Source organism: Caballeronia sp. AZ10_KS36, assembly GCF_023631105.1.
Taxonomy (GTDB): domain Bacteria; phylum Pseudomonadota; class Gammaproteobacteria; order Burkholderiales; family Burkholderiaceae; genus Caballeronia.
In genome coordinates this window covers 509,389-565,938 of record NZ_JALQDQ010000018.1, presented here as the reverse complement: position 1 = coordinate 565,938, position 56,550 = coordinate 509,389, and the positions used below count along the sequence as shown (strand labels likewise).

The 56,550-nt window shown below is 65.0% G+C and carries 53 protein-coding genes, 1 tRNA gene and 1 riboswitch (2 of these 55 cut by a window edge); of the genes, 31 read left to right on the top strand and 23 right to left on the bottom strand.

Annotated elements, in window-relative coordinates:
- From NCR35_RS12820 to rsmA, 4 genes are all read left to right on the top strand, one after another.
- Positions 1–559: the 3' portion of an LPS-assembly protein LptD gene (locus NCR35_RS12820; RefSeq protein WP_250534632.1), read on the top strand. Its footprint begins 1,832 nt before the window's first position; the window shows 559 of its 2,391 coding nt (coding positions 1,833–2,391); the start codon falls outside the window, past its left edge; it ends in the stop codon at positions 557–559.
- Positions 560–639: 80 nt separating this feature from the next.
- A complete protein-coding gene (locus tag NCR35_RS12815) occupies positions 640–1,995 on the top strand; it encodes a peptidylprolyl isomerase (RefSeq protein WP_250534631.1) in 1,356 nt (451 codons plus the stop codon).
- Positions 1,996–2,000: 5 nt separating this feature from the next.
- A complete protein-coding gene (pdxA, locus tag NCR35_RS12810; RefSeq protein ID WP_250534630.1) occupies positions 2,001–2,990 on the top strand; it encodes a 4-hydroxythreonine-4-phosphate dehydrogenase PdxA in 990 nt (329 codons plus the stop codon).
- A 19-nt stretch (positions 2,991–3,009) separates the two neighbouring features.
- The gene (gene rsmA / locus NCR35_RS12805) at positions 3,010–3,819 is read left to right on the top strand and encodes a 16S rRNA (adenine(1518)-N(6)/adenine(1519)-N(6))-dimethyltransferase RsmA (RefSeq protein WP_250534629.1); all 810 of its coding nucleotides are present in this window, start codon (positions 3,010–3,012) and stop codon (positions 3,817–3,819) included.
- Between the two features lie 12 nt (positions 3,820–3,831).
- Here the strand turns inward: rsmA and NCR35_RS12800 are convergent, their stop codons facing one another.
- Positions 3,832–4,053 (bottom strand): hypothetical protein, encoded by a 222-nt coding sequence (locus NCR35_RS12800; protein ID WP_250534628.1) that lies wholly within the window; start codon positions 4,051–4,053, stop codon positions 3,832–3,834.
- Positions 4,054–4,233: 180 nt separating this feature from the next.
- Here NCR35_RS12800 and NCR35_RS12795 point away from each other — a divergent pair, with 180 nt between their 5' ends.
- Together NCR35_RS12795 and NCR35_RS12790 are read left to right on the top strand one after the other, a co-directional pair.
- Positions 4,234–5,499: a metallophosphoesterase family protein gene (locus tag NCR35_RS12795; protein ID WP_250534627.1), complete on the top strand. Its 1,266-nt coding sequence runs from the start codon at positions 4,234–4,236 to the stop codon at positions 5,497–5,499.
- 4 nt (positions 5,500–5,503) lie between these two features.
- A complete protein-coding gene (locus tag NCR35_RS12790) occupies positions 5,504–8,968 on the top strand; it encodes an ATP-binding protein (RefSeq protein WP_250534626.1) in 3,465 nt (1,154 codons plus the stop codon).
- Positions 8,969–8,982: 14 nt separating this feature from the next.
- Here the strand turns inward: NCR35_RS12790 and NCR35_RS12785 are convergent, their stop codons facing one another.
- The 3 genes from NCR35_RS12785 to NCR35_RS12775 all read right to left on the bottom strand — a co-directional run bounded on the left by NCR35_RS12785 (position 8,983) and on the right by NCR35_RS12775 (position 13,694).
- Complete coding sequence (locus NCR35_RS12785) at positions 8,983–9,804, bottom strand: SIR2 family NAD-dependent protein deacylase (RefSeq protein WP_250534625.1); 822 nt, start codon at positions 9,802–9,804, stop codon at positions 8,983–8,985.
- On the bottom strand, positions 9,801–10,901 hold the full coding sequence (locus tag NCR35_RS12780) for a helix-turn-helix transcriptional regulator (protein ID WP_250534624.1): 1,101 nt from the start codon (positions 10,899–10,901) through the stop codon (positions 9,801–9,803). Before NCR35_RS12780 ends, NCR35_RS12785 begins: the two co-directional genes overlap by 4 nt.
- A gap of 84 nt (positions 10,902–10,985) precedes the next feature.
- Positions 10,986–13,694: a winged helix-turn-helix domain-containing protein gene (locus NCR35_RS12775; protein WP_250534623.1), complete on the bottom strand. Its 2,709-nt coding sequence runs from the start codon at positions 13,692–13,694 to the stop codon at positions 10,986–10,988.
- A gap of 184 nt (positions 13,695–13,878) precedes the next feature.
- On the opposite strand from NCR35_RS12775, the gene NCR35_RS12770 reads away from it, so the two are divergent.
- The 9 genes from NCR35_RS12770 (at position 13,879) to NCR35_RS12730 (ending at position 23,308) form a co-directional block, all read left to right on the top strand.
- The gene (locus tag NCR35_RS12770) at positions 13,879–14,649 is read left to right on the top strand and encodes an enoyl-CoA hydratase/isomerase family protein (protein ID WP_250534622.1); all 771 of its coding nucleotides are present in this window, start codon (positions 13,879–13,881) and stop codon (positions 14,647–14,649) included.
- 27 nt (positions 14,650–14,676) lie between these two features.
- Positions 14,677–15,918, top strand: coding sequence for a thiolase family protein (locus NCR35_RS12765; RefSeq protein ID WP_250534621.1), 1,242 nt, complete (start codon positions 14,677–14,679; stop codon positions 15,916–15,918).
- A gap of 35 nt (positions 15,919–15,953) precedes the next feature.
- Positions 15,954–17,096: an acyl-CoA dehydrogenase family protein gene (locus NCR35_RS12760; protein WP_250534620.1), complete on the top strand. Its 1,143-nt coding sequence runs from the start codon at positions 15,954–15,956 to the stop codon at positions 17,094–17,096.
- 63 nt (positions 17,097–17,159) lie between these two features.
- The gene (locus NCR35_RS12755) at positions 17,160–18,233 is read left to right on the top strand and encodes an MBL fold metallo-hydrolase (protein WP_250534619.1); all 1,074 of its coding nucleotides are present in this window, start codon (positions 17,160–17,162) and stop codon (positions 18,231–18,233) included.
- Between the two features lie 125 nt (positions 18,234–18,358).
- Positions 18,359–19,540 carry a lipid-transfer protein gene (locus tag NCR35_RS12750; protein ID WP_250534618.1) on the top strand — a complete coding sequence of 394 codons (1,182 nt, stop codon included), beginning with the start codon at positions 18,359–18,361 and terminating at the stop codon, positions 19,538–19,540.
- A 13-nt stretch (positions 19,541–19,553) separates the two neighbouring features.
- A complete protein-coding gene (locus NCR35_RS12745; protein ID WP_250534617.1) occupies positions 19,554–20,753 on the top strand; it encodes an acyl-CoA dehydrogenase family protein in 1,200 nt (399 codons plus the stop codon).
- A 13-nt stretch (positions 20,754–20,766) separates the two neighbouring features.
- Positions 20,767–21,921, top strand: coding sequence for an acyl-CoA dehydrogenase family protein (locus tag NCR35_RS12740; RefSeq protein WP_250534616.1), 1,155 nt, complete (start codon positions 20,767–20,769; stop codon positions 21,919–21,921).
- Positions 21,918–22,373, top strand: a complete 456-nt coding sequence (locus tag NCR35_RS12735) for a MaoC family dehydratase (RefSeq protein ID WP_250534615.1) — start codon at positions 21,918–21,920, stop codon at positions 22,371–22,373. The genes NCR35_RS12740 and NCR35_RS12735 overlap by 4 nt, the downstream gene beginning before the upstream one ends.
- A 35-nt stretch (positions 22,374–22,408) precedes the next feature.
- Positions 22,409–23,308: an SDR family NAD(P)-dependent oxidoreductase gene (locus NCR35_RS12730; protein WP_250534614.1), complete on the top strand. Its 900-nt coding sequence runs from the start codon at positions 22,409–22,411 to the stop codon at positions 23,306–23,308.
- Positions 23,309–23,360: 52 nt separating this feature from the next.
- On the opposite strand, the gene NCR35_RS12725 is transcribed toward NCR35_RS12730, so the two are convergent.
- Both NCR35_RS12725 and NCR35_RS12720 read right to left on the bottom strand, forming a co-directional pair.
- Positions 23,361–24,506 carry an acyl-CoA dehydrogenase family protein gene (locus NCR35_RS12725; protein ID WP_250534613.1) on the bottom strand — a complete coding sequence of 382 codons (1,146 nt, stop codon included), beginning with the start codon at positions 24,504–24,506 and terminating at the stop codon, positions 23,361–23,363.
- Positions 24,503–25,645, bottom strand: coding sequence for a CaiB/BaiF CoA transferase family protein (locus NCR35_RS12720; protein WP_250534612.1), 1,143 nt, complete (start codon positions 25,643–25,645; stop codon positions 24,503–24,505). The genes NCR35_RS12725 and NCR35_RS12720 overlap by 4 nt, the downstream gene beginning before the upstream one ends.
- A gap of 644 nt (positions 25,646–26,289) precedes the next feature.
- Between NCR35_RS12720 and NCR35_RS12715 the strand changes: the two genes are divergently transcribed.
- The 8 genes from NCR35_RS12715 to NCR35_RS12680 all read left to right on the top strand — a co-directional run bounded on the left by NCR35_RS12715 (position 26,290) and on the right by NCR35_RS12680 (position 35,924).
- Complete coding sequence (locus tag NCR35_RS12715) at positions 26,290–27,375, top strand: porin (protein WP_250534611.1); 1,086 nt, start codon at positions 26,290–26,292, stop codon at positions 27,373–27,375.
- A gap of 28 nt (positions 27,376–27,403) precedes the next feature.
- Positions 27,404–28,150 carry an SDR family NAD(P)-dependent oxidoreductase gene (locus NCR35_RS12710; protein WP_250534610.1) on the top strand — a complete coding sequence of 249 codons (747 nt, stop codon included), beginning with the start codon at positions 27,404–27,406 and terminating at the stop codon, positions 28,148–28,150.
- 38 nt (positions 28,151–28,188) lie between these two features.
- Positions 28,189–28,938: an electron transfer flavoprotein subunit beta/FixA family protein gene (locus NCR35_RS12705; protein ID WP_250534609.1), complete on the top strand. Its 750-nt coding sequence runs from the start codon at positions 28,189–28,191 to the stop codon at positions 28,936–28,938.
- A gap of 1 nt (position 28,939) precedes the next feature.
- Positions 28,940–29,884 carry an electron transfer flavoprotein subunit alpha/FixB family protein gene (locus tag NCR35_RS12700; protein WP_250534608.1) on the top strand — a complete coding sequence of 315 codons (945 nt, stop codon included), beginning with the start codon at positions 28,940–28,942 and terminating at the stop codon, positions 29,882–29,884.
- Positions 29,885–29,985: 101 nt separating this feature from the next.
- The gene (locus NCR35_RS12695; RefSeq protein WP_250534607.1) at positions 29,986–32,067 is read left to right on the top strand and encodes a 3-hydroxyacyl-CoA dehydrogenase NAD-binding domain-containing protein; all 2,082 of its coding nucleotides are present in this window, start codon (positions 29,986–29,988) and stop codon (positions 32,065–32,067) included.
- A 10-nt stretch (positions 32,068–32,077) separates the two neighbouring features.
- Entirely contained in the window at positions 32,078–33,256 is a 1,179-nt protein-coding gene (locus NCR35_RS12690; RefSeq protein WP_250534606.1) for an acetyl-CoA C-acyltransferase, read from the top strand.
- A gap of 14 nt (positions 33,257–33,270) precedes the next feature.
- A complete protein-coding gene (locus NCR35_RS12685) occupies positions 33,271–35,133 on the top strand; it encodes an acyl-CoA dehydrogenase (RefSeq protein WP_250534605.1) in 1,863 nt (620 codons plus the stop codon).
- A gap of 8 nt (positions 35,134–35,141) precedes the next feature.
- On the top strand, positions 35,142–35,924 hold the full coding sequence (locus NCR35_RS12680) for an SDR family oxidoreductase (RefSeq protein WP_250534604.1): 783 nt from the start codon (positions 35,142–35,144) through the stop codon (positions 35,922–35,924).
- A 110-nt stretch (positions 35,925–36,034) separates the two neighbouring features.
- On the opposite strand, the gene NCR35_RS12675 is transcribed toward NCR35_RS12680, so the two are convergent.
- From NCR35_RS12675 to NCR35_RS12665, 3 genes are all read right to left on the bottom strand, one after another.
- Positions 36,035–36,400 (bottom strand): response regulator, encoded by a 366-nt coding sequence (locus NCR35_RS12675; protein WP_250534603.1) that lies wholly within the window; start codon positions 36,398–36,400, stop codon positions 36,035–36,037.
- An 80-nt stretch (positions 36,401–36,480) separates the two neighbouring features.
- Complete coding sequence (locus tag NCR35_RS12670; protein ID WP_250534602.1) at positions 36,481–37,119, bottom strand: response regulator transcription factor; 639 nt, start codon at positions 37,117–37,119, stop codon at positions 36,481–36,483.
- Between the two features lie 135 nt (positions 37,120–37,254).
- Entirely contained in the window at positions 37,255–38,019 is a 765-nt protein-coding gene (locus tag NCR35_RS12665; protein WP_250534601.1) for a bestrophin-like domain, read from the bottom strand.
- A 411-nt stretch (positions 38,020–38,430) separates the two neighbouring features.
- Between NCR35_RS12665 and NCR35_RS12660 the strand changes: the two genes are divergently transcribed.
- The gene (locus tag NCR35_RS12660; RefSeq protein ID WP_250534600.1) at positions 38,431–40,392 is read left to right on the top strand and encodes an alkyl/aryl-sulfatase; all 1,962 of its coding nucleotides are present in this window, start codon (positions 38,431–38,433) and stop codon (positions 40,390–40,392) included.
- A 57-nt stretch (positions 40,393–40,449) separates the two neighbouring features.
- On the opposite strand, the gene NCR35_RS12655 is transcribed toward NCR35_RS12660, so the two are convergent.
- The 10 genes from NCR35_RS12655 to NCR35_RS12610 form a co-directional block, all read right to left on the bottom strand.
- Positions 40,450–42,282: a sensor histidine kinase gene (locus NCR35_RS12655; protein WP_250534599.1), complete on the bottom strand. Its 1,833-nt coding sequence runs from the start codon at positions 42,280–42,282 to the stop codon at positions 40,450–40,452.
- A 531-nt stretch (positions 42,283–42,813) separates the two neighbouring features.
- Positions 42,814–42,889: transfer RNA gene (locus NCR35_RS12650), tRNA-Lys, on the bottom strand.
- A gap of 144 nt (positions 42,890–43,033) precedes the next feature.
- On the bottom strand, positions 43,034–43,783 hold the full coding sequence (ybgF, locus tag NCR35_RS12645) for a tol-pal system protein YbgF (RefSeq protein WP_250534598.1): 750 nt from the start codon (positions 43,781–43,783) through the stop codon (positions 43,034–43,036).
- Positions 43,784–43,819: 36 nt separating this feature from the next.
- Complete coding sequence (gene pal / locus NCR35_RS12640; protein WP_244847193.1) at positions 43,820–44,326, bottom strand: peptidoglycan-associated lipoprotein Pal; 507 nt, start codon at positions 44,324–44,326, stop codon at positions 43,820–43,822.
- A gap of 54 nt (positions 44,327–44,380) precedes the next feature.
- Positions 44,381–45,673: a Tol-Pal system beta propeller repeat protein TolB gene (gene tolB, locus NCR35_RS12635; RefSeq protein ID WP_250534597.1), complete on the bottom strand. Its 1,293-nt coding sequence runs from the start codon at positions 45,671–45,673 to the stop codon at positions 44,381–44,383.
- 107 nt (positions 45,674–45,780) lie between these two features.
- A complete protein-coding gene (tolA, locus tag NCR35_RS12630) occupies positions 45,781–46,875 on the bottom strand; it encodes a cell envelope integrity protein TolA (RefSeq protein ID WP_250534596.1) in 1,095 nt (364 codons plus the stop codon).
- On the bottom strand, positions 46,872–47,315 hold the full coding sequence (tolR, locus tag NCR35_RS12625) for a protein TolR (protein WP_175944941.1): 444 nt from the start codon (positions 47,313–47,315) through the stop codon (positions 46,872–46,874). Before tolR ends, tolA begins: the two co-directional genes overlap by 4 nt.
- Before the next feature lie 12 nt (positions 47,316–47,327).
- Entirely contained in the window at positions 47,328–48,005 is a 678-nt protein-coding gene (gene tolQ / locus NCR35_RS12620) for a protein TolQ (protein ID WP_175944939.1), read from the bottom strand.
- A 123-nt stretch (positions 48,006–48,128) separates the two neighbouring features.
- Positions 48,129–48,599, bottom strand: coding sequence for a tol-pal system-associated acyl-CoA thioesterase (ybgC, locus tag NCR35_RS12615; RefSeq protein ID WP_250534595.1), 471 nt, complete (start codon positions 48,597–48,599; stop codon positions 48,129–48,131).
- Positions 48,600–48,725: 126 nt separating this feature from the next.
- Positions 48,726–49,472, bottom strand: a complete 747-nt coding sequence (locus tag NCR35_RS12610; RefSeq protein ID WP_250534594.1) for an SDR family NAD(P)-dependent oxidoreductase — start codon at positions 49,470–49,472, stop codon at positions 48,726–48,728.
- 221 nt (positions 49,473–49,693) lie between these two features.
- Positions 49,694–49,792: riboswitch (ZMP/ZTP riboswitch) on the top strand.
- 148 nt (positions 49,793–49,940) lie between these two features.
- On the opposite strand from NCR35_RS12610, the gene glyA reads away from it, so the two are divergent.
- The 7 genes from glyA (at position 49,941) to NCR35_RS12575 (ending at position 54,535) form a co-directional block, all read left to right on the top strand.
- Positions 49,941–51,188, top strand: coding sequence for a serine hydroxymethyltransferase (gene glyA / locus NCR35_RS12605; RefSeq protein ID WP_175944933.1), 1,248 nt, complete (start codon positions 49,941–49,943; stop codon positions 51,186–51,188).
- Between the two features lie 30 nt (positions 51,189–51,218).
- On the top strand, positions 51,219–51,701 hold the full coding sequence (gene nrdR / locus NCR35_RS12600; protein ID WP_175944931.1) for a transcriptional regulator NrdR: 483 nt from the start codon (positions 51,219–51,221) through the stop codon (positions 51,699–51,701).
- 152 nt (positions 51,702–51,853) lie between these two features.
- Positions 51,854–52,411, top strand: coding sequence for a GspH/FimT family pseudopilin (locus NCR35_RS12595; RefSeq protein WP_250534593.1), 558 nt, complete (start codon positions 51,854–51,856; stop codon positions 52,409–52,411).
- A complete protein-coding gene (locus tag NCR35_RS12590) occupies positions 52,408–52,791 on the top strand; it encodes a type IV pilus modification PilV family protein (RefSeq protein ID WP_250534592.1) in 384 nt (127 codons plus the stop codon). The genes NCR35_RS12595 and NCR35_RS12590 overlap by 4 nt, the downstream gene beginning before the upstream one ends.
- Complete coding sequence (locus NCR35_RS12585) at positions 52,788–53,567, top strand: PilW family protein (protein ID WP_250534591.1); 780 nt, start codon at positions 52,788–52,790, stop codon at positions 53,565–53,567. The genes NCR35_RS12590 and NCR35_RS12585 overlap by 4 nt, the downstream gene beginning before the upstream one ends.
- Positions 53,564–54,064 (top strand): pilus assembly PilX family protein, encoded by a 501-nt coding sequence (locus NCR35_RS12580; protein WP_250534590.1) that lies wholly within the window; start codon positions 53,564–53,566, stop codon positions 54,062–54,064. The genes NCR35_RS12585 and NCR35_RS12580 overlap by 4 nt, the downstream gene beginning before the upstream one ends.
- Before the next feature lie 12 nt (positions 54,065–54,076).
- Positions 54,077–54,535 (top strand): type IV pilin protein, encoded by a 459-nt coding sequence (locus tag NCR35_RS12575; protein ID WP_250534589.1) that lies wholly within the window; start codon positions 54,077–54,079, stop codon positions 54,533–54,535.
- A 13-nt stretch (positions 54,536–54,548) separates the two neighbouring features.
- On the opposite strand, the gene NCR35_RS12570 is transcribed toward NCR35_RS12575, so the two are convergent.
- The 4 genes from NCR35_RS12570 to NCR35_RS12555 all read right to left on the bottom strand — a co-directional run.
- Complete coding sequence (locus NCR35_RS12570) at positions 54,549–55,058, bottom strand: DUF3318 domain-containing protein (RefSeq protein WP_250534588.1); 510 nt, start codon at positions 55,056–55,058, stop codon at positions 54,549–54,551.
- 69 nt (positions 55,059–55,127) lie between these two features.
- Positions 55,128–55,508 (bottom strand): phage holin family protein, encoded by a 381-nt coding sequence (locus NCR35_RS12565; RefSeq protein WP_175944917.1) that lies wholly within the window; start codon positions 55,506–55,508, stop codon positions 55,128–55,130.
- Positions 55,509–55,724: 216 nt separating this feature from the next.
- Positions 55,725–56,027, bottom strand: a complete 303-nt coding sequence (locus tag NCR35_RS12560; RefSeq protein WP_175944915.1) for an ElaB/YgaM/YqjD family protein — start codon at positions 56,025–56,027, stop codon at positions 55,725–55,727.
- A 290-nt stretch (positions 56,028–56,317) separates the two neighbouring features.
- On the bottom strand, positions 56,318–56,550 hold the final stretch of the coding sequence (locus NCR35_RS12555) for an acyl-CoA dehydrogenase (protein WP_250534587.1). It continues 958 nt past the right edge of the window; 233 of the gene's 1,191 nt are visible here — the last part of the coding sequence; the start codon falls outside the window, past its right edge; its stop codon occupies positions 56,318–56,320.

Here is a 56,550-nt window from a genome sequence, read left to right as displayed (position 1 = left end):
GATCAACGAGGCCAAGCACTCGGACCTGATCGCCGGCGCGGCAATCAAGCTGGGCGCTGGTTTCGCTTCGGAAACCGCGTTCCAATATAATGTCGACAATAACCAGCTCGTGCGCACGAGCGTCGGCTTCGCGTTCAGTCCGGCGGACCGCAAGGTCATCAACGTCGGCTACCGGTACACGCGCTCGAACCAGACCACGCTCGTCAACGAGCCGATCAACCAGTTGCTGGTGTCCGGCGAATGGCCGCTGACGAACCGTCTCTATGCCGTCGCGCGTGTCAATTATGATCTTGCCGGCCACCGGCTCGTCGACGGCCTCGCGGGCTTCCAGTACGATGCCGACTGCTGGGCGCTCGGCTTCGGCGCGCAGCGTTACGCCAACGGCGTGAACACGAGCGGCCAGCCTTCGTCGGGTACGCGCGTGCTTGCGCAGATCACGTTCAAGGGCTTGTCGAAGGTCGACAACGGTCTCGTCAGCGCGTTCCGAGCGAGCGTTCAGGGCTATCAGCCGCCGCCGCCGTCCGCTCCGCCGCTCGCCCGCTTCAGCGACTACGAGTGACAAGCCGTACCACAACGCCAAAGAAGCGCACAGCGCACGAATGGGTCAAGTCTGGATTTGATGGAGTATCTGTGGCAAACATGAAACTGTTTCGATCGACGGCGATTGCCGCGGGCGCGCTGACAGCGGCGCTGATGGTGAGTTCGCCGGCCGGTGCGCAGGCGTTGTCGAACCCGAATGTGCAGGTGGCGGATTCCGTCGTCGCGGTGGTGAACGACGGCGTCATCACGCAACGCGAGCTGGAAGAGCGCACGAGCCTCATCGTGCAGCGGCTCAAGCAGCAGAACGCGCCTGTGCCGCCCATCGAACAGATGCGCCGCCAGGTGCTCGATCAGATGGTGCTCGAACGCATCCAATTGCAGAAGGCGAAAGAGGACGGCATCGTGATCGACGACGCCACCGTCAACCGTACGCTGCAACGCCTCGCGCAGCAGAATCAGATGACGCTCGATGTCTACCGCTCGCGCATCGAGGCGCAAGGCGTGCCGTGGGCGACGTTCATGCGCGACGCGCGCACCGAACTCACGCTCTCGAAGCTGCGCGAGAAGGAAGTCGACAGCAAGATCACCGTGTCGGACGGCGAAGTGGCGAACTACATCGCTAGCCAGCGCGGGCCGGGCGCGCGCAACGCGAGCGACCTGCATCTGCAGCACATCATGTTCAAGCTCGCGTCGAACGCGCCGGATTCGGAGGTCGCGACCGTGCAGGCGAAGGCCGACGCCGTGCTCAAACAGGCGCAGGCCGGTGAAGACTTCGCGAAGCTCGCCAAGCAGAATTCCCAGGACACCGACGCCAGCAAGGGCGGCGACCTCGGCTTTCGCGCGCCGGGCACGCTGCCGGCGGGCATCGTCTCGGCGGTGTCGGGGCTGCGTCCGGGCCAGGTCGTGCCGACGCTCCTGCGCACCGACGGCGGCTTCGAGATCGTGAAGCTGGTGGAACGTCGCGCGAGCGAAGGCACCGCGGCCGATGCGCCGAAGCTCGTGCAAACCCATGTGCGCCACATTCTGCTGCGCGTGTCGGACGGCATGTCGGAAGCGAGCGCGCGCCAGAAGCTGCTCGATATCAAGCAGCAAGTGGCCGCCGGCGGCGACTTCGCCAACTTCGCGCGCACGTACTCGCAGGACGGCTCGGCCTCGCAAGGCGGCGACCTCGGCTGGATCAGCCCCGGCGAAACCGTGCCCGAATTCGAACGCGCCATGAACAACCTGCAGGACGGCGCGGTCAGCGACCCCGTGCGCAGCGAATACGGCTATCACCTGATTCAGGTGCTCGGCCGCCGCGATGCGGAAGGCACCGCCACGCAACAGCTCGATATCGCGCGTCAGGCGATCGGTCAGCGCAAGGCCGAGCAGGCGTACTCGGACTGGCTGCGCGAACTGCGCGACACGGCGTACGTGCAGTACAAGGGCATCGCTGCGCAAGAGGCGCAGCAGTAAGCCGCATGAGCACCGCCGCGCATCCGGACAGGCCGCTTACCGTCGCCATCACGACCGGCGAACCGGCTGGCGTCGGTCCGGAGCTGACGGCTGCGGCGCTCGCTCAGGCGCAAGAGCGTTGGCCGTCGGTGCGCTTCACCGTGCTCGGCGACCGTGCGTTGCTCGAAGCGTGTTCGGGCGCTAACTGGCCTTCGAACGGCGATCTGATCGAGATCGAACATCACGCGCTCGCGGCGCCCGCCGAAGCCGGCAAGCTGGACGCGGCAAACGGGCGTTACGTGCTCGGTCTGCTCGATGCCGCCATCGACGGCGCGGTGGCGGGCCGTTTCGATGCCATCGTCACCGCGCCGCTGCAAAAGAGCACGATCAACGATGCCGGCGTCCCCTTCACCGGCCACACCGAATATCTCGCGGAGCGCACGCACACGCCGCGCGTCGTGATGATGCTCGCGGGCAGCGGCGAGCGCCCGTTGCGCGTCGCGCTCGCGACCACGCATTTGCCGCTGAAGGACGTGTCGGCTGCGTTGAGCATCGACGGCATCGTGGAGACGTTGCGCATCATCGATCACGATCTACGCGCGCATTTCGGACTCGCCGCGCCGCGTATTCTCGTGACGGGCCTGAATCCGCACGCGGGCGAAAACGGCTATCTGGGCCGCGAGGAAATCGATGTGATCGCGCCCGCGCTCGAACGCGCTCGCGCGCTCGGCATCGACGCGCCGGGTCCGTATCCCGCCGACACGCTGTTCCAGCCGCGCTATCTGAAAGACGCCGACTGCGTGCTCGCCATGTTCCACGATCAGGGCCTGCCGGTGCTGAAATACGCGACGTTCGGCGAAGGCATCAACGTGACGCTCGGCCTGCCGATCATCCGCACCTCGGTCGATCACGGCACCGCGCTCGACCTCGCGGGCACGGGCCGCGCGGACCCCGGCAGCATGATCGCCGCCATCGACGCCGCCGTGACCATGGCGCGCCACAAACGCAGCGCCTGAGCGCATCCAACGAAAACCTATGTCCACACGACACCAGGGCCATCTGGCGCGCAAACGCTTCGGCCAGAATTTTCTCGTCGAACAGGGCGTGATCGATTCCATCGTCGACGCCATCGCGCCGCAGCGCGGCGAGCGCATGGTCGAAATCGGGCCGGGGCTCGCGGCGCTCACCGAGCCGTTGATCGAGCGCCTCGCGACGCCCGAGTCGCCGCTGCACGCGGTCGAACTGGACCGCGACCTGATCGGGCGGCTGGAGAAGCGCTTCGGCGAGCGGCTCGTCGTGCATTCGGCGGACGCGCTCGAATTCGATTTCGGCACGCTCGCGCTCGCGGGCGAGAAGCCGTCGCTGCGTATCGTCGGCAATCTGCCGTACAACATTTCGAGTCCGCTGCTGTTCCATCTGACGACGTTCGCGCCGAAGGTCATCGACCAGCACTTCATGCTTCAGGACGAAGTGGTCGAGCGCATGATCGCCGAGCCCGCGAGCAAGGAATACGGGCGTTTGTCGGTGATGCTGCAATACCGCTACGTGATGGACAAGCTGATCGACGTGCCGCCCGAATCGTTCCAGCCGCCGCCGAAGGTCAATTCCGCCATCGTGCGCATGATTCCGTTCGCGCCGCATGAACTGCCGGCGGTCAACGAAACCGTGTTGAGCGATGTCGTCAAAGCCGCGTTCGCGCAGCGTCGCAAGGTCTTGCGCAACAATCTCGCGGCGTATCGCGACAAGGTCGATTTCGATGCGCTCGGCTTCGATCTCGCGCGTCGCGCCGAAGAAGTGCCGGTGGCGGAGTTCGTCGCGCTGGCGCAGGCTCTCGAGCGCAGTTGATTCGCCGGTTCGTCATTGGCATGTCGCCTCGCATTCGTCGGAGGCGAGCAGTTTCATCAAACGGTCGAGCCGCATGCGCTGATCGCGCTGCAAGCCGTGTGTCGCGCTGACCTGCTGAACGCGCTTGCGCCAGTAAGTCTGGCCGAATAGCGAATTCGCGCCTTCAGCCGACAAGACGCGCTCCAGATGCACGATCGCGGCGTCGACGTTATGAGCGGTGTAGGGACTGGTCATCGGGTTACCTCGCTGCGTGTTGACGTTGACGAATTCTGCGTGCGTGTCGGGACATTTCGCGTCTCTTGAGCGCGGGCCGAGGCAGCGCGTCGAACGAGACGCGAAATGTCCCGAACGTCTGCAAGCATCGTCGTTCGAACACGCGAGAGGCGCGACCACTCATTCAAAGGAGACAGCGCCATGCGCTTCATTCACGCGGCCGATATTCATCTCGACAGCCCGCTGCACGGGCTCTCCGCCTACGCCGACGCGCCCGCCGACATGCTGCGCAACGCCACGCGCGAGGCCTTTTCGAAGCTCGTGTCGGTCGCCATCGACGAGCAAGTGGACTTCATGGTCATCGCAGGCGACCTGTACGACGGCACCTGGCGCGATCACAACACCGGCATCTTCTTCTGCAAGGAGATGGGCAAGCTGCGCCGCGCGGGCATTCCCGTGTATCTGCTCTACGGCAATCACGACGCCGAGAGCGAAATGACGAGCCAGCTTCAGTTGCCGGACAACGTCCACACGTTTTCGACGAAGAAGCCGCAGACATATTGCATCGACGCGCTGAAGGTCGCGCTGCACGGCCACAGCTTCAAGGACAAGGCGGTGACGACGAATCTCGTGACCGCGTATCCGCCGCCTGTCGACGGCTATTTCAATATCGGCGTGCTGCACACGGCGCTCGAAGGCGCGGCGATGCACGCGAGCTACGCGCCGTGCACGGTCGCCGAACTGCACGCGCGCGAGTATCACTACTGGGCGCTCGGCCACGTGCACGAATTCGCGATCTGGCAGGAAGCATCGACCATCGTGTTTCCGGGCAACTTGCAGGGGCGCACCATTCGCGAGACGGGCCGGCGCGGCGCGGTGCTGGTCAGCGTGTCCGAGGCGGAAGAGGTCAGCGTCGAGCGGCTTTTTATCGACGTATTGCGCTGGGAAGCCGTGAATGTCGATGCTTCCGACCTCGACACGCTCGACGAAGTCGCGCGCGCGGCCGGCCGTGCGCTGGAAGCGCTGGTGGATGCCGCCGAGCGCCCGGTGCCGCACGCGGTGCGTGTGAGCATCACCGGCGCGACGAAGGCGCACGGCGAACTATTCGCCAACGAGAAGCAGCTACGCGCCGAAGTGCTCGCGCAGATCGCGGCGATCAGCCATGACCGCTTGTGGCTCGAAAAGGTGAAAGTGGCGACGCAGCCGATCACGCGCGAACGCACCGCAGCGGATCTCGCCGATGGCGGCGACGCGCTCGCCGATCTTCACGCGCTTCTGATCGAAGCCGAAGCCGATCCCGAATTCCTCGGCATGCTGAAAGACAGGCTCATCACGCTCGCGACGCAAGCGCCGAGCGACTTGCAGAAGTCCGTGCCCGAACTCGACTACGTGCGCGAAGGCGACCTTGCCAAGCTCGTGAGCGAAGCGCGCTCCGGCCTCATCGCGCAACTGGCGGACGCGGAGTAACGGGATGCGCATCAGTCAGCTCGATCTCATCCGCTTCGGCAAATTCACGGATCACGCCGTCGAGTTTCCGCGGGCGGACCACGATTTCCATTTCGTCGTCGGCCCGAACGAGGCGGGCAAATCCACCATCAAGACGGCCATTTCCGAACTGCTTTTCGGCATGCCGCATAGCTCGTCGCTCGCGTTTTTGCATCCGCAAAGCGATCTGCGGCTGGGCGCGAAGCTGGAGAAAGACGGCGCGGCCCTCGGGTTTCATCGCACGAAGAGCCGCAAGTCGCCGCTCACGACGCCGAACGGCGAGCCGCTCGCCGCCGATGCGCTCGCGCCGTTTCTCGGCACCGCCGACAAGAGCTTCTTCGAGCAGATGTACTGCCTCGATCACACCGCGCTGATTCGCGGCGGCCAGAGCATTCTCGACGCATCGAGCGATGTCGGCCAGGTGCTGTTTCAGTCGGCGGCGGGCATCGCGAGTCTGGGCGAAGTGCGCCAGCGCCTCGCCGACGAAGCCGACAGTCTTTGGGCCAAGCGCAAGTCGGGCGAGCGCGCGTACTACGTCGCGCTGAAGCATTACGAAGAAGCCACCGCCGAACTCAAGGCGGCGAGCGTGCGGACGGCGCAGTGGCGCCGGGCGCACGGCGCGGTGGAGGAGGCGCAGGAGCGCAGCCGCGAGCAGGAAGCGCGTCGCGCGGAGCTCGAAGTCATGCGCGCGAAGCTCGAACGCATCCGCCGCGCCGCGCCGTATCTCAACGTCTGGCGCGCGAAGTCGGCCGAACTCGACGCACTCGGCGATACCGCCGATCTGCCCGCCAACGCCGAAGCGACGCTGCAAAACGCGCTCACGCGGCTGGCGTCGGCGCAGACTGCGCTCGATCTGCACGTTCGCGACGTCGATCAGTTGCAGAAGGACTTGAGCGAGATTCGCATCGATCAGGCGCTGCTCGCGGTCGAAGCGGATATTCGCGCGCTCGAAGGGACGCGGCATCAATGCGCGAATCATGCAAACGAAATCGCGCGGCTCGAACAGGAAGTCGCCCTGCGCACGCGGCAGATCGGGCAGGACTGCGTGCAACTCGGCTGGCCGCAAGATGAAGCGAGCGCGCGGCAGTCGCTGCCCGGACCGCTCGTGCTTCAGACCGTGTCGAGCCTGATGCTCGATCGCGGCGAACTGGAACTCGCGGCCAGCAACGCCGAGCGCGCGGCGCAAGAGAGCGCGGAGCACATCGCGGCGTTGCAGACGCGGCTCGCCGCGCTGTCCGATTGCGACGTCGCGCCCGGCTTGCGCATGGCGCTGCGGGCCGCACAGAAGTCTCGCGATACCGCGACGACGCAGCGCCGCCTCGACGACGCCCGCCGCGAAGCCGACCACGCCTTGCAGGCGGCGCTCGCATCGCTCGGCAAGTGGACGCTGCCGCTGCCCGAATTGCGCGCGATGACGCTGCCCGCCGCCGAGCGCATCGCTGTGCTCCGCGACGAACGGCAGGCGCTGGCCTCGCGGCTCGCGATGGCCGGCGATCGGCTGAAGGAAGCGCAAGACGCGCTGCACACGACGCAAACCGAACTGGGCGATTTCGTGCAGACACACGATGTCGTGACGGCCGCCGATGTCCGCGAGGCCCGCGACGCGCGCAACGCCGCGTGGCACGCCATTCGCGCGGGCGAGACGCCGCTCGCCGCAGCCGCGCCGCGCTTCGAAACCGCGATGCACGCCGCCGACGGGCTCGCGGATCGTCAACTCGGCTCCGTCGGGCAGGCAACGCAACTCGTCGCGCTGAAGCGGCGCGTGGCGGCGGAACAGGAAACCGTCGCGCGTCGCGAGCAGGCCGCGCGCGATGCCGCGACGGCGCTCGCTGAATTCGACGCCGCGTGGGCCGCGCTGGCCGCTCAATCGCAGATCGCGGAGATGGCGCTCGACGACGCGCCGTCCTGGCTCGCGCGCCGCGATCAGGCGCTTGCCGCATCGCAGACGCTCGACCGCTGCACCGAAGAACTCGCACGCGAATCCGCCGATGCACAAGCGCGCCGGGCCGAACTCGCGCGGCAACTCGCGCAAGCGGGCGTGGCTGCCGATGCATCCGCCGACCTCGACGCGCTATGCGACATCGCCGAGCGCCATATCAGCGCCATCGACGAAGCTGTCGTGACGCGGCGTAACAAGAGCGAACAACTGGACGCGGCCCGCGCCGAAAGCATCGCGCGTCAACGCGCCGCGAAGACCGCGCGCGAGGCGTTCGAGCAGTGGCAGCGCGACTGGTCGGCGGCGGTCGGGCGCGCGGGCCTCGCAATCGCGGCGGAGTCGCAGGCGGCGGCGGAAACGGCCATCGGCATCGTGAAGAAGATCGGCGATCAACTCGCACAAGTCGATGCCATCCGCTCGCAACAGATCGAACCGATGCGCGCGTCGCTTGCCGCGTTCCAAGCGGACGCGGCGCGGCTCGCCACGCACATCGACCGTGAGCTTGCCGCGCTCGAAGCAAGCGGCATCTCGGCGGAACTGTCGTCGCGGCTGGAGAGCGCGTGCGCGGCGCGCGGCGAAGCGGAGCGCATCCGCAAGGAATTGGCGACCGCCAACGAGCAAGCGAGCGCCGCGAAGGCTGCGCTCGACGAAGCGCGCGCGACTTTGCGCCCGCTCTACGAACTCGCGGGCGTGGATACGCCGGAGCTACTGGCCGCGCGCATCGCCGAGTCGCAACGAAAGCGCGACTTGACCGCCGCCGTGAACGAGGCGCGCGACGCGCTCATCAAAGGCGGCGACGGACTCGCGCTCGACGCGCTGATGGCGGAAGTGGACGGCGCGGACATCGCGGACGTGCAGGCGCAACTGTCGCTGACGAGCAGCGCGCTCAACGAATCGGTGAAAGTCTCGACGGCGCTGGCCGCCGAACTCGACGCCGCAGAACGCGAATTGAAGGCGATCTCAGGCGAAGCCAACGCGGCGCGCGCCGAGGCGAAGCGTCAGGAAGCGCTCGCCGCCATGGCCGACGCCGCCGAGCGCTTCATCAAGGTGGAGACGGCATCGACGCTGCTGAAGTGGGCCATCGACCGTTACCGCGAGCGCCGCCAGGGCCCGATGCTCTCGCGTGCGAGCGCCATCTTCGCGGAATTGACGCTCGGGGCGTTCTCGCGGCTCGTCGTCGATTACGACCGCCAGCCGATGGCGCTCGCCGCCGTGCGCGCGACGAACGGCGCGCATGTCGAGATCGGCGGAATGAGCGAGGGCACGCGCGATCAGCTTTTTCTCGCGCTGCGGCTCGCGGCGCTGGAGGAACACGGGGAGAAGGCATCGGCGCTGCCGTTCGTCGCGGACGATCTGTTCATCAATTTCGACGATGGCCGCGCGCGCGCCGGCCTGCGCGTGCTCGCGCAGATCGCCAGGCGCACGCAGGTGATCTTCCTGAGCCACCACGATCATCTCGTCGGCATGGTGCGCGAAGTGTTCGGGCCGCAGGTCAACGTGCGGTACATGGGCTGAAGGGCGAGGCGGGATCAGCCGTTCAGCGCGCGATCGAGCCGCAGCAGCGTGTCCTTCGCGCCGCCCGCGATACCCACGCCGACGCCCGGCGCGATGCCGTGCTCGCGCGGATTGATGCGCACGACGCGCGGGCCGTGCCGTTCGCTGAAGCGCCGCACCGTCGGCAGCGCGCGGCCCGCGCCCAGTTCCACGACGACGAGCCGTTCGACGCTTCGAAGCCAAGCCGCAAGTCGCCGTTCCTCTTGCGCCGATTGCGTGTCGATCCAGTTCCAGTCACCGAACATCAGAATGTTCGGACGCGCGAGACGGCCGCAATGCGGACAAAGCGGCAACGCGTTGAGGAGTTCGCAGCGGCTTTCGTCGACGACCGGCTCGAACGCGTCGGCGGCCCAGATGTCGTTCGTGCAGGCGTCGATGCACTGCATCGCGTGAATCGCGCCGTGGCACTGCGCGACGCGCTCGGCCGCGAAACCGGCGCGCTGGAATTGACCATCGACGTTGCTCGTGAAGACGAACGCGCCGTGACGCATGCGCGCGCCCCAGCGCCGCAGCACGTCGAAACCTTTGTGCGGCTGCGTCGCGCGATACAGCGCCAGCCGATGCCCGTAGAAGCCCCACGCAAGACGCGGGTGCCGCACGAAGCCCTCGGGATTCGCCATCTCTTCGAATGAAAAGCCGTGATGCCGCAACGCCGGATACGCGCGCCAGAAGCCTTCCGGGCCGCGAAAGTCGGGCAGGCCCGAATCGACGCCCATGCCCGCGCCTGCGGTAATCAGGAGGCCATCGGCGTCGGCGATCCACGCAGCCGCTTGCTGGATGAGCGCTTCGTCGCTCATGCCGCTTCTCCTGCGTGCGCGCGTGCCGTTGCATGCCGATAGCGGTTTGCGAGCTTCAGATAGTCCTGCGCGAACTCGTCGCGCAACGCCTGCGGCGCAAGAATCTCGACGCCCGCGCCGAGCGCCCGCAGCCACCAGCGCAGCTTGAGGCTCGGCGTGACGGTGCCGGTCACTTTCATGCGGCCGTCGGGCAGGGTGTCGATTTGCTGATCCTTCGACATCGGCGATTCGCGCAACTGATTGCCCGCGCTGCCTTCGAACGCAAGCTCCAGCTTCACGGCCGGTTCGGGCAAAAAGTCGAACGCCTGCTGCGTCTCGATGTATTTGCGCAGCCGGAAATCCGCCGGATAGCTGAACGATTCGCCCGACTCCGTGACCGACCGGATGCGGTCCAGCCGATACAGCGCACGCGCCGATTCCGGCTCGCCTTCGCCGGCCGGCGGCGCGCGGCGCGGGTCTTGCGCCACCATGTACATGACGCCCGCCGATTCGACGAGCGCGAGCGGCCAGAGGCGCTTCGTCTTCGGCGCATCGCTCTTTTCCTTGCTCTCGCTGCGGTACGCGGCGCGATACTGCACGAGCAATTCGCGCTCGAAGAACGTCGCGGTCGCTACCGTGTTGAAGATCTCCGGACGCAGCTTCGGGCGAATCAGCGTGAACGCGCCATCCACGGAATCGATCTTGTCGGCCCACGCGCGATACATGCGGCTGTCCGCTTTTTCCTGCGACAGCCGCGCTTCTGCCGCCTTGAACAGCGGATCGATGTCTTGCGTGACGGCGGCCGGCAGCTTGTTGCCGGCGAAGCGCTGAAGAATATGAAACGCGACGGCCTCCGACGCGCTCATCAACCCGACGCCTTCCTGAAGGCCGTGCAGCCACGGCTTGCGCTGCCACAGCAACTCGCGGCCGTTGATGGTGGAGATGACGCGCGACTCGGCTTCCAGCGCGCTCAGATGGCGCTGCACCTTTTTCGTATATCCGACGCGATGCCCGCGCTCTTCGAGCCGGCGGCGCACTTCGGGCGTCGAGAGCCACGAGACGGCGTCCCGTTCCGTCGGCAGCACGCGGAGAATGGCTTCGTCGAGACTGGAGGTCATGGAGCGGTTCCTTGAGGCGTTATCGCCTCATTATAGGAACGACCGGGACACAAGGTGTCTCGAACGACAAGTCGCAAGCGAAGCCTACTGAATCAGCTCCTGCTTACGCGCCCAGACCATTGCGTCGTAACGGCTCGATACGCCCAGTTTGGCGAATATATTGCGCAGGTTCCATTTCACGGTTTCGAGCGTGACGTTCAGCGTAAGCGCGATGCGCTTGTTCGACATGGCCTGCGCGACGAGCCCGAGAATTTCGACCTCGCGTTGCGTGAGCACCGCGGCCGTCTTCGACGTGTTCGCGCGCCGCAGCATCGACGCGGCGTCGTCCGCGCTGGCGCTATCGGCGAACTTCGCGACCAGCTCTTCCAGATAGCGCAGGCTCAACGCGTCGAGCCGCTTCTCGCGCAAAAGAGCGCCGAGCTGTTTGCCGACGATATGCGCTTCATCGACGAACGTCCGCACGAGGCCGAGCTCGCGTCCCGCCTGCACCGCGCGCAGCAGGCATGCGCTGGCGTCGTCGGTCCGCTTCATGTCCGCGAGCACCGCGCCCGACAACAGATCGACGAGCGCAAGCAAGCGGCTACGGTTGAAGCCGACGGCATGCGCCCGGACGAGATCGAGCGCCCGCAACGCTTCGGCCGGATCGTCGTTGCGCAACACGCGCGCGCGCGTGAGCGCCGCGTTCGCCGCGATTTCATCGGGAAGCGCAGCGTCGTCGGTATTCCGTTTGGCGCGCGCCAGTTCGCCCAGCAATGCGGAGCTCTCGCTCGCGCCCGCGCGATCGCCTTTGACGAGCAGCACCTTGACCTGTTCGGCGAGCATATAGCTGACGGCGCGCCGCTGCCCGAGGCTTTGCAGATGCGATGTCTGCTGCCGGATGAACGCGAGCGCGGCATCCGCGCCTTCCTGCAACAGATCGAGCCTCGCGCGGCACAGCGATGCCCAGATCGTGACATCCGGTCCCGACGAATGCAGCAGGCCGCGCCGGTTCGCGATCGTCTCGCGGGCGTCGTCGATGCGATCGAGCTCGTAGTGGACCTCCGCCAGCAGGCCGGCGCACACGTTCGCGCTGATCGAATGGTGGCCCGCCGCCTTCACCGATCGCGCGAGCAACGCCGAGCCGAGACGCTCGGCATCGCGCATGCGGCCTTCAGACATGAGATTCGACACCAGGGTCGCTTCGACGACGAGCGCCATGTCGTTGTTGCGATCCGCGTGCGGGACATGGTGCGTGTCGAAGAGACGCTTGGCTTCCGCATAGCGGCCCACCGACCGGTACGCGACGCCCAGTTCCGCAATCAGCATGTAGCGCAGGAACGGGTTCTCGACGGCCGCGTCGCGCACCGGTTCGAGCAGTTCGATCATGCGCGCGGCGTCGTCGTTCTGGAACGCGATGGCCGCCTCGACGAGCGGCAGACTGCGCTCGATTTCCGGCGGAACCGTGTGCGCGCCGCTGCGCAATTGCGCGAGCCACGCCTTGGCTTTCGCGGGACGCGACGTCAGCGAAACGGTCAGGCAGGCGAGAAACAACAGGCGCGGATGACGGAACAGCACTTCTTCCGGCACGCGATCCAGCAGATGCAGCGTCGGGCTCAGATAGTCGAGATTCCACGTCGCGGGCGCGGCGCGCTCGATCATGCCGGTGGCGTACTCGATGTCGTTGCCGAGACTCGCGTGGCGCATGGCCTCGGCGAGCAGGCCGTTCTCCGCGAACCAGCGCGCGCCGCGCCTGTGCAGGTCGTTCACGGCGTCGCGGCCGCGCCGCTCCAGACGCGTCGAAAGAAACTCGCCGAAGAGCCGATGCAGGCGATACCAGATCATTCTGTCGTCCGAATCGATCCGGATGGTGAGCAGGTTGTCGTCCTCCATCTTCTTCAAGAGGTCCGCCGCGTTCGCCTGACCCGTCACGCTCTGCGCGAGCGACGCGTTGAAGCGCCGGAACACGCACATGCTTTCGGCGAACGCCGTCAGTTCCGCCGGCAGATGCGCGATGATCTCTTCGCTTAGATAGGTCTGCAGATCATTGGAGCGCCACACGAGATCCTGCAGCATGCTCCGCGCTTCCGGCCGGTTGCGCAGCATCGTGACGATGAGTTGCAGGCACGACGGCCAGCCGCTCGTCAGCTCGTGAATCAGGCCGAGTTCGTCCGCATTGATCTTGCCGGGCCCAAGGTTTTCATCGAGAAAATGCCGTGTTTCCGGCAGATCGAACGGCAACTCCGCGCTGTCCACTTCGACGGTCTGGCCCATCATCCGCAAGCGGCTGAGACTCAACGGCGGCGTCACGCGCGACGAAATCACGAGGTGCAGATTGCCCGGCCCGTGGTCCAGCAGCTTCTGCACGAACTTGTGCGCGGCGGGCGCTTCGACGTGGTGATAGTCGTCGATGATCAGATACACGTCCTTCGGCAAATCGACCGCGCCTTCGACGATGGCCGCGATCGCCGCGTCCATTGCGCTCGCGCTCGTGTCGTCGGGCGGCATGCCGGTTTCGACGGAGATGCAGAGGCGCTGCATCGCCGCGAAAAGTTCGGTGCAGAAATCCGCGTAGCCGCCGTCGTCGGCAGTGAGCGAAAGCCATGCGACTTCCGCTCCGGACTTCAGGCAGTTCTGCCGCCATTGCGCGAGCAGCACGGTCTTGCCGTAGCCGGCGCTGCCGGACACGAGCGCGAGTCTCGCCTGATGCACGCGATCCAGTTGCGCAAGCAGGTTCGTGCGAGGGACATGCCGTGCGCCGATGCGCGGCGGCGAAAACTTGGTGGAAACCAGGTGTTTGGTGAAAGGCGTGGGCAAGTCGTCACCTAGTCGATGCGGTCGTGCGGCGGCCGCGAAGCCGCGCTGGGGATGCTCTCTTCGGCGGTCGCTCGACCGCCTGCGATAGCCCCCCCTGAACGAGGGGTGTCAATCGGATGACCGGAAACTAACTTACCCGAACGCGAACGTCAACGAAGGCAATTACTAATACTGTGGAGGAGAGATGAGTTTTTCACATGCGCTCGTGGGCTCCGTAGGCTGGCTGACGATGGACCGTCCGGCCGCGATGAACAGCCTGAATCGCGAGATGGTCACCGGGTTGACCGAGCAACTGAAGGCATGGCGCGATGACGAGTCCGTACGCGTCGTCGTGCTGACGGGTAACGGCCGCGCGTTCTGCGCAGGCGCCGATCTGATCGAAGCCGCCGCTCCGCCCGCAGAAGGCGTGCGCGATTTCCTCGAAATCATCGTCGAGTTCTTCGACACGCTGCGCGCGTTTCCGAAGCCGGTCATCGCCGCCGTGAACGGGCTCGCGCTGGCGGGCGGCCTCGAAATCGTGCTGGCGTGCGACATCGTGCTTGCATCGGAGACGGCCAAGCTGGGCGACGCGCATTCGAACTTCGGCGTGTTTCCGGGCGCGGGCGGCGCGGCCATTCTGCCGCGCAAGGTGCCTGTGAACGTCGCGCGTTATCTGCTCTTCACGGGCGATGCGATGAGCGCCGCCGAACTCAAGGCGCACGGACTCGTGAACGAAGTGCTCGCGCCGTCGGAACTCGCCGCGCGCGCGCAGGCGCTCGCCGACAAGCTCGCCAAGAAGAGCCCGCTCGTGCTCGCGCGCATGAAGCGCGTGGCGAACGAAGCGCCTGACAAATCCGCCGCCGACGCGCTGCGTCACGAACTGCTGGAGCTTCGCGATCATCAGCGGTCCTACGATGTGAAGGAAGGGCTGCGCGCCTTCGCCGAAAAGCGCGAGCCGGTCTTCAAGGGCTGCTGACACTCACTCGAACTTCAAGGTATCCACATGGAAAAAGTCTATATCGTCGGTGTCGGCATGACGCCGTTCGGCCGCCACCTCGACAAGTCGGTCAAGCAACTGACGGCGTGGGCCGTCGAAGATGCGCTGAAGGATTCCGGCTGCGATCGGAAGTGGGTGCAGGCGGCGTACTTCGGCAATACCACGCAGGGCCACATGCAGGGCCAGCACATGATTCGCGGCCAGGTCGCGCTGATTCCGGCGGGCTTCGGCGGCATCCCGATTCATAACGTCGAGAGCGCGTGCGCGTCGGCGAGCAGCGCGTTCCATCTCGCGGTGACGCAGCTTCGCGCCGGCATGGCGGATGTCGTGCTCGCCGTGGGTGCGGAAAAGATGTACTCGTCGGACAAGGCGCGCATGTTCTCCGTGTTCGATTCCGCGTGGGACGTCGAAACCGCCGAGGCCAACGCGGCGCAGATCGTCGATCTCGGCAAGAACATTTCGCCGCCGCCGGGCACCACGTCGGACAAGCCGTACAGCGTGTTCATGGACGTGTACGCGGGCATCGGCCGGCAACTCATGTCGCGGCTCGGCATCACGCAGCGTCAGTTCGCGGCGGTGTCGTCGAAGAATCACAATCATTCGGTGCACAACGAGCGGTCGCAGTACCGCAAGCCGATGAGCATCGACGAGATTCTCGCCGCGCCGCCGATCACCTATCCGCTGACCTTGCCGATGTGCTCGCCGATTTCCGACGGCGCGGCGGCTGCCATTCTGTGCACGGAGTCGGCGCTGGCACGCTACGGCTTCGATCGCAAGCGCGCGGTGCGCGTGCTCGCAACGGTCGTGCGCTCGGCCTCGCCACGCGCCGGCGACGATCTCGCCAATCACATCACCGTGCATGCCGCGAAGCTGGCCTATGACGAAGCGGGCATCGGACCGGAAGACATCCACGTGGCCGAACTGCACGACGCGTCGGCCATCGGTGAAATCGCGCTGTGCGAGAACCTGGGCCTGTGCCGCTCGGGCGACAGCGGCGCAATGGCCGAGCGCGGCGAGACGAGCATCGGCGGGCGGCTGCCGATCAATCCATCGGGTGGTCTGGAGTCGAAGGGGCATCCCATCGGCGCGACGGGGCTTGGGCAGATTTTCGAACTCGTCGAACAGTTGCGCGGCGAGTGCGGCCCGCGCCAAGTGGAAGGCGCGCGCTTCGCGATTCAGGGCAACGGCGGCGGCCTGTGGGGCGTCGAGGAAAGCATCGACCACATCGGCATTTTCGGCCGCGCATGAACTCGCGCATGACACCCGCTATCCAGAGATAAACGATGCCTTATCAACTGCCTACAGAAGACCAGAACCTCGCGGTCGAGAGCTTCCGCAAGTTTCTGCAAACCGAAGTCAAACCCGTCGCGCGCGAATACCGCGACCGCTTCATCCCCAAGGAGAAGATGCGCGAGCTGACGCAGCGCATCGCCGAATTCGGCCTGCCGGGCTGCACCGTGCCGGTGGAATACGGCGGCATGGGCTGGTCGATGGCCATGCAGGGCATGCTGTTCGAAGAACTCGTGGCGTGCTCGTGCGATGTCGCGCTCGCGGTGATGCTCAACATGGGCCTCGCCTCGATGCTGGTCAACGCGCGTCCCGAAGTGCGCGACCGCTACATGCCCGGCGTGTTGGCGGGCAAGATTTTCGGTTCCATCGGCATCAGCGAGCCGGATGTCGGTTCGAATGTCGCGGAAATCAAGACGCGCGCCGTGCGTGACGGCGACCACTACATCGTCAATGGCGAGAAGACGTGGATCACGAACGGCGTGTATTCCGACGTGCTCATCTGCACGGTGCGCACGGAAACGGGCCTCTCGCATATCCTTATCGACCGCGCGGAACACGGCTATGAAGCGCGCAACATCGAGAAGATCGCGTTGAGTTCGCAATCGACCGCGCAGATTTTCATCACCGATGCGCGCGTGCCGGCGACCAATCTCATCGGCGAAGAAGGCGAAGGGCTGCGCAACACGATGAAGGTGTTCGAGACCGCGCGGGCGCATGTCGGCACGCTGTCGGTCGGCATCATGCGCGCGTCGCTGGAAGAGTCCATCGCGTATGCGAAGGAGCGCAAGCAGTTCGGCAAGGTGCTCGCGTCGCATCAGTTGATCGCGGCGAAGATCGCGAACATGGCAATGCTCCTCGATGCGTCCCGCCTCATGTGCCAGCGCGTGTTCGGCCTGATCGACGCGGGGGTGCGCTGCGACATGCAGGCGTCCATGGCGAAGGCGTTCGCCACGGAGTCGGCCGTGCGCGTCTGCCGCGACGCCGTGCAGCTTCACGGCGGCAACGGCATCACGAAGGAGTTCAACGTCGAGCGTCTCCTGCGCGAAGCCATCGTCATTCCGATCCCGGACGGCACCACGGAAATTCAGCAGCTTGTCATCTCGCGCGCGCTCACGGGCGTCGCCGCGTTCACCTGACGCGCCGGCTTCATTGTGCGAAGCGAGCGGTCCGCGAGAGACCGCCGACCATCGGAGACTCGCATGAACAGCGACGAATCGACTATCCGCCTCGCGGCAAGCGGCGGGCTGCATTACCCGTTCGACGCGGTTCCCGCATCCGGCGAAGCAATCGAAGTCGCCCCCGGCGTGCTGTGGATGCGCCTGCCGTTGCCGGCGTCGCTCGATCATGTGAACGTCTGGGCGCTGGAAGACGGCGACGGCTGGGCGATTGTCGACACCGGCCTATTCATGCCGGATGCCCCGTCGCGGTGGGGCGCGCTGCTCGCCGGTCCGCTCGGCTCGCGCCGCATCACGCGCGTGTTCGCGACGCACCATCACGCCGACCACGCGGGCATGGCCGGCTGGCTCGCGCGCCGCTTCGACTGCGAGCTATGGATGACGCGGGCGGAGTACCTGACGTGCCGCGCCTTCGTGGCAGAGCAGGGCCGCGAGGCGCCGCAAGACGCGATTCGCTTCTATCGCCGCGCGGGATGGCGTCGCGATACGATCGAGCAATATCGCTCGCGCTTCGGCATCGCGGCGGGCATGGTGTTTCCGCTGCCCGACAGCTTTCGCCGGATGGAAGACCGGCAGACGCTCGATATCGGCAAGCGCCGCTGGCGTGTCACCGTCGGGCTCGGGCACTCGCCGGAGCACGCCTGCCTGTATTGCCCCGAACTGAATGTGCTGATCTCGGGCGATCACGTGTTGCCGCGCATCTCGTCGAACGTGTCGGTGCATCCGGTGGAGCCCAGCGCCAATCCGCTCGGCGAATGGCTGGCATCGCTCAGCCGGTTCGCGCGGACCGTACCGGCCAATGCCCTCGTGCTGCCGTCGCACAATGAGCCATTTCACGGGCTGCACGAGCGCATAGAACGGCTCGACGCCGCCGCGCGACGCGGGCTTGGGAAACTGCGTGACCGGCTCGCCGAACCGCGACGCGCGGTGGACGTCTTCGGCACGCTCTTCGCCGGCGCGGTGGAGGAGGCGCGCTTTAGCCGCTACACGCTCGCGACCGGCGAGGCGCTGGCGTATCTCAACTACTTGCTGGCCAACGGCGAAGCGACTTCGCAGGCGGACGACGACGGCGTACTCTGGTATCGCATGCGCGCATGACCCCGCTTTCGGCGCGGCGGCGCGCCCCCTTGAAACGAGGGGTGTAGCGCGCGCGGCCCGCTGCCTATGATGGACCGATGCCGGTTCTGTCGAACCGCGAGACGACGATAATCGAAGGAGAACATATGACGCGCAAAGTAGTGGTGGCGGGCGTCGGCATGGTGCCGTTCAAGAAGCCGGGTGCGAGCGAAACATACGATCTGATGGGCGCCGAGGCCGCGCGCGCGGCGCTCGCGGACGCCCGCGTGCCGTACGAATCCGTTCAGCAAGCCTACGCCTGCTTCGTCTATGGCGATTCCACGGCGGGCCAGCGCGCGCTCTATCACGTCGGCATGACGGGCCTGCCCATCTTCAACGTGAACAACAACTGCTCGACCGGCTCCACGGGCCTCTTTCTCGCTCGCCAGGCGATCGAAGCCGGCGCCATCGACGTCGCGCTCGTGGTCGGCTTCGAGCAGATGAACCCCGGCGCGCTCGGCAGCTACTTCAACGACCGGCCGCTGCCCTCCGAGCTTTTCCTCGCGCAATGCGAGCGGCTCGGCGTGCCGCAGGACATTCCCCCGGCGCTGCGCATCTTCGGCGGCGCGGGCATGGAGCACATGAAGCGTTTCGACACGCCGCTTTCGTCGTTCGCCAAGATTCGCGCGAAGGCGAGCGGCCACGCCGCGAACAATCCGCTCGCGGTATTCCGCAAGGTCGTGACCGCCGAAGACGTGCTGGCCGATCAGGTCCTGTGGCCCGGCGTGATGACGCGTCTCATGGCCTGCCCGCCGACCTGCGGCGCGGCGGCGGCCGTGTTGTGCAGCGAAGACTACGCGCGGCGTCACGGGCTCGATACGCGCGTGTGGATCGCCGCGCAGGCGCTGACGACGGATCGCCCGGAATCGCTCACGGGCGACGATCTGCGCTATGTCGCGGGTTACGGCATGAGCCGGGAAGCCGCGAATCAGGTGTACGAAGCGTCGGGCATCGGGCCGAAGGACGTGCAGGTGGTCGAGCTGCACGACTGCTTTGCGCACAACGAACTCATCACCTACGAGGCGCTCGGCCTGTGCCCGGAAGGCGGCGCGGCGAAGTTCATCGACGACGGCGACAACACGTATGGCGGACGCCACGTGGTCAATCCGTCGGGCGGGCTGCTGTCGAAGGGGCACCCGCTCGGCGCGACCGGCCTCGCACAGTGCACCGAGCTGGTTCAGCAGTTGCGCGGCACCGCGGGCGACCGGCAGGTGGAGAACGCGCGCGTGGCGCTGCAACACAACGTCGGAATCGGCGGCGCGTGCGTCGTCACGATGTATCGCAACTGAACCGGAGCATGCGATGGATTTCCAACCTGATCCGGGTCTCGATGCATTCCGCAAGGAGGTCCGCGCTTTTCTGCGCGAGAGCCTGCCGGCCGATCTCGCGGGCAAGCCCGTCGGCAGCGTGCGTTCCGTGCGCGCCGATCTCGTGCGCTGGCAGCGCATCCTGAACGAACGCGGCTGGGGCGCGCCGTACTGGCCGAAGCAGCATGAAGGCACCGGCTGGTCGGTGATGCAGCGGCTCGTGTTCGATGAAGAGTGCGTGGCGGCCGGCGCGCCGACGCAGGACGGCTTCGCGCACAAGCTCTTCGGCCCCGTGCTGAACGAATTCGGCTCGCCGGAGCAGCAGGCGCTACATCGGCCGCTCATCTTGAGCGGCGAGCGGCTGTGGTGTCAGGGCTTCTCCGAACCGGGTTCGGGTTCGGACCTCGCGTCGCTCTCGACGCGCGCCGAACGCGACGGCGACCATTACATCGTCAACGGCCAGAAGATCTGGACGAGCTACGCGCACGAATCGGACTGGATCTTCCTGCTCGTGCGTACGAACGCGGACGCGAAGAAGCAGGCGGGCATCAGCTTCCTGCTCGTCGATATGGCGACGCCCGGCATTACCGTGCGCCCGATCCGCAGCATCGACGATTGCCATCACCTGAACGAAACGTTCTTCGACAACGTGCGGGTGCCGGTGGCCAACCGCATCGGCGAAGAGGGCGAGGGCTGGAAAATCACCAAGTTCCTGCTCAACAACGAACATGCGACGGCGGCGGATCTGCCGATTCTCCGGCGCTTTCTCGCGCAGATCCGTTCGCTCGCGAGAAGCGAGCATTCGGGCGGCGGGTTGCTGATCGAGCAGCCCGAGTTCGCGCAGAAGCTCGCGCGCTTCGAAGCCGAGGTGAGCGCCATCGCGACGATGGTCACGCGCGTCGCGGCGATGGAAGAGGACCACAGTCCCGCCGCCCACGCGATGGGTTCCATCCTCAAGGTGCGCGGGACCGAGTTGCAGCAACGCCTGTCGGAGTTCATCGTCGAGGCGCTCGGCGATTACGGCGCGGTGGCGTATCCCGAGCCACACGATCCCGCACTCGGCGAACCCTTGCCTCACCAGCACGCCGGTCGCGGCAAGGCGAACGAGATGTTCTTCCGGCGCGCTTCCACCATTTACGGCGGAACGAGTGAAGTGCAGCGCGGCATCATCGCGAAGATGCTGTTCCAACTCTGACGGGGCGCAGAACATGAATTTCAAACTGGATTCCGAGCAGCAACTGCTGCAGGACAGCGTGCGCCGTTTCGCAGAGAAAGAATGCGGGTTCGAGGCGCGCGCCGCGCTTTTGAAAAGCGGAACGAGCGAGCCTCTGCACTGGCAGACGTTCGCGGACAACGGCTGGCTCGCCGCCGCGCTGCCCGAAGCGTACGGCGGGTTGGGCGGCTCGGTCATCGACACGGCGCTGATCGCGCAGGAGTTCGGCCGGGCGCTCGTCGTGGAGCCGTATCTCGGCTGCGGCGTGCTGGCTGCGCAAACGCTCGTCGCTGCCGCCGCGCCCGCGCAACTCGACCACATCGTGCCGCAACTCGCCAATGGCTCGCTGCGGCTCGCGCTCGCCTATAGCGAAGCCCAGTCGCGCGGCTTTCCCGAGCCGGTTCGAACCCGCGCGACCCGCACCGCCGAAGGCTTCTCGCTGCGCGGCACGAAGACGCTCGTGCTCGGCGCGCCGGGCGCGAACGCGTTCATCGTGTCGGCCGCCATCGATGACGACGGTCCGCTGACGCTCTTTCTCGTGGCGGCGTCGCGGCCCGGCGTGGCGTGCCGGACGCTGCGCCTGCACGACGGAAGCTGGGCCGCCGAAATCGCGCTCGAAGACGTCGCGGTGAGCCGGGACGCGGTGCTCGGCACGCCCGGCGGCGGACTCGCGGCGCTGCACCACGGCCTCGCGCACGGCACCGCGGCGCTGTGCGCGGAACTCATCGGCGGGATGGAAAAGGCCATCGAGATGTCGGCCGAGTACCTCAAGATGCGCAAGCAGTTCGGCGTGCCGATCGGCAGCTTTCAGGCGTTGCAGCATCGCATGGCGGACATGGCGGCGGAACTCGAAGTTGCGCGTTCGATGTTGTTCGCGCTCCTCGCATCGCTTCTGAACGACGAAGACGCCGCCGCGCGCCGGCACACGGTCTCGCAAGCGAAGGCGCTGATCGGCCGCGCCGCGAGGTCCGTCTGCGCGCAGGCCATCCAGCTTCACGGCGGCATCGGCATGACCGAGGAATACGCGGTCGGCCATTACTACAAGCGCGCGGTCGTCGCGGACGTGCTGTTCGGCAGCAGCGACCGTCACGAAGCGGCCTGCGCCGCGCAATTGCAACACGCCTTGCTTCAGGGGGACACACAGGCATGAAGAACTTCGACAAGATCGCGGACTTGCAGCCGCTCGTGGGCGAATCCATCGGCACGAGCGAGTGGCTTTTGATCGACCAGGCGCGCGTCAATCTGTTCGCGGACGCAACGGGCGATCACCAATGGATTCACGTCGATGTCGAGCGCGCGAAGGGCGGGCCGTTCGGCGGCACCATCGCGCACGGCTTTCTCACGTTGAGCCTGCTGCCGGCCTTTCTTGCCACCGCGTTCCACATCGGGGAAACGAAAAGCGGCCTGAACTACGGTCTCGACAAAGTGCGCTTCGTCGCGCCGGTCAGGGTGGGCGCCCGCGTGCGCGCGCACTTCAGGCTGATCTCGTGGGATGCGATCGGGCAGGGCGGCGCGCAGCTCAAGGTGGAGATGACTGTCGAATGCGAAGGATCGGACAAGCCCGCGTGCGTCGCTGAATCGATCATGCGTCTGTTTCCCTGAACCTATCTTTCGACAACTGGAATGGAGCATCAAGCATGAGTATTCGTTTCGATGGCAAGGTCGCGATCGTCACCGGCGCGGGCGCGGGGTTGGGGCGGGCGCATGCGCTCGCATTTGCCGCGCGCGGCGCGAAAGTCGTGGTCAATGATTTCGGCGGCGCGCGCGACGGCAGCGGCGGCTCGTCGGAGGCCGCGCTCGCCGTGGTCGATGAGATCCGCAAGGCGGGCGGCACGGCCATCGCGCACGGCGCGAACGTCGCGGACTTCGCGCAGGTGCAGGACATGGTGAAGCGCGCGGTGGCCGAGTTCGGCCGCGTGGACATTCTCGTGAACAACGCTGGCATTCTGCGCGACAAGAGCTTCGCCAAGCTCGACATGGCCGATGTCGAGGCGGTGCTCGACGTTCACCTGATGGGCTCCATCCACTGCTCGAAGGCGGTGTGGGACATCATGCGCGAGCAGGGCTACGGCCGCATCGTGATGACGACGTCGTCGTCGGGCATGTACGGCAACTTCGGCCAGGCCAACTACGGCGCGGCGAAAATGGGCGTAATCGGCCTGATGAACGCGCTGACCACCGAAGGCAAGAAGAACAACATCAAGGTCAACACCATCGCGCCGGTGGCCGCCACGCGCATGACCGCCGACATCCTGCCGGAAGCCATGCTCGCGCGCATTCAGCCGGAGCGCGTGACGCCGGCCGTGCTGTTCCTCGCGAGCGAGAATGCGCCGTCGAAGACGATTATCGCGGCAGGCGGCGGCGCGTTCGCGGCGGCGACCATCGTCGAGACCGTGCCCGTGCTGCTGCCGGACGCGGAAGTGACGCCGGAAGGCGTGGCGGCGCGCTTCGGGGACATCGCGAACTGGAGCACTGCGCAGGAGTACGAGGAGTCGGGGCAGCAGGTCGGCGCGTTTCTCAAGCTCGTCTGCGCATAACTGAACGCGCATTGAAAAAGCAAAGCGCCCGGTCATGCCGGGCGCTTCGTTCTCAGCCGAGACTGCGCGCGATAATCAGCTTCTGAATGTGGCTCGTCCCTTCGTAGATCTTGCAGATACGCACGTCGCGCAAGTATCGCTCGACGGGGAAGTCGGTGAGATAGCCGTAGCCGCCGTGAATCTGCAGCGCATCGGAGCAGACCTTTTCGGCGATCTCGCTCGCGAACATCTTCGCAATCGATGCTTCCTTCACGCACGGCACGCCGGCATCGCGCAGACGCGCTGCATGCAGGCAATATTGATAGGCGACGTCCACTTGCGCGGCCATGTCGGCGAGATCGAACGCCACGCCTTGCAGCCGGATGATCGGCGCGCCATACGCTTCGCGCTCCTTCGCGTAGCCGACCGCGGCCTCCAGCGCCGCGCGCGCCACGCCCGCCGCGATGAATGCAATGCCGATCCGCCCATCCGACAAACCGCCCATCACCTTGCGATAGCCGTCGCCTTCGCCGCCGAGCAGGTTCGCAGCGGGCACGCGAAAATCTTCGAGCGTGATCTGCGCGGTATGCGCCGTGTGCTGCCCGAGCTTGCTCTCCACGCGCGTCACGTGATAGCCGGGCTGGCTCGGATCGATGATGAACATGCTCGCGCCGCGTTTGCCGGCGGCCTTGTCGGTCATTGCATACAGAACGCCGACGCCCGCTTCGCTGCCGTTCGAGATGAACTGCTTCGAGCCGTTGACGACGTAGCTGTCGCCGTCCCTGCGCGCGGTGGTGCGCAGCGCGGCGGTATCGGAGCCGGCGTGCGGTTCCGTCAACAGGAACGCGCCGATGGACTCGCCGCGCGCCATCGCGGGCAGATAGCGGCGCTTCTGTTCCTCGGTTCCGTGTTCCACGATGTTGAGCGCCGTGAAGTTGTGCACGTGGATGATCGTGGCGAGGCCCGCGTCGGCGGCGGCGATCTCGTGTTGCGCGAGGCACAGGTCCAGCACGCCCGCGCCGGTGCCGCCGTATTGCTCGGGAATCAGCATGCCGAGGAAGCCGAGTTCGGCGAGCGCCTTCAGCTCGTCGCGCGGCCACGCCGACTCGCGATCGCGCCGGGCGGCGGTCGGCGCGACGATCTCGCTGACCACGCGACGCGCCGAATCGCGAATCAGGTTCTGTTGTTCGGTCAGGAACAGGTGGGCGGTGTCGGTCATTTGGAATCCTTCGTAAGGTCGGGGTGGGACGAGCGCGCCCAGTCGCGCAGCACCGCGTCGGTATGCTGCCCGCGGCGCGGAACGGCGCCGGGCGGAGCGGGCGGCGTCGCGGAAAAACGCGGCGCAGGATTCGCCTGGAGCACGCCATTGTCGCGGGTGTAGATCTCGCGCTGGCGCATATGCGGATGCGCGGCGGCTTCATCGGGGCTCAGGACCGGCGCGAAGCACGCATCGCTGCCTTCCAGCAGCGCGCACCAATCGTCGCGCGTGCGCGTGGCGAAGAGTTCGGCGAGCCGCTCGCGCAGCGCGGGCCACGCACGGCGGTCATAGGGCTTGGCGAACGCGGGGTCGTCGGACAGGCCGAGCTTGTCGAGCAAGAGCGCGAAGAACTTCGGCTCCAGCGATCCCACCGACACATAGCCGCCGTCCGCGCAGCGATACGTGTTGTACCAGTGCGGACCGTCCAGCAGGCTCTCGCCGCGCGCGGCGGTCATCTGCCCCGACGCCTGCAACGCGAGCAGCAGCGTCGTCATGTGCGCGCTGCCGTCGACGATGGCCGCGTCGATCACCTGGCCCTCGCCCGTGGCGCGCGCATGCATGACGGCGGCCAGAATGCCGACGGCGAGATACATCGCGCCGCCGCCGATGTCGCCGACGAGGCTCGGCGGCGCAAGCGGCGCCGTGCCGGGCTGACCGGCGTACCACAGCGCCCCCGACAGCGCGATGTAGTTCAGGTCGTGCCCGGCTGCATGCGCGAGCGGTCCGTGTTGTCCCCAGCCGGTCATGCGGCCATACACGAGGCGCGGATTGCGCGCGAGGCACACGTCCGGCGCGAGCCCCAGGCGCTCCATGACGCCCGGACGCATGCCTTCGATGAGCACGTCGCAATGTTCGACGAGGCCTAGCACGGTGTCGACGCCATCGGCCGATTTCAGATCGACGGCGATGGAACGTTTGCCCCGGTTGGCGATTTGCGTGTCGCCGAGATCGAGCCCGTCCGCAGCCGCTTCGATGCGGTCCGCCACCACGACGTCCGCGCCCAGATCCGCGAGCAACATGCCGCAAAACGGCCCCGGCCCGATGCCCGCGATCTCGAGCACTCTCAGCCCCGCAAGCGGCCCGTGCCTTGTCGCTGTCATTGATTGTCTCCCTGTGTTTCGCGTCGGCCCATGATAGAGAGCGACCGGCGGGCGCACGCCCCCTCGTCGCGAGGGGGCGCGCGACGCGGCGAGCGGTGAACGCGGCGCGCATCGCGGCCGTTGCAGCGTTCCCCTGCCGCGATCAAAAACGCGCTGCCGAATCGACGCTTCGCGCGGCTCGCGCCGTGCCCGCGCGCATGGCTCGCGCATGACTCGCGCACGCAAGCGTTCCCCCCCCATTAACGAGGGGGCAGCGCGCATCGATATACCGAATATCCTTCGCCGTGTGGCCTGCAAATGGGCGTGCAGGCGCGCAGATCGAGCGCACGGCAACCGCGTGACTCGTCCCTATCCGCTGCGATGGAAGCCGATTCCGGACCGTCATCGCAGCGTGAGCCGAGGCGAGCGGCGGTCGTAACGAAATGACGTAACGCGTTTCATGCCACGCAACAAGACTCGACATATAGATAAGCATGCCTAACTAAACGATGGCGCCGCAGAGCGTCCACGCTTAACACGGGCTCGGCGCTGCCCGGTGTCCACCGGAGCGTGCGCGATCGCGACGTATTAACCGCATCTGGCCGGATGCGGCGATAAAAAGACAGGAGACAGCCGTGCGCTTCATCAGACAGACAATCTTGGCAATGGCAGCAGCGGCCGCGGCGGGCAGCGCGGCGGCGCAATCCAGCGTGACGCTGTACGGCGTGGTCGATGTATTCGGCCAGTACCTGAACAACGGCGGCACATCGTCGATCATGGAACGCAGCGGCGGGCTGGCCGGTTCGCAGGTCGGCTTCAAGGGAAGCGAAGACTTGGGCGGCGGCTTGCGCGCGGTATTCGCCCTGGAGAGCGGATACACGACGAACAACGGCGGGTTCTTCGTGGACCCGACCGCCTTGTTCTACCGGCAGGCGTGGCTCGGCTTGACGCACGAGCGTTACGGCACGCTGTCGTTCGGCCGGCAGTATCAGCCGACCTTCTGGGTGCTGTACTACGGCGATCCGTTTCGCGGCAACGAAGTGTTGTCGCCGCTTTCGGCAGCCGCCGTCGCCACTGACCGCGACACGCTCGCCACGCAGGCCGGCCCCGGCCGTCTCAGCAATTCGGTGCTGTACAAATCGCCGAATCTGAACGGCTTCCAGTTGTACGCGATGTACGCGCTCGCGGCCACCTCGTCGTATCCGGTGCCGACCACGCTGGGCAACACGCTCGACGTCGCCGCCATGTACACGGGCTACGGCTTCTATGCCGGCATCGCCTATCAGAACGAGCACCAGGGCACGAGGACGTTGCCGGTGCTGCCGGGCCCGCTTTCCATGATGTCCACCGACCATTACACGGCTGCGCTCGCGTACCGCTTCGGCATCGTCAACCTGCAGTTCAACTACATCTACTCGCGTCCGCAGGATGCGCCGGCGGGCTCGCTCGCGGCGCGCATCCACGGCGCGCATTCGAACAGCATCGCCGAAGCCGGCATGACGATTCAGGCGACGGATGCGGACGTCATCGAATTCGCCGCCGTTCAGCGCAAGGTGCGGGGCGTGGACAACAACACGCTGGCGTTCGAGCTCGGCGTGGATCACAGCTTGTCGAAGCGCACGACCGTCTATGCGCGCGCGGGCTACATGAAGAACCACGGCACCGCGACGATGAGCTGGCCCGGCGTCTCCGTGACGAAGCCCGGCACGTCGCAGACGCTGGTCGGAGCGGGCTTGTCGCACCGCTTCTGATCTATCGGACACAAATCGGGAAACGCACATGAAACTGGAAAACAAGGTGGCCATCGTCACGGGCGCGGCGTCGGGCCTCGGTCTCGCGACCTGCAAGGCGCTCGCCGCAGCGGGCGCGAAAGTCGTCGGCTTCGATCTCGACGCCGACAAGCTGCGTGAAGCGCTCGGCGCGTCTATCGCCTCGGTCGCGGTCGATGTCGCCGATGAGGCGAGCGTTGAGCGGGCCGTCGCCGCGGTCGTCGGCATGCATGGGCGCGTTCACATCGCGGTGAACTGCGCGGGCGTGCTCGGCCCGTGCAAGACCATTTCGAAGGGCCAGCTCTTTCCGACCGAACTTTGGAACCGCGTGCTGGCGGTCAATCTCACCGGCACCTTCAACGTGCTGCGCCATGCGGCGCTCGCCATGACGAACAACGAACCCGAAGACACGGGCGAGCGCGGCGTCATTATCAACACGGCGTCGGGCGCGGCGAAGGGCGGTCAGATGGGACAAGCCGCGTATAGCGCGAGCAAGGCAGGCGTGATCGGCATGACGATTCCCGTGGCGCGCGATCTCGCGGAACACGGCATTCGCGTGCTGGCGGTATCGCCCGGTTTGTTCGAATCGGGCATGTCGGCCGGCATGCCGCAGAAGGTGTCGGACGGTCTCATCGAAAAGATGCTGTTTCCGCGACGAATGGGCCGCGCGCAGGAGTTCGCCGCGCTCGTCGTTCATCTGGTGCAAAACGCATACATGAACGCGACGGTGGTCGATATCGACTGCGGCACGCGTTGAGGCGCGGTGGTTTCAACGCATCGCAAAGGGAGGGGCAAGTGAAGGTTCTGATCGCAGTCAAGAGAGTGACCGATGCCAACGTGAAGGTCGGCGTGAAGTCCGACCATACGGGCGTCGAACTCGCCAACGTGAAGATGTCGATGAACCCGTTCGACGAAATCGCCGTGGAAGAGGCGGTGCGTCTGAAGGAAGCGGGCGTCGCAACGGAAGTGATCGCGGTGTCGTGTGGCGTCACGCAATGTCAGGAAACGCTGCGCACGGCGCTGGCGATCGGCGCGGATCGGGCGATTCTCGTTGAAACGTCAGAAGAGTTACAGCCGCTCGCAGTGGCGAAGCTGCTCAAGGCTTTGGTCGATCAGGAAAAGCCGGAACTCGTGATTCTCGGCAAGCAGGCCATCGACGACGATTCGAACCAGACGGGTCAGATGCTCGCCGCTTTGGCAGGGCTGCCGCAGGCGACGTTCGCATCGAAAGTCGTGATCGCCGATGGCCGCGCGACTGTCGCGCGTGAAGTGGATGGCGGCGCGGAAACGCTGTCGCTCAAGCTACCCGCCGTCGTCACGACGGACCTGCGCCTCAATGAGCCGCGCTACGTTACGCTGCCCAACATCATGAAGGCGAAGAAAAAGCCGCTCACGACCGTGACGCCCGCCGATCTCGGCGTCGATGTCGCGCCGCGTCTGAAGACGCTCAAAGTCACCGAGCCGCCGAAGCGCAGCGCGGGCGTGACCGTGCCGGACGTCAAGACGCTGGTCGAGAAACTGAAAGCCGAAGCGAAGGTGATCTAACGTGACGACTCTCGTAATTGCAGAACACGACAACGCGTCGATCAAGGCGGCGACGTTGAACACGGTCGCGGCAGCGGCCAAGCTGGGCGGCGATATTCACGTGCTGGTCGCGGGTTCGAACGCGCAGGGCGCGGCGGATCAGGCCGCGAAGATCGCGGGCGTTTCGAAGGTGCTGCTGGCCGATGCGCCTCAACTCGCCGAAGGCCTGGCGGAAAACGTCGAAGGCACGGTGCTGAACATCGCGAAGGATTACTCGCACATCGTCGCGCCCGCGACGGCTTACGGCAAGAACATCGCGCCGCGTATCGCCGCGCATCTCGACGTCGCGCAGATCAGCGAAATCACGGCGGTCGTCAGCGCCGATACGTTCGAGCGCCCGATCTACGCGGGCAACGCGATCGCGACGGTGCAATCGGCTGATGCCATCAAGGTCATCACCGTTCGCGCGACGGGCTTCGATCCGGTGGCGGCGGAAGGCGGCAGCGCATCGGTCGAAAAGATCGAAGCAGCGGCCGATGCAGGCGTCTCGCAGTTCGTCAATCGCGAAGTGACGAAGCTGGACCGGCCTGAGTTGACGAGCGCGAACATCATCGTCTCGGGCGGGCGCGGCTTGGGCAGCGGCGAGAACTACACGCAAGTGCTGGAGCCGCTCGCGGACAAGCTCGGTGCGGCGCTTGGCGCATCGCGCGCAGCGGTCGATGCCGGCTACGTGCCGAACGATTATCAAGTGGGTCAGACCGGCAAGATCGTCGCGCCGCAGTTGTATGTCGCCGTCGGCATCTCGGGCGCGATTCAGCACTTGGCCGGCATGAAGGACAGCAAGGTGATCGTCGCGATCAACAAGGACGCCGAAGCACCGATCTTCAGCGTGGCGGATTACGGCCTCGTCGGCGATCTGTTCACTGCGGTGCCCGAACTCGTCAGCGACCTAGGCGCAGCCGCATAAAGCAGCCGACACGATCCGCGTGAGAAGACTGCAACACAGCAACCGGGCACGAGACCCGGCGCCGCGCCGCATGACACCCTGTTCACTTTGAAGGAATCCGCATGACAGCGATGTACCAGGTCCATGACGGCGTGGCCGTCATCACGCTCGATCATCCTCCGGTCAACGGTCTGGGTCATGCAACCCGGACCGGCATCATGAACGGCATGAGCCGCGCGCTCGACGACGCAGCGGTCAAGGCCATCGTCATCACCGGAGCGGGGAAGGCGTTCTCGGGCGGCGCGGATATCCGCGAGTTCGGCACGCCGAAAGCGTTTCAGGAGCCGAGCCTCGCGACGGTCATCGACACCATCGAGCGATCGGCGAAGCCGGTCGTCGCGGCGATTCACTCGGTCGCGATGGGCGGCGGGCTCGAACTGGCGCTCGGCTGCCACTACCGGCTCGCGACACGGCAAGCGAAGATCGCGCTGCCCGAAGTCAATCTCGGTCTGTTGCCCGGCGCGGGCGGCACGCAGCGCCTGCCGCGCGCAATCGGCCTCGAAGCCGCGCTCAACATGATCGTGTCGGGCAAGACCATGCTCGCCGAACAGTTCGCGGGAACGGGACTCTTCAACGAGATCGTCGCGGACGATGTCGTCGCGGCCGCCGTGCAGTTCGCGCGCGATGCCGCCGAGCGTGCCGGTTCGCATCCGAAGCTGCGCGACGCAAAAGTGCAGCACGCGCACGCCGAAGCGTATCTCGGCTTTGCGCGCAGCACCGTCGCAGCAAGCGCAGGGCCGTATCCCGCGCCGCTGGCATGCGTAAATGCCGTCGCGGCATCGCTGAAGCCATTCGATGAGGGCATCGAGGCCGAGCGCGACGGCTTCATTGCGTTGATGAACACGCCCGAGTCTCGCGCGCTGCGCCACGCCTTTCTCGGCGAACGCGCGGCGAGCCGCATCCCCGACGTCCCCGCCGACACGCCGACGCGCGCCATCGCGAAAGTCGCCGTGATCGGCGCGGGCACGATGGGCGGCGGCATCGCAATGAACTTCCTCAACGCGGGCGTGCCGGTCACGCTGCTGGAAATGAAAGCGGACGCGCTGGAACGAGGCGTCGGCGCGATCCGCCGCAACTACGACAACACCGCGAAGAAGGGCAAGCTCACGCAGGACGAAGTGGATGCGCGCATGCCGAGGCTTGCGACCACGCTCTCGTATGACGACATTCGCGACGCCGATCTCGTGATCGAAGCCGTGTTCGAAGACCTGGAGGTCAAAAAGAGCGTGTTCCAGCGGCTCGACGAAGTGGCGAAGCGCGGCGCGATCCTCGCATCGAATACATCGACGCTCGACATAGACGCCATCGCGTCCTTCACGAAGCGCCCGCAAGACGTGATCGGCATGCACTTCTTCAGCCCCGCGAACGTGATGAAGCTGCTGGAAGTGGTGCGCGGCGCGCGGACCGCGAAAGACGTGCTCGCCACCGTGATGCAGCTCGCGAAAAAGATCGGCAAGGTCGCGGTAGTGTCGGGCGTCTGCGATGGCTTCATCGGCAATCGCATGATCGAGCAGTACAGCCGTCAAGCCGGCTTTCTGCTCGACGAAGGCGCGCTGCCGCAGCAGGTGGATCGCGCGATCGAGCGCTTCGGCTTCGCGATGGGCCCGTTCCGCATGATCGACATGGCGGGCAACGACATCAGCTGGGCGATCCGCAAGCGCCGCGCCGTCGAGCAGCCCGAGTTCAACTACTCGAAGACGGGCGACCTGCTGTGCGAGATGGGCCGCTTCGGCCAGAAAGCGCAGGCGGGCTGGTACGACTACAAGCCGGGCGATCGCCGGGCGTATCCGAGCGCGGTCGTCGACGAGATGATCGTGCAGCATTCGAAGGACCTCGGCATCGCGCGCCGCAAGATCAGCGATAAGGAAATCGTCGAGCGGCTCGTGTTCGCGCTCGTCAACGAAGGCGCATCGATCTTGCAGGAAGGCATCGCGTCGAAGGCATCCGATATCGACATGGTCTATCTGCACGGCTACGGCTTTCCGAAGTTTCGCGGCGGCCCGATGCAGTACGCGGACGAAATCGGCCTCTACGCGGTGGCGCAGGCCATCCGCCGCTATGGCAAGGGCTATCAGGGCCACGCGTGGCAAGTCGCGCCGCTCTTGCAGCGCCTCGCCGATGCCGGCGCGAGCTTCAACGACTGAGGACGGGGACATGAACGAGGCAGTGATCGTATCGACCGCGCGCACCGCGCTGGCCAAAAGCTGGAAGGGCGCGTTCAACATGACGCACGGCGCGACGCTCGGCGCGCACGCGGTCCGGCACGCTGTCGCGCGGGCGGGCATCGAGGCCGGCGAAGTCGAAGACGTGCTGATGGGCTGCGCGAACCCCGAAGGCGCGACCGGCGGCAACATCGGCCGTCAGATCGCGTTGCGGGCGGGTTGTCCTGTGACGGTGCCGGGCGCGACCATCAACCGCTTCTGCTCGTCCGGGCTGCAAAGCATTGCGATGGCCGCGCAGCGCGTGATGACGGGCGAAGGCCAGATTTACGCGGCAGGCGGCGTGGAAAGCATCTCGTGGACGCAGCGCCAGATGAACATGGAGTACGCGAACGACCCGTGGCTCACCGCGAACAAGCCCGAGATCTACTGGAGCATGTTGCAGACGGCGGAGCGGGTTGCGCAACGCTACGGCATTTCGCGCGAGCGTCAGGACGAGTACGGCGTGCGCAGCCAGCAGCGCGCGGCGGCGGCGCGCGAGGCCGGCCGCTTCGACGCCGAAATCGTGCCGATGACCGTCACGGCGGGCGTCGTCGATCGCGCCACCGGCGATATCGTGAGCCGCGAAGTGACCATTGCCGCCGACGAAGGCATTCGCGCGGACACGACGCTGGAAGGCGTCGCGAAGATTCGCAGCGCGTTGCCGGGCGGCGTCATATCGGCGGGCAACGCGTCGCAGTTCTCGGATGGCGCTTCCGCATGCGTCGTGATGGATGCGCGCGTCGCCGCATCGAAGGGCATTGCGCCGCTCGGCGTGTTTCGCGGCTTCGCGGTGGCGGGTTGCGAGCCGGACGAAATGGGCATCGGACCGGTGTTCGCGGTGCCCAAGCTGTTGAAGAAAGCGGGCCTGACGGTTGACGACATCGGCTTGTGGGAGCTGAATGAGGCTTTCGCCGTGCAGGTCTTGTACTGCGCGGATACGCTCGGCATTCCGATGGAGCGGCTCAACGTGAACGGCGGCGCCATTGCGGTGGGGCATCCGTTCGGCGTGTCGGGCGCGCGGCTCGTCGGACACGCGCTGATCGAAGGCAAGCGCCGCGGCGCGAAGCACGTCGTCGTGACGATGTGCATCGGCGGCGGACAAGGCGCGGCCGGCCTCTTCGAAGTGCTTTGACAGGGACGAGAGACATGTCGTTGATCCTTTCCCGGCGCGATCTGAACTTTCTTCTGTACGAATGGCTGACGGTTCAGGCGCTCACCGACAATCCGCGCTACGCCGACCATTCGCGCGAAACGTTCGACGCCGCGCTCGATACGTGCGAGAGGATCGCCACCGATCTCTTCGCCACGCATAGCAAGAAAAGCGATCAGCAGGAGCCGCACTTCGACGGCGAGCGCGTGCACGTCATCCCCGAAGTGAAGACGGCGCTCACGGCTTTCAGCGAAGCCGGATTGATGGCTGCGGGACAGGACTACGACCTCGGCGGCATGCAGTTGCCGGTCGTGGTCGAGAAGGCGGGCTTTGCGTACTTCGTCGCCGCGAATATCGGCACGGCGGCGTTTCCGTTCCTGACCATCGGCAACGCGAACCTGCTGCTCGCGCACGGCACGCAGAAGCAGATCGACACCTTCGTGCGTCCGGAGTTGCAAGGCCGCTTTTTCGGCACCATGTGTCTGTCCGAACCGCAGGCGGGCTCGTCGTTGGCGGATATCACGACGCGCGCCGAGTACGAGGGTGAATCGCCGTTCGGGGCGCAGTATCGGCTGCGCGGCAACAAGATGTGGATCTCAGGCGGCGAGCATGAGCTGTCCGAGAACATCGTCCACTTGGTGCTCGCCAAGATTCCCGGTCCGGACGGCAAGCTGATTCCTGGCGTGAAGGGCATCTCGCTTTTCATCGTCCCCAAGTATCTGGTCGAAGAAGACGGCTCGCTCGGCGAACATAACGACGTCGTGCTCGCCGGACTCAATCACAAGATGGGCTATCGCGGCGTGACCAACTGCCTGCTCAACTTCGGCGAAGGCGTGCGGCATCGGCCGCATGGCAAGGCGGGCGCGGTGGGATATCTCGTCGGCGAGGCGGGGCAGGGGCTCGCCTGCATGTTCCACATGATGAACGAGGCGCGCATCGGCGTCGGGCTCGGCGCGGCGGCGCTCGGCTACACGGGCTACCTGCATGCGCTCGACTATGCGCGCAACCGTCCTCAGGGACGCCCCACGGGCCGCGGCGGCAAGGACCCGGCGAGCCCGCAGGTGAAGCTGGTCGAGCACGCCGACGTGCGTCGCATGCTGCTTGCGCAGAAGAGCTACGCGGAGGGCGGCCTCGCGCTGAACCTGTACTGCGCGAAGCTCGTCGACGAAGCGCGCGCCGCCGAAGCCGCCGACGATGCGCAGAAGCACGAGCGCCTCACGCTCTTGCTCGACATCCTGACGCCGATTGCGAAAAGCTGGCCGTCGCAATGGTGTCTCGAAGCGAACAATCTCGCGATTCAGGTGCACGGCGGCTACGGCTATACGCGGGAGTACAACGTCGAGCAGTTCTATCGCGACAACCGCCTGAACGCCATTCACGAAGGCACGCACGGCATTCAGGCGCTCGACCTGCTCGGCCGCAAGGTAACGATGAAGGACGGTGCGGCGCTGCGCCTGCTCGTAGACCGCATGCACGCAAGCGCCGCGCGTGCCTCCGCGACGGGCGATACGGCGCTTATCAAGCACGCGTCATCGTTCGACGAATCAGTGACGCGGCTCACGCACGTCACTCGCGTATTGTGGGCGGCGGGCGATCCGTCGGTGACGCTCGCGAACGCGTCGCTGTACATGGAGGCGTTCGGCCATGTGACCGTTGCGTGGATCTGGCTCGAACAGGCGCTTGCGGCGCGTTCGGGGCTCGCTGCTGCCGGCAACGACGACGACGCGGCGTTCTATCGCGGCAAGCTCGCCGCCGCCGATTACTTCTTCAACTGGGAACTGCCGCGCGTCGGACCGCAGTTCGATCTGCTCGTGTCGCTGGATCGCACGACGCTCGACATGCAGGACGCGTGGTTCTAGGACACCGAATGCGCACCGCACAACAGCTCTTCGACCTGCGAGACAAGACCGCGCTGGTTACGGGCGGCTCACGCGGCCTCGGCTTGCAGATTGCCGAGGCATTGGGCGAGCAGGGCGCGCGCATCGTGCTGTCCGCGCGCAAGGCGGATGAACTCGATGCCGCCGCGAAGCATCTGCGCTCGCGCGGCGTCGATGCGGGCTGGATCGCGGCGGACGGCGCGCGGGAGGACGACATCGCCCGCCTCGCCGACGAAGCGCTCGCCACGCTCGGCCACGTCGACATTCTGGTGAACAACGCGGGCGCGACGTGGGGCGCGCCCGCGGAAGACCATCCGCTCTCGGCGTGGGACAAGGTGATGAATCTGAACGTTCGCGGGCTGTTCCTGCTGACGCAGCGCATCGGCAAGCTGTCCATGATTCCGCGCCGCTATGGACGCGTCATCAACGTGGCGTCGATCTCGGGGCTCGCGGGCAACGCGCCGGGCACGATGGAGACGATCGCGTACAACACGTCGAAAGGCGCGGTCGTGAACTTCACGCGAACGCTCGCGGGCGAGTGGGGCGAGCACGGCATCACGGTGAACGCGCTTGCGCCCGGCTTCTTTCCGTCGAAGATGACGCAAGGTTCGCTCGACCGGATGGGCGTCGAGCGCATGTGCGAGAGCATTCCGCTTCATCGTCTCGGCGACGACGAAGACCTGAAGGGCGCGGCTGTGCTCTTTGCGAGCGATGCTAGCAAGCACATAACCGGGCAGGTGCTGGCCGTGGATGGCGGGGTGAGCGCGGTGTAGCGTTAAGCGGCGCCACGCGGTCATTGATTGGCAATTGAGCGTCCGTCATGCTGCGCCGCGTATGGCTCTTTGAGTTTGACGCCGCGCGTGGTTGGAGCGCGAGGTTCCGGTCACTGCATCTCCAACGCCGCTAATATGCCCAGCAAGTCGGTGCCCGCGAAGGGCTTGACCAGACAGTGCATACCGCCGGCATTCGCTACCGCGAGGCGGGTCGTCTCGTTGTCGTGCGACGTGATGAAGACGGCCGGAGGACGCGGTTGGCCGAGTTGTGCGTATAGAGCGGGTCCCGACGCTCCAGGAAGCTGAACGTCCAGGACAAGACACCAGACGTTCTCTATGCCGCCTGCCGACGCGAGCGCTTCAGCACTTTCGTAAGCAAGCGCGTCATATCCCGCCAGTCTTAGCAGGCGTTGTAGCGCACGCCGCATGCCGTCATCGTCTTCGACAATGACGATCGTCTTTTTGCTATCGCTCATGGCCAGCCACGGGGAGATACATCGAGTGTGGTGCCGCAAGAGCAAGCTGCCTATCGGGATGAGGGGCAACGCAATTGCCCTCAAGGGCAACGCTTGTTCACCTGTGCATTCGACGCGCGGGTGAGTGGTTCCGCCCGACGAATGAGTTCTGCAAGTGAATGTGCCTCGAACTTGCGCATCAGTTCGGCTCGGCAGGACTTGATTGTTCGTTCGCCTAGATCGAGTTCCGCGGCGATCTGCTTGTTCAATTTGCCCGCGATGATGCCGCAAAGCACGACGTGCTCGCGCTCGCTCAGCACAACCTTATCCGCCAGCGGTGATGCAGGGCTCACGGCAGTGCGCTCAGTTGCGGCGAGTGCGCTTTCGATCGCTGCGAGCAAGGCTTGCGAAGCGATGGGCTTCAAGAGAAAGTCGCTGGCCCCCGCTTTTATCGCAAGAACTGTCTTCGGGATATCTTGATAGGCGCTGATGAAAACAATCGGAATCGCGTGCTCCCGGCGTTGCAGCGCGTGTTGCAGTTGCAGGCCGCTGGGACCCGGAAGCTCCAAGTCCAAGAGTAGGCAGCCCGGGAGCGAGTTCGTGTCTGCCACGAGGAAATCGCCGGCGCTCGCGTAGGCTTGCACTGCATAGCCAGCATTCCTCAAGAGCCGCGACAGGGCAGTGCGCATGGATTCGTCGTCATCCACGATGTGGACGACCGCTTCGGCATGATCGATCAACTCTCGCGTCCTCGGTTTGTCGCCCTATTGGTGCCACGTACGCGTAGATCGCGCTTTCGCTCCACGGGCGTTAGCTGCTACGCCTCATCAACGGATATCACAACTTGGGCGAAGCTGTACGCGTTTGCGGCCGCGCTACTGGCTGGGCATCGAAGCCGCCGTCGCCATGAGGTTTTGCGGTTTTACCCGGATGAGCCCGTTTCGCGGGCTATCAATGTCCGCGATGAGTGTGAACGAGATCGAAACTATCAACGGCATGATCATGAGAAGGCGTCTCGCCGGTCTCGAACTTCGGGTTCCGTAACCGATCAGGACGTTGCAGAAGAAACCGATGATGACCATGAGCGCCCATGCCGAGGCCGGGATATGGTTCCACCAGGCAGCTTGTGTATAGCCCTGCGTATTGATGACGTCGTTCATGCCTCCGATCGCCAGTGCGGAGAGCGGACTGGGTTGCGCGTTCGCGCCGGAGCGCGCGGCCGTCCAGAGCCTCGATTGCAGTTCAGCCGTCGCCGTGTTGATTTGCTCCAGTTCATCGTCGTCACCGGTTTGATAGAACCTGATTCGCTGAGCGACGTACTGGTGCAGGAGCGTACGGATCTCCGAAGCCTGGGCTGCCGGTAGCAGTTCCGCACGCAGCAGCTCGGTTCCGATGGCATTCGCTTCCTCTTCCTCGAGGTTCTTGCGCTGGTCGTAGCGGCCCACCGCCATGGAAAGACTGAAGCCGATGACCAGTGCAAGAAGGGTTAGCGCCGCCGACTGCACCACGCCGAAGTCCTCACGCATGTCGTCGGCCATTGGTCGCGCTCGGCGCAATACCGAGCCGAGGTAGGCGGCGATTGACATCAGGAACAACGCGAGCAGGAGAAAAACGATTGGATGGCTAACGAGTTTTGGCACATTCGTCTCCTTCCGGTCCGTGGCAGTCAGTGCTCAAAGAAGCGGCCTTCGGATTGTGCCAATGATCGCCGGAACGTAAAAGCGGATGACGAGGATGGGTATCGGACGGATCCTCGCTGTGGCTGAAAGGCTGCATCGTATCCCGCGATGAACGACGCCTACGGCGCATGCCCGTCCGACGCACGCATCTCCGACCTCGAAGAACGTTTGTCCTGGAAATGTGGCACCGGATGACCCGTCGCGCCATTAGGGCGACGGGCAACGCAATTGCCCACGGGGGCAATTCCGGTTTAGCCGCGGACCCATTGCCCCAAGGGGCAACAGCCGTTGCCCCATGTCCCTATGGCGCACGCCGCCGCTGGCGTGAATGATCTTCAATGTCGTTCTTTCCAACTGGGGTAGGACATGTCCATGAAATTTGTCGGGCTGGCCGCACTTGCCATCATGGCTTTCGATGCCGCTGTGACCGTAACCAGCGCCGCGCCGAACCCGGCGACTGACGCCACACGCAAGGCTAACCAGGCGGTCGCGGACTATCTGCCGTTCTCGAACACGCAGGATTTCGAAGACGTGCGCCGGGGGTTCATAGCCGATCTGCCAAGTGCAGTGATCAAGGGCACCGCTGGCAACACCGTCATCGATCTTTCGCAGTACGATTTTCTGCACGGGAGCGGCCCCGCGCCGGCCACCGTGAATCCCAGCCTATGGCGGCAATCGGAGCTACTGTCCACGCGCGGACTGTTCAAGGTGGTCGATGGCATCTATCAGGTGCGCAACATCGACCTCGCCAACATGACCTTCATTCGCGGAAAGACGGGCTGGGTGGTCATCGATCCGCTGACGTCCACCGAGACCGCGAAAGCAGCGCTCGATCTGGTCAACGACAAGGTCGAGCGCTTGCCCGTGAGTGGGGTGATCTTCACGCACTCGCACGTCGATCACTTCGCCGGCATTCGCGCAGTCGTCGACGAAGCGGACGCCCGCTCGGGCAAGATCCCGGTCGTCGCTCCGGAAGGGTTCATGGAGGAAGCCGTCAGCGAGAACGTCTTCGCCGGCAATGTGATGAGCCGGCGCGCATCATACATGTACGGCAACTTGCTGCCGAAGAATCCCGAAGGCACCGTCGGCGGCGGCCTCGGACTCACGACGGCGGCGGGCACGATCACGCTGTTCGCGCCCAACAAGATCATTGGGAAAACCGGCGAGAAAATGACGATCGACGGCATCGACGTGGTTTTCCAGATGGCGCCCGGCACCGAGGCGCCCGCGGAGATGCTCTTCTACTTCCCGCAGTTCAAGGCTATCGACCTCGCGGAGGACGCGAATCACACGCTGCATAACCTGCTCACGCTGCGCGGCGCGAAAGTGCGCAGCGCGCAGAAATGGACGAGCACGCTCGATGAAACCATCGACATGTGGGGCAGTGAGGCCGTGGTGTCGTTCGGTAGCCATCATTGGCCGCAGTGGGGCAATCAGCGCGTCGTCGAACACCTCGAGAAGCAGCGCGATCTGTACAAGTACATCAACGACCAGGTGCTGCGCATGGCGAACCAGGGCCTGACGATGAACGAGATCGCCGAGCAGTTCAAGCTCCCCGACAGCCTTGCGAAGGAGTTCTATAACCGTGGTTATTACGGCGATCTCAAACACAACGTTCGCGCAACGTATCAGCTTTACCTCGGTTTCTGGGACGGCAATCCGGCGAACTTCAACCCCTATCCGCCGGCGGAAGAGGCCAAGAAGTACGTCGCGATGGTTGGGGCCGACAAGATGATCGAAACCGCACAGGCCGCCTACAGACAGGGAGATTACCGCTGGGCTGCGACGGTCGCTAACAAAGTGGTTTTCGCCGACCCGAAGAACCGCAAGGCGCGCAACGTCGAAGCGGACGCGCTCGAACAACTCGGGTATCAGGCCGAGTCGGGGCCGGCGCGCAACTTTTATCTATCGGGCGCGCAGGAGTTGCGCGGGGGTGTACAAAAGGCGGCGACGCCCAACACGAGTTCGCCCGACATCATTCGCGGTATGACGACCGACATGTTTCTCGACTTCCTCGCCATTCACCTGGACGGACCCAGAGCGGGCGACAAGTCATACGTCTACAACCTGAATTTTCCGGACACGAAAGAGCAGTATGTGTTGACGCTGAAGAATGGGGTGATGAACTACCGAAAGAACAAACAGCTCGACAAGGTGGATGGCACCGTCACGTTGAATCGCACTACGCTTGATGACATTGCCCTCGGAAAGATCAGGCTTGGCAATCTCGCTGAGAGCGGTCAGGTCAGGATCGATGGCGACTCGGCGAAGTTCAAGGACATGCTGGCAAACTTCGACAAATTCGACTTCTGGTTCACCATCGCGGAGCCTTGATGTCCGCTTTCGACCATGATGTCTTTGGTCACGTTCGCGCGCTGGCTTGTGAAGAGGCTAGTGCGGCGCGCGGAATCGGCTTCGCGCCGCAGAGGGAAGCCATACCACGAATGCACTGCCGCCCCCATCTCTGGAGCGAGATGCGATGGTGCCGCCATGAAGCTCGACGATCGTCCGCGCAATCGAAAGCCCAAGGCCCATGCCATGGGCCTTGGTGGTGAAAAAAGAGTCGAAGAGCTTCGATCGCACTGCTTCGGGGATGCCGTGACCGCGGTCTGTGACGGTCAATTCGACGCCGAGCTTATCGGGCCGCGTCAGTATCGTGAGAAGGCGCTCGGCGTGTTCCGTCTCCTGCATTGCGTCCATCGCATTGACTGATAGATTCAGAAGAACCTGTTGAAGCTGAATTCGGTCGCCCACGATGTGAGGACAAGCCGCGCTGAGTTGCGACTCGATCGAAATACGGCGCCGCCGAGCCTCGGGGACCAACAAGGTGAGTGTTTCCTCGACGGTCGCATTCAAGTCGAGCTCGACGAACTCCACGGGTTGTTTTCGCAGCAAATCGCGCAAGCGCTGTACAACCTGGCTGGCGCGCGTTGCATCGCGGCGCACGTCGGCGAGAATCTGCTGGAGCTCGGGCACTTCGGGCTCGCGATGCTCCAGGATCAGCCCTGCCGCGTCGGCGTTGCTAAGAATGGCGCCCAACGGCTGACCGACTTCGTGCGCAATCGACGCGCTCAGCTCTCCGGCAGACGAGATGCGCGCGGCTCGGGCGAGTTCGTTCGCACGTACCGTTGCGGCTTCTTCCGCAACTCTTCGCTTGCGATGCTGCCAGAGCAGGGCGGCGATGGTCAACGCTTGCAGCGCCACCACGGCTGCCACCGAGAGAACGGTGCCTCGATACTGATTCCAGAGCGATGGGGGCGCATTGACCTGCTCGCAGTCGTCCGGGATCAAGGAAGAGGGGATTGCCAACCTGTCAGCCTGAGTTCTGTCGACGATGCAACGTGAACGCATGATGGGCAAAGTCGCGCCGCGAGTCGGTACCTTGCCCAGCAAGATGGACGCGGCGAGGCCGCCGGCGCGGCGTCCGTTATCCTCGTAGCTGATCACCGCGCCGCCAAACAAGCCTTGACCGAGGTAGGTCGGATACCAGCCGTAGATCGGGGCCCGCGACGCCTGCGCGATCGGAGCGACGACTTCGAACGGGAAGAAGGTTCGGCCTTCACGGTCGCGATACATCGTCGTGTAGATGACCGCTACGGCGGACGCGTCGAGTTTATTCAGGCGGCCTTGCAATTCGTTTAGTGTGAGTCCGCTCCAAACGTCGACGTCCCATTTTCGCGATCGGCGGGAGCGAGCCGCCTGTTCGGCGAGGCGCGCAGTGAAATCGTCGAAATTGCTGTTTCCTGCCACGATCACGAGTTGCCTCGCTTGCGGCTGGATCGCTTCGGCCAGAGCAATCGTATTGTCGGCGTCGAAATGCCAGGCGATATAAGCGAAGTCGGGAGGTATTCGCGCGACACGGCTTTCGTCGATGCTTGTGATCAGGATGGATGCGTTGGGCCAGATATCCTTGTGGTATCGCGTGGTGAAGTCGAGTGCGAAGTCGGCGATGCCAATGACCAGATCGATTGGTTTGTTCTCGTACTTCTTTTTGAGGAGCGCGAGGAATTGGGGAGTCAAGTCGCTACTGTCGAATCGCAATTCATCGAGAGAATCGGTGTAGAACTCGACGCGATCCGGTGCGGCTGCGCTCAGCGCGCTACGCAGCGCTCGGATTTGGATGGCTACCGCTGGCTGCGTAGGATCCGCGCCCGGAAGAATGACGACTCGCCACGGCTCGCCAGCATCGACGGCGATGGAGACGAAGCAAAGAATCAAGCCCAACCAACAAAGGCTCCAGCGATGCAACTGCGCGGAGCGAGGCGGTTCAACATTCCGTGTCGCAACTCCCTCGGGCATGTCAACTCCGAAAGTTGGCGATGTCTCCTCTCCAATCGTATCGCGAGCATAGCAAAGACTTACCTTCGGCTTGACATCGGGTGTTGTCCTTGTCAGTGAGATCCGCGCAGGGCAATACGGGACAGCCGCCATAGTCGATGCGTCGAAGCGAAAGCTGAATGCATCTGTGATGCCGGCTGGCCTTGTTCTGTCGATGAACGGCGGCGAAGCTCGCCGTTAACTGTGTTTTCCGATGTCGGAACCGAATCTCGAACGTGAGAGTTGGTACGCGGTAGATGCTGGCTCCGCAGTCGGTTTCCGACTCGATGCGCCGAGCTTATTGCTGCTGTGGCTGTCGCGTGTGGAATATGCGGTGAATGAGTTCGCGGACTCGGCGGCGTGTCGGCAAGGACGTGTGTTTGGCGGCATCAAGAAAAGAAAAAGGGCCTGCCGAGACGGCAGGCCCTTCTTGATCTTTGGTAGGCCGTGCGGGATTCGAACCTGCGACCAACGGATTAAAAGTCCGCTGCTCTACCAGCTGAGCTAACGACCCGAAAGAGGCAAAATTATAAGCGGCGATCTCGAAGACTGTCAACCGTATATCGCTGTCACTCGCTCAAGAAAAACGCCCGCGGCATGCGTGCCCGCGAGCGTTCTTCAACGAGAGGCGCGGAACCGGAGAACCCCGATGCTCCGCTTACTTCACCTGCGACATCTTGCTTTGCGCCGTCTGCGCGACTTCAGTGCCCGAATACTGCGAGATGATCTGTTGGAGCGTCTGCTTCGCAGCCGATTTCTGCCCCTGCTCGATCTGGTTATTCGCGATTGCGAGCAACGCTTCGGGCGCTCGCGGATGCGTGGGGTACGTCTTCACCAGATTCTGCCAGATCGCCGTCGAGCCCTTGTAGTCGCGCTGCGCATACAACGCGTTGCCGAGCCAGTACTGCGCGGTCGGCTGATACGGGCTTTGCGGATACTTCGCGACGAACGCCTTGAACGACGCCGCGGCACCCTTGTAGTCACCGTTACGGAACTCCGTCGACGCTGCGTTGAACGCTTCCGTCTCGCCAGGCTGCACCGAACCCGTCACGCCGTCGATGGTTTGCTGCTGCGGCTCGAACTTCTTCAAGCGCGTATCGAGATCGGCGTAATAGTCCTTCTGCTGCTTTTGCAGCGTGGCCACCTGGTTCGCCAGGTCCTCGTTCTGGCCGCGAACCGTCGCGAGCTGCTGATTCAGCTGGTCGAGGCGGTTCTGCTGATCGAGGATCGTGCGCTGCGCAGCCTGCAACTGATTGGTGAGGCCATCGGTCTTGGTGCGCAGATCGAGCACGGCTTTGCGCGCTTCGTTGTCGTCGAAGACGCCGGCGTGCGCGGGCACGCCGAGCATTGCCGAACCGGCTAGACACGCGGCTGCGGCAGCGCGCAGCAAGGGAAAGCGATACAACATAGGGCGACTCACCCGTGACTGGTTACGTTAGTTCGATTACTGCTGGTACACGAGATCCGCGCGGCGGTTCTGCGCGTACGACGATTCGTCGTGACCCGTCGCCATCGGCTTTTCCTTGCCGAGGCTCACGGCTTCCATCTGCGAATCGGCCACGCCCATCAGCGACATCGCGCGACGCACCGCTTCCGCGCGCTTCTGGCCGAGCGCGAGGTTGTACTCGCTCGTGCCGCGTTCGTCGGTGTTGCCCTGAATCAGGACGTGACGCTCCGGATGGCTCTTCAGATACGACGAATGTTGTTGCAGCAGCGGCTGATAGTCGTCCTTCACGGCATAGCTGTCGAAGTCGAAATAGATGCTGCGCTTGGCGAGCGGGCTGTTCGGATCGTTCAGCGGGTCGATGTTGACTTGCTTCACGTCCGTCGGGTTGGGCTGCGTGCTCACTGCACCCTTGTTTGCGCCTTCATCGAGCTTCACGCCCGAATGACACGCGGCCAATGCGCCGACCATTGCAACTGCCAGGCCGATACGGAGTTTCGACATCATGGTACCTCTCCTTGTGTTGTAGCTGAACGTTGTAGGTGAAACGTATTGCTGGACTTATTGCATGAACGGACCCCAGGACGGCTCGCGCACTGCGCCGCCCTGTACGGACAAGACTTGCCGCGTGCGACCATCGGTCGATACGGCTGCCAACACGCCACGTCCGTTCACTTGGGTGGCGTAGAGGATGTACTGACCATTCGCCGCGAAGCTCGGCGATTCGTCATGCGTCGTGTCGGTCAGCCCCGTTGCCGTGCCGGACGCGAGGTCCTGCAAATACAGCTTGAAGCCGCCGCCGGTGCGCGAAATGTACGCGAGTTGCTTGCCGTCCGGACTCACGCGCGGGCTCGTGTTGTAGCTGCCCGTGAACGTGACCCGCTGGGCCGCGCCGGCAGATTCCCCCGCCGCCGGCATTCTGTAGATCTGCGGTTGGCCGCCGCGATCGCTCGTGAAATAGATGGAGTTGCCATCGGGCGAGTAGGCCGGCTCGGTATCGATGGAACTGCCTTGTGTCAGACGGCGCAGGCCGGTGCCGTCCGCGTTGACTTCGAAGATCTGCGTATTGCCGGTGCGCGACAGCGCGACCGCGAGCTTGCGGCCGTCAGGCGACCACGCCGGCGCACTGTTGTTGCCCTTCTGATTCGACACGACGATACGGCGTCCCGTCGGCAGGTCGTGAACGTAGACGACGGGCTTCTTCTTCTCGAAGGACACGTAGGCGACCTTCGTGCCGTCCGGCGACCACGCCGGCGAGATGATCGGTTCCGGGCTGGAGAGGGCGATCTTCGCGTCCTGGCCGTCCGAATCCGAGATCTGCAACTGATAGCGCCCGCCCGTCTGAATGACATACGACAGGCGCGTGGCGAACACGCCCCGGCCGCCGAGCAGCTTGGCGTAGATGTAGTCCGCAATCTTGTGCGCGCTCATGCGCAGGCCGCTTTCCGCGCTGACGAGCGACAGGCCGCCGAGATTCTGCTGCTTCACCGTGTCATAGAGGCGAAAGCGCACTTCGTACTGGCCGTTCGACAGGCGCGTGACGCTGCCCGACACGAACGCGTCCGCGCCCTTGGCCTTCCACGCGCCGAGATCGACCGATTCGGTTTCCGAAACCGGCGTGCTGCCCGCGTCGATGTTCGTGAACTTGCCGCTCCTCTGCAAGTCCTGACGAATGATCGCGCTGATCTGTTGCGGCGAGCTCGCCTCGTTGGCGAAATTGGCCGTCGCGATCGGGAACTGCGTCGAACCGACGCCGGTGACGAGCACGTTCAACTGGGCGTGTGCGGCGGTGCCGGCTGCGATCAGGCAGGATGCGACCAGCGTTCTCAGGCCAAGCTTCGTCATCAAACTCATGCTGTTTAGGTTCCGAAAAAAGCGTTTTCAAGTGTCTGGGGAATGCAGAAACAGACCCCCGGTTGCACGATTCGTTCCCACGTGGCAGCGGCCGTCAGCCGGCCGGATCAGCCTCCCGCCGGGCGCAGCGTGATGGTGAAATGATCGGGCGCCTTGCCGTCGGTATCGACGGGCATCGGGTCCGAACGCTGCACCGCGCGAAGCGCCGCCTGATCCCATTGCTCGTTGCCGCTCGACCGGCTGATGCTTGCCGAGAGCAGCGTGCCCGACGGCGAACAACGGACCGACACGACGGTTTCGAGTCCTGCGGTTTCACCCGCCCACACGATGTTCGGCCGCACGCGCCGCTGCACCTTCTCGGCATAACCCGGCGATGTCGCGTTGCCGCCCGCGCCCCGGCCCGTGCCGCTCTTCGCGAGCCCTTCGCCGCTCGAACTCGTGCCGCCGCCCAACTGGCCTTGCAGCGCGGCGAGCCGCGCACGGCGCTCGGCGTCGACCTTCGCCTTCGCTTCCGCGTCGGCCTTCGCTTTTGCCTGCGCCTTGGCTTTCGCTTCGGCGTCGGCCTTCGCGCGGGCTTCCTTCTGCGCCTGCTGTTGCTCGGCCTTGAGCTGTTCCGCCTTCTGCGCCTCGGCTTGTTGCTGGCGTTCCTTCTCCTGCTGCGCCTTGGCTTGCTGTTGCTGCTTTTGCAGTTCGGCCTGACGCTGCTTTTCGATCTGCTTCTGCTTGTCCTGCATCGCCTTCTGCGCCGCGGCGGCTGCGGCTGCTTGCGCGGCGAGTTGCTGCTGGCGTTTCGCCTCGGCTTCTTGCTGCGCCTGCTGCTGCTCGCGACGCTGCTCGGCAAGCTGCGCCTCGCGCGCGGCGGTTTCCTGCTGCTTGCGCTTCTTCTCCTGCAACGCGATGTCCGCCTGCTCGTCTCGCGCGGGCGGCGGCGCGGGCTGCGCCTTTGCGGGCGCGGGCGGCGGAGGAGCGGGGCGCGGCGTAGGCGCGGACATGTCGGGGATATCGGTCCAGATTTCCGCTTCGGCGCCGGCCGGCGTGTTGTTCTGCCAGTTGATGCCGTGATAGAGCAGCCAGCCGAGCAGCAAATGCATGACGGCCGCGAGCGCGAACGCCTTGCCCGTGCCTCGCTCGCGCGGCGGACGGATCGGCCGCGCGGAACGCGCGCGCGCCTGCTGGGGCTGGCCGGTGCGACGATCGATCATTGTGATTTGACGAGCAATCCAACGCGCTTCACGCCGCGCGCTTTCATATCGGACATCACGTCCATGACGACTTCATACTTCACCGTTTTGTCCGCCGCGATCACGACCGGCTGATCCGGGTGCGACTCCTGACGATTGAGCACGAATGCGTTCAGATCGCCCTTCGTCATTTTCTGCTCTTGCGTCGCGCCGCCTTCTTCCTTGTAGCGCACGTTCATGCTGCCGTCCGCCTTGATGTTGATGACGAGCGGCGGCTGCTGTTCCTGCGGCTGCGCGTTGCCGACGGTCGGCAGGTTGATGATCGAAGGCGACACGAGCGGCGCGGTCACCATGAAGATGACGAGCAGCACGAGCATCACGTCGATATACGGCACGACGTTGATGTCGGCCATTGCGCGGCGCGAACTGCCGCGCATGCTGGAACGGATCGGGCCTGCCATCGCGGACTCCTGTTAGTGCGCCTGACGCTGCAAGATGTTCGAGAACTCTTCGATGAAGGTCTCGAAGCGGATCGCCAGACGGTCGATGTCGTGCGCGTAGCGGTTGTACGCGACCACGGCGGGAATCGCGGCGAACAGGCCGATCGCGGTGGCGACGAGCGCCTCGGCGATGCCCGGCGCGACGTTCGCGAGCGTCGCCTGTTGCACGTTGGCGAGACCGCGGAAGGAATTCATGATGCCCCAGACCGTGCCGAACAAGCCGATATACGGACTCACGGAGCCGACCGACGCGAGAAACGCGAGGTTCGCTTCGAGCACGTCCATCTCACGCTGGAACGCGGCGCGCATCGCACGTCGCGAGCCGTCGAGAATCGCGCTCGGATCGGTGATGCGGCGCTCCTTGCCCTTCAGGAATTCACGCATGCCCGACTCGAAGATACGCTCGAGCGCGCCGATGGTGTGACGGTTGTTCGCCGCGCTCTGATACAGCGCCTGCAGGTCGCCGCCCGACCAGAAATCGCGTTCGAAGCGCTCCGTCTGCGCACGCGCGCGGCGAATGGCGAACCACTTGCGGAAGATGAAGGTCCACGACAGAAGCGACAGAACCAGCAAGAGCGCCATCACGGCCTGCGCGAGCACGCTGGCATGGACGACGAGAGATACGATCGACAGGTCTTGTGTATTGTTCATAAAGGTCCGCTGTTACTTCCCGGAAAACGGCGTCCGGTCGGGAGCGTCAGGCTTTCGTGAATGAAATGTGAACGGAACGAAAGCCGCGCCTGAAGCCGGTTCTTTCTCGATTGTCTTGCTCTGCTAACCACGGCTGGGTCCGCCATGCGGCGCAAAGAGTGCATCGGCTGACTGCGCCGCAGGAGGGCCGCGTCGGAGTCCGTCGAGAACGGCTGCCGGAATGCCGGCGGGCCGAATGGATGCGCGATCCACCGACGCCACGCGAATCTCGCCGCTCGCGAGCAGCACGCCGTCGCGCCACGCTTCCTGATGGAAGTCCACCGACGCGCGCCCGAGCCGCTCGATACGGCTCACGACGCGGATCACGTCGTCGAGGCGCGCGGGCGCTGAATATTCGACGGACGTCCTTTTCACGACGAACACGATGCCGTCCGATTCCGCGAGGCGCTGCTGGTCGATGCCGCACGCGCGCAGCCATTCGGTACGCGCACGCTCGAAGAACTTCAGGTAATTCGCGTAGAAAACGATGCCGCCGGCGTCGGTGTCCTCGTAGTACACGCGAATCGGCCACTCGAAAACGGACGGATTGCTCACCTGCGCGCCGCTCCGCTTGCGCCGGGCCTTCTCAGACCGCTGCGGCTCGCTTTTTGACAGATATTCATCCGCGGCATTTTACCGGAACCCGCTAAGTGCTCGCCAAATCCTCAGTCAGTTTGCCGTTCAGCCGCGGTGAATTTGCAACGGTCCGAACGTCTGCGCGACCGGCATCAGTTCGATCGTGTTGATGTTCACGTGCGCCGGCCGCGTGGCGATCCAGTAGATCGTGTCCGCGATGTCCTCGGCCGTGAGCGGCTGCACGTCCTTGTAGACGGACGCGGCTTTTTCGTCGTCGCCCTTGAAGCGCACGTTGGAAAACTCGGTTCCGCCGCACAGGCCCGGCTCGATGTCGGTCACGCGCAGAGCGGTGCCAGCGAGATCGGCGCGCAGGTTCAGGCTGAACTGCCGCACGAACGCCTTGGTCGCGCCGTAGACGTTGCCGCCGGGATAAGGATAAGTGCCCGCCACCGAGCCGAGATTGAACACGTGGCCGCGATTGCGCTCGACCATGCCCGGCAGAACGGCGTGCGTGACGGCGACGAGACCGGCGCAGTTCGTGTCGATCATGTTCTTCCAGTCGTCGAAATTCGCGCGCTGCGCGGGCTCGAGACCGAGCGCGAGGCCGGCGTTGTTCACGAGCACGTCGATCTGCGCAAAGCCGTCAGGCAGCGATGCGATCGCGTTTCGCACGGCGCTTTCGTCGCGCACGTCGATTTCGACGGGCAATAGCGCGTCGCCGAGTTCCTTCGACAGCGCGTCGAGGCGGTCCTTGCGGCGCGCCGCCGCGACGACGCGATGGCCGCCCTTGACGAAAGCGCGCGCGATGGCGGCGCCGAAGCCGGCTGACGCGCCGGTGACGAAGACGATCATGGTCGAGCTCCGATTGGAGATAAGCGATAGGCCGAACCGGGCGGCGCACGGGCACGCGTCCGGCAACGGCGCAAAGGGTACTTCCATTGATGCCAGGCGGCAAGCGACCGCACACACGAACGACCGTGCTTCCGGGGGCAGCCACGCACCGCAGGAGAGGCCCGCGGACGGGCCCGGAGCCCGGTTGCCTAAAGCCCGGCCGCCCATTAAACTACAACGCTCAAACCCCGCGTGACTGGCGATAGAATCTTCGGATTCAAGGTGGAACGACCCACTAGGAAGCGCGGAGCGTCGTTTTGCCGTTCGCCTGGGCAGCTGAGATCCGCGCGCCGTCGCTGCGTTGCCGGTGGCTGTCCGTTCCGCGAAACCGGATTCTTCCCTCATCCGCCGCGTCTGGACTTCATCGGTGTCCAGCCTTTCGTGCGCCCGCGCGATCCGGTCAACCTGTTTTGATCTCACGGAAAACGTATGTTCGACAGAGCCGAAAGTACCCTTGCCAAAGTCGATCCCGAATTGCTCAAGGCCATCGAGCAGGAAAACCGCCGACAGGAAGAGCACATCGAGCTGATCGCCTCGGAAAACTACACGAGCCCGGCCGTCATGGCCGCGCAGGGTTCGCAACTCACGAACAAATACGCGGAAGGCTACCCGGGCAAGCGCTATTACGGCGGTTGCGAGTACGTGGATATCGTCGAGCAGCTCGCCATCGACCGCGTGAAGCAACTCTTCGGCGCCGAAGCCGCGAACGTGCAGCCGAACTCCGGCTCGCAGGCGAACCAGGGCGTGTTCTTCGCCGTCCTGAAGCCGGGCGACACGATCATGGGCATGAGCCTCGCCGAAGGCGGGCACCTCACGCACGGCTCGCCGGTGAACATGTCGGGCAAGTGGTTCAACGTCGTGAGCTACGGCCTGAACGAAGCCGAAGACATCGATTACGAAAAGACCGAGGCGCTCGCCAAGGAACATAAGCCGAAGCTGATCGTCGCGGGCGCGTCGGCGTTTGCGCTGCGCATCGACTTCGAGCGTCTCTCGAAGATCGCGAAGAGCGTCGGCGCTTACTTCATGGTCGACATGGCGCACTACGCCGGTCTCGTCGCCGCCGGCCTCTATCCGAACCCGGTGCCGCACGCGGACTTCGTCACGACGACCACGCACAAGAGCCTGCGCGGCCCGCGCGGCGGCGTCATCCTGATGAAGGCGGAATTCGAGAAGCAGATTAATTCGGCCATCTTCCCCGGCATTCAGGGCGGCCCGCTGATGCACGTGATCGCTGCCAAGGCCGTCGCGTTCAAGGAAGCGCTCGCGCCCGAGTTCAAGACGTATCAGCAAGCCGTGATCGACAACGCTCGCGTGCTGGCCGAGACGCTCGTCAAGCGCGGACTGCGTATCGTGTCGGGCCGCACCGAAAGCCACGTGATGCTGGTCGACCTGCGCGCGAAGAAGATCACGGGCAAGGCCGCGGAAGCCGCGCTCGGCGCCGCGCACATCACGGTGAACAAGAACGCAATCCCGAACGATCCGGAAAAGCCTTTCGTCACGAGCGGCGTGCGTCTCGGTTCGCCCGCCATGACCACGCGCGGTTTCGGCGTGAAGGAAGCCGAAATCGTCGGCAACCTGATCGCGGACGTGCTGGACAATCCGGAAGACCAGGCGACCATCGAGCGCGTGCGCGCGCAAGTGGCCGATCTGACCAAGCGTTTCCCGGTCTACCGTTAATCCTTTAGCCCAGTCCCGAGACACGCCGCGATGCGCTGCCCGTTCTGCCGACACGAAGACACTCAGGTCGTCGATTCCCGCGTGTCGGAGGACGGCGCGGCCATCCGGCGGCGGCGGCGCTGTCCCGCGTGCGACAAGCGCTTCACCACGTACGAGCGCGTGGAGCTTGCGTTGCCGTCCGTCGTCAAGAAAGACGGCAGCCGCACGGAGTTCGACCGGCGCAAGATCGTCGCCAGCATGAAGCTCGCGCTGCGCAAGCGCCCGGTCGCGGCCGACGCCATCGACGCAGCCGTTGCGCGCATCGAATATCAGCTGCTCGGCAGCGGCGAGCGCGAAGTGCAGAGCGAGCGTCTGGGCGAACTCGTGATGAACGAACTGCGCCAGCTCGACACCATCGCCTACGTGCGGTTCGCTTCCGTCTACAAACGCTTCGAGGACGTTTCCGAGTTCGAAGACGTGCTCGAGGAATTCCGCCGCGCCGCGCCCAAGAAATCCGCTTCCCGTAAGCGTTGATTCGTTCTGCATTCGCCCTCCGCAAGGTTTTCTCGCATTCCCGCGCAAAGTCTGCCCGCCGAAAACCGGCCTGAACACTAGGCCGTTCGGCTAATGGCGGCGCGCGTCGCTTCCCGATAGAGTCGGCGTTCTTCAACTCGAATCGTTCAGGGATGCAGATGAATCGCGCTCACTTACCGGGTTTCAGCGGCTTCACGCTGGTCGAGCTTTGCGTCGTGCTGGCCGTCATGGCGATCATCGCGACGTTCTCCGCGCCGTCGTTCTTCGCCTGGCAGCTGCGCGATCAGGTCGATGCCCGGGCGCGTTCCTTCTTTTCGACGCTTTCGCTCGCACGCGCCGAAGCACTGCGGCGCGGCGCGCGCGTGACGCTGTGCCGGATCGACGCCGCGCGCCACTGCCTCGCATCGGGCAAAGGCTGCGATGGCGGCATCACGGACTGGTCTTGCGGCTGGGCGCTCTATGTCGATCGCGACGGCGTGCCTGCGTTGCTGCGCGTCGAGCCGGCCATGTCTTCCATTGCCATCGCGGGCGCAGCCACCGATCTCTCGTTCACGCCGCCGTCGGGTCAGGTGATCGGCGGCTTTCGCAGCTTCGACTTTTCCCCGCGCGGCGCCGATCCCGCTGGCAATGCCGCAGCGCGCCGCTGCATTCGCATCGCGGCGGGAGGGCGGCCGCGCATCACGCAGGGCGGCTGCGGAGCATCTGCATGAAGACGGCGCAAATCGGTGATTCGCTGATAGAAGTGATGATCGCGCTTGCGCTCGCCGCCGTGACGGCGCTCGGAATCGTCGCGGTGCAAAGCGCGCTCGCAAGAGGCGAGCGGCTCGCGTTGCTGCGCGAGCGCGCGACGCTCATCGCCGATTCGGTCGCCGAAGGCATTCGCAGCGACGCGGATCGCGCGGCGGTCGTGTCGCAATGGCAGGCGACGGCTTCCTCGACCTTGCCGGATGGCGATGTCGCCGTGCTCGATCGCGCAGACGGCGTGCGCGTCGCGACCGTCAGCTGGCACGCCGACGACCGCGCCGATCCGTGCCCCGAGCCGCAAGCAAAGCCGCTCGCGTCGTGCATTGCCGTGGCGTTCGCGCGATGACGCTGCGTTCCTTTCGCGCACGCGGCCACACGCTCGTCGAACTCGCGATATCGCTCGCGCTCGGCATGCTGATCGTGCTGGCCATCCTGTCGCTGTATCGCGGTCAGCGCGCGGCGTTCGACCGCGCCGCCGACGCCGCGCGTATGCACGACGCCGGCGTGTCCGCGCTCGACCTCATCGCGCAGCAGATGCAGATGGCGGGTTTCGGGGCAACGCGCTCGGATGCCGCGCTATTCGGCTGCTCGCAGGCGCGCGTGGTCGGCGCGGACACGGCGGCGTCGTGCGAACCGCTGACGAGCCGGTCCGACAGCGTGCAGGTGCGCTATGCAGCCGACACGGTTTCGACGTGGCCGACATCGGCGGGCGCGCCGACGGATTGCATCGGCCAGTCGGTCGCGGATGCCTTCGTCGGTAACCGTTTCTATGCGAAGGCGAGCGCGTCGACGGGCGAGCCGGAGCTTTATTGCGAGGGCAGTGGCAAGCAGGCGCAGCCGCTCATCGAAGGCATCGAGCGCATTCGAGTGTCGTACTGGCTGGCGGGCGCGTCGAGCGCGGTGGATGCTTCCGCGATCGCACGCGACCGTTGGCCCGATGTTCGCGCCGCCGACCTGTGCGTGCTCGTTCGTGGCTTCTCGGTCGCGAGACAGCGCCGCACGAACTACGTGGATTGCACCGGCGCGCCCGCCGTCGCGGACGATGCGCGCATGCATCAGGCGTTCTGGCGTCGCGTTCAGATTCGTAATGCGGCTGCCGCGAATGAAGGAGGCGCCGCATGAACCGCCGCGACCTGTCTCGCGGCACGGCGCTGCCCATCGTCCTGCTGCTCGCCGCGATCATCCTCGTCACGGCGAGCGCATGGCTGCAAACATCGGTAGTGGCGGCGCGCACGACCGTCGCGGCGCGCGAGCGCGTGCAGGCCTTCCATGCGGCGGACAGTGCGCTCATTCGCTGCAGCCAGATGCTGTCGGCGGCGTTGCCGGCCATCGGAGCGGTCGATCAGGAGCCGGCGCGCTGGCGGCTGAAGGCGTCGTTCGAAGGCGCGTCGGCGATGGCAGTCGCGCCGTACGCGTCGTGGCCTTACGCAACGCGTCCGCCGCAATGCCTGATCGAGACATGGTCGCGATCCGGTCAGTCGTCGATGACGTCCTATCTGATCACGGCACGCGGTTTCGGCGCGACGTCGCAGACCGAAGCCTGGCTGCAACTGCGCATCGATTCGGCGAACGGCACCGTCACGCGACAGTGGCGGCGCGTCGCCGGCAAACCATTCTAAGGAGGACCAAGAATGAGCCGAGTGAGATCGAGCGCGGGCTTCAGCCTGCTCGAACTGATGATCGCGCTGGGCGTCGCGGCGATCATCGCGACGTTCGCCATTCCTGCGTATCAGTCGCATGTGGCGAAAGCGCATCGGCTCGACGCGGCTGCTGCGCTGTTCAAGGCGGTGCAGTTCGTGGAAAGCGCGCGACTGTCCCAGAGCGGAGCCGGCACCGTTGCGCTGAGCGCGGGCATCGACCAGGCGCCGTCGAGCGGAATGGCCGTCTACCGGCTCACGCTCTTGCCCGAGTCCGCGACTAACGGCGGTTATACGATCGAAGCCGCACCCGTGTCGCCCGGACCGATGGAGGCCGACGCATGCGGCGTGTTCGCCATCGACGCGACCGGCTCGCGCTCGAATCGGCTGACGGATGGCGCAGCGGCGCTCGACGCGGCCAAATCCGCCGCGTGCTGGACGGGCAAGGGGTAATGCGGCTATGCGACTAGAAAACGGTCGGATCGACGGCGTCGGTGGACGTTTCCACGCTCGTGGCCTTCATCTGTTGCCAGATGCGCCAGCCTTCCCATGCAGCCAGCCCGAGACCGCCCCATTTGATGAGCGGCTTCGCGCCGCGCAACAGACGGGTGCGCACCGGCTTCGTCAACAGCAGCGAAGCGAGCGATCCGACCACCGGATATTGCTTGAAGAGGAAGCTGAACTTGCCCGCGCCGCCGCGGCCGAGCAGCGAATCCAGCACGCCGCTGATGGTGCCACGCGGCGTTGTATTTCGGATGCCACGTCGCGCAGGGCGGCTGCCCGGCACCAGCATGCCGATGAGCGGCAGATGCGCGACGTTATCGCGCAATTCGTGCGTGGCCTGCCGCAGTTCCATGCGTTCGACATCCGCGCGCGCAAGCAGCAATTCCTTGCGCAGCGTGCGCATGCGCGGCGTGCGAAGCTGCTGCTGAACTTCCTGCTTGGCTGCGCTGGAGGTGGCGTCGTTATGGCTCATGATCGAACGGGCAAGTGAGTTTCGCGTGGAAAGAGAAGAATCGCGTTCAAAGGCGTCGCGCGGCGGCGCTCAGTTGAACATGTCGCGGTCCTTGCGGAACTGGTCGAGCGTGTCGTCGAACAGATGCGGCGCATCGCTCAACTTGCCGCGCGCGCGCAGGCCGCATCCAATGGCGAGCACCGCGTACAGCAGCGTGATGCCGCCGAGCGCCTGCCAACGATACGTATCCCAAAAGAATATGGCGATGAGCACTGTCAGCGAGATCAACGCCATCATGGCGAGCAGCATGGCCGCGAGCCCGAGAAAGAGCACGCCGATCAGCCTGACTTTTTCTTCCTGCAGCTCGATGCCGATCAGTTCCAGCCGGGTCTCGAAGATGGCGAAGGCGGAACTCACAATGCGGCGCAAGGGTCCGGGGGACGAATCGCGCGGTAGCCGTTCTGTCGTCATGGTTTGGGTGCGAGAGCGCGTTGGGTGCCGCTTGATGATTTCCCGGCCGATGCACGAAGCATGGAGCCGGGGCGAAAGTCGAGCCGCCCGCCCGGTAAGAGCGTCGCAGTTCGAACTGATTCGATCCCGAAGGACCGCATCGGTTACGGGTTTAGCAAGCCTCGGGCCATTGCGGCGAAAAAAATGCTGCCCGCGCAAGCGGGCAGCATGGAACGACTACTTACGATTGATGAGCAGACCGATCACCATGCCGATGCCCGCCGCGATTCCGATGGACGCCCACGGATGTTCGTGAACGTAATCGTCGGTGGCGCGCGCCGCTTTACGGCCGCGTTCGACCACGACGACTTGCGCGTCGGCGGCTTTTTCCTTGGCTTGTTTCAGGCGCGACATGGCGCTTTCGCGCAGCTCGGAAGCGCGCTCGCCCGTGGCGGCAGCGGCTTGCTTGAGCAGGTCTTCGGCGTCAGCGAGAACGGTTTTGATGTCCGACATGAATCGCTCCTTATTGGTATCTGACATTGAAAGCTCCATCGGTGAGGCTACGGGCATCGTAACCAAAGATGCCATCGCTGACGAGGAGGCTTTGCTGCAGCGGCTTGCGGATGCAGGTTCCGTTCCAGTCGCTTGGCGCCGCGCCGCTGCGGGCGGGCGGCACGCGCTGAAGCCGGCCCACTGTCCAGCATGGAGACGATCTGGCCCGTAAAAGTTTCAGCCGCGCATCGAAAGTTACAAAAGGGCTGCGGCGCGCATCAAAGAAAAAAGGCCGGTCGTGCCAGGACCAGCCTTGTCGTGAATTACGGCCTGCGCGTTTAGAAGAACGCCTGAATGCCGGTCTGCGCGCGCCCGAGAATCAGCGCGTGAATGTCGTGCGTGCCTTCGTACGTGTTGACCACTTCGAGATTGACGAGATGCCGCGCCACGCCGAACTCGTCGGAGATGCCGTTGCCGCCCAGCATGTCGCGCGCAAGCCGGGCAATGTCCAGCGCCTTGCCGCACGAATTGCGCTTCATGATCGACGTGATCTCGACGGCCGCCGTCCCTT

Excerpts from the sequence above, each read along its gene's own strand:
- NCR35_RS12815 (WP_250534631.1), top strand. The coding sequence starts at position 640 with ATGAAACTGTTTCGATCGACGGCGATTGCCGCGGGCGCGCTGACAGCG.
- pdxA (WP_250534630.1), top strand. The coding sequence starts at position 2,001 with ATGAGCACCGCCGCGCATCCGGACAGGCCGCTTACCGTCGCCATCACG.
- rsmA (WP_250534629.1), top strand. The coding sequence starts at position 3,010 with ATGTCCACACGACACCAGGGCCATCTGGCGCGCAAACGCTTCGGCCAG.
- NCR35_RS12800 (WP_250534628.1), bottom strand. The coding sequence starts at position 4,053 with ATGACCAGTCCCTACACCGCTCATAACGTCGACGCCGCGATCGTGCAT.
- NCR35_RS12795 (WP_250534627.1), top strand. The coding sequence starts at position 4,234 with ATGCGCTTCATTCACGCGGCCGATATTCATCTCGACAGCCCGCTGCAC.
- NCR35_RS12790 (WP_250534626.1), top strand. The coding sequence starts at position 5,504 with ATGCGCATCAGTCAGCTCGATCTCATCCGCTTCGGCAAATTCACGGAT.
- NCR35_RS12785 (WP_250534625.1), bottom strand. The coding sequence starts at position 9,804 with ATGAGCGACGAAGCGCTCATCCAGCAAGCGGCTGCGTGGATCGCCGAC.
- NCR35_RS12780 (WP_250534624.1), bottom strand. The coding sequence starts at position 10,901 with ATGACCTCCAGTCTCGACGAAGCCATTCTCCGCGTGCTGCCGACGGAA.
- NCR35_RS12770 (WP_250534622.1), top strand. The coding sequence starts at position 13,879 with ATGAGTTTTTCACATGCGCTCGTGGGCTCCGTAGGCTGGCTGACGATG.
- NCR35_RS12765 (WP_250534621.1), top strand. The coding sequence starts at position 14,677 with ATGGAAAAAGTCTATATCGTCGGTGTCGGCATGACGCCGTTCGGCCGC.
- NCR35_RS12760 (WP_250534620.1), top strand. The coding sequence starts at position 15,954 with ATGCCTTATCAACTGCCTACAGAAGACCAGAACCTCGCGGTCGAGAGC.
- NCR35_RS12755 (WP_250534619.1), top strand. The coding sequence starts at position 17,160 with ATGAACAGCGACGAATCGACTATCCGCCTCGCGGCAAGCGGCGGGCTG.
- NCR35_RS12750 (WP_250534618.1), top strand. The coding sequence starts at position 18,359 with ATGACGCGCAAAGTAGTGGTGGCGGGCGTCGGCATGGTGCCGTTCAAG.
- NCR35_RS12745 (WP_250534617.1), top strand. The coding sequence starts at position 19,554 with ATGGATTTCCAACCTGATCCGGGTCTCGATGCATTCCGCAAGGAGGTC.
- NCR35_RS12740 (WP_250534616.1), top strand. The coding sequence starts at position 20,767 with ATGAATTTCAAACTGGATTCCGAGCAGCAACTGCTGCAGGACAGCGTG.
- NCR35_RS12735 (WP_250534615.1), top strand. The coding sequence starts at position 21,918 with ATGAAGAACTTCGACAAGATCGCGGACTTGCAGCCGCTCGTGGGCGAA.
- NCR35_RS12730 (WP_250534614.1), top strand. The coding sequence starts at position 22,409 with ATGAGTATTCGTTTCGATGGCAAGGTCGCGATCGTCACCGGCGCGGGC.
- NCR35_RS12725 (WP_250534613.1), bottom strand. The coding sequence starts at position 24,506 with ATGACCGACACCGCCCACCTGTTCCTGACCGAACAACAGAACCTGATT.
- NCR35_RS12720 (WP_250534612.1), bottom strand. The coding sequence starts at position 25,645 with ATGACAGCGACAAGGCACGGGCCGCTTGCGGGGCTGAGAGTGCTCGAG.
- NCR35_RS12715 (WP_250534611.1), top strand. The coding sequence starts at position 26,290 with ATGGCAGCAGCGGCCGCGGCGGGCAGCGCGGCGGCGCAATCCAGCGTG.
- NCR35_RS12710 (WP_250534610.1), top strand. The coding sequence starts at position 27,404 with ATGAAACTGGAAAACAAGGTGGCCATCGTCACGGGCGCGGCGTCGGGC.
- NCR35_RS12695 (WP_250534607.1), top strand. The coding sequence starts at position 29,986 with ATGACAGCGATGTACCAGGTCCATGACGGCGTGGCCGTCATCACGCTC.
- NCR35_RS12690 (WP_250534606.1), top strand. The coding sequence starts at position 32,078 with ATGAACGAGGCAGTGATCGTATCGACCGCGCGCACCGCGCTGGCCAAA.
- NCR35_RS12685 (WP_250534605.1), top strand. The coding sequence starts at position 33,271 with ATGTCGTTGATCCTTTCCCGGCGCGATCTGAACTTTCTTCTGTACGAA.
- NCR35_RS12680 (WP_250534604.1), top strand. The coding sequence starts at position 35,142 with ATGCGCACCGCACAACAGCTCTTCGACCTGCGAGACAAGACCGCGCTG.
- NCR35_RS12675 (WP_250534603.1), bottom strand. The coding sequence starts at position 36,400 with ATGAGCGATAGCAAAAAGACGATCGTCATTGTCGAAGACGATGACGGC.
- NCR35_RS12660 (WP_250534600.1), top strand. The coding sequence starts at position 38,431 with ATGAAATTTGTCGGGCTGGCCGCACTTGCCATCATGGCTTTCGATGCC.
- ybgF (WP_250534598.1), bottom strand. The coding sequence starts at position 43,783 with ATGTTGTATCGCTTTCCCTTGCTGCGCGCTGCCGCAGCCGCGTGTCTA.
- pal (WP_244847193.1), bottom strand. The coding sequence starts at position 44,326 with ATGATGTCGAAACTCCGTATCGGCCTGGCAGTTGCAATGGTCGGCGCA.
- tolB (WP_250534597.1), bottom strand. The coding sequence starts at position 45,673 with ATGAGTTTGATGACGAAGCTTGGCCTGAGAACGCTGGTCGCATCCTGC.
- tolA (WP_250534596.1), bottom strand. The coding sequence starts at position 46,875 with ATGATCGATCGTCGCACCGGCCAGCCCCAGCAGGCGCGCGCGCGTTCC.
- tolR (WP_175944941.1), bottom strand. The coding sequence starts at position 47,315 with ATGGCAGGCCCGATCCGTTCCAGCATGCGCGGCAGTTCGCGCCGCGCA.
- tolQ (WP_175944939.1), bottom strand. The coding sequence starts at position 48,005 with ATGAACAATACACAAGACCTGTCGATCGTATCTCTCGTCGTCCATGCC.
- NCR35_RS12610 (WP_250534594.1), bottom strand. The coding sequence starts at position 49,472 with ATGATCGTCTTCGTCACCGGCGCGTCAGCCGGCTTCGGCGCCGCCATC.
- glyA (WP_175944933.1), top strand. The coding sequence starts at position 49,941 with ATGTTCGACAGAGCCGAAAGTACCCTTGCCAAAGTCGATCCCGAATTG.
- nrdR (WP_175944931.1), top strand. The coding sequence starts at position 51,219 with ATGCGCTGCCCGTTCTGCCGACACGAAGACACTCAGGTCGTCGATTCC.
- NCR35_RS12595 (WP_250534593.1), top strand. The coding sequence starts at position 51,854 with ATGCAGATGAATCGCGCTCACTTACCGGGTTTCAGCGGCTTCACGCTG.
- NCR35_RS12590 (WP_250534592.1), top strand. The coding sequence starts at position 52,408 with ATGAAGACGGCGCAAATCGGTGATTCGCTGATAGAAGTGATGATCGCG.
- NCR35_RS12585 (WP_250534591.1), top strand. The coding sequence starts at position 52,788 with ATGACGCTGCGTTCCTTTCGCGCACGCGGCCACACGCTCGTCGAACTC.
- NCR35_RS12580 (WP_250534590.1), top strand. The coding sequence starts at position 53,564 with ATGAACCGCCGCGACCTGTCTCGCGGCACGGCGCTGCCCATCGTCCTG.
- NCR35_RS12575 (WP_250534589.1), top strand. The coding sequence starts at position 54,077 with ATGAGCCGAGTGAGATCGAGCGCGGGCTTCAGCCTGCTCGAACTGATG.
- NCR35_RS12570 (WP_250534588.1), bottom strand. The coding sequence starts at position 55,058 with ATGAGCCATAACGACGCCACCTCCAGCGCAGCCAAGCAGGAAGTTCAG.
- NCR35_RS12565 (WP_175944917.1), bottom strand. The coding sequence starts at position 55,508 with ATGACGACAGAACGGCTACCGCGCGATTCGTCCCCCGGACCCTTGCGC.
- NCR35_RS12560 (WP_175944915.1), bottom strand. The coding sequence starts at position 56,027 with ATGTCAGATACCAATAAGGAGCGATTCATGTCGGACATCAAAACCGTT.